The organism is Bacteroides sp. DH3716P (genome assembly GCF_025914115.1).
Lineage (GTDB): Bacteria > Bacteroidota > Bacteroidia > Bacteroidales > Bacteroidaceae > Bacteroides > Bacteroides ovatus.
In genome coordinates, this window is the sequence record NZ_CP083673.1 from 5,768,180 (window position 1) to 5,824,140 (window position 55,961).

The 55,961-nt window shown below is 40.6% G+C and carries 37 protein-coding genes and 1 pseudogene; 19 read left to right on the forward strand and 19 right to left on the reverse strand.

Annotated elements, in window-relative coordinates:
• Positions 1-473: 473 nt before the first annotated feature.
• The 10 genes and pseudogenes from KQP79_RS22105 (at position 474) to KQP79_RS22150 (ending at position 17,811) form a co-directional block, all read left to right on the forward strand.
• Positions 474-1,043, forward strand: coding sequence for an RNA polymerase sigma-70 factor (locus tag KQP79_RS22105; protein WP_004298021.1), 570 nt, complete (start codon positions 474-476; stop codon positions 1,041-1,043).
• A gap of 244 nt (positions 1,044-1,287) precedes the next feature.
• Positions 1,288-2,502 carry a FecR family protein gene (locus KQP79_RS22110; protein ID WP_004298022.1) on the forward strand — a complete coding sequence of 405 codons (1,215 nt, stop codon included), beginning with the start codon at positions 1,288-1,290 and terminating at the stop codon, positions 2,500-2,502.
• Positions 2,503-2,553: 51 nt separating this feature from the next.
• A pseudogene (locus KQP79_RS22115) lies at positions 2,554-5,911 on the forward strand (SusC/RagA family TonB-linked outer membrane protein).
• Positions 5,912-5,925: 14 nt separating this feature from the next.
• Positions 5,926-7,449, forward strand: a complete 1,524-nt coding sequence (locus tag KQP79_RS22120) for a RagB/SusD family nutrient uptake outer membrane protein (RefSeq protein ID WP_004302963.1) — start codon at positions 5,926-5,928, stop codon at positions 7,447-7,449.
• A 21-nt stretch (positions 7,450-7,470) separates the two neighbouring features.
• Positions 7,471-8,217, forward strand: coding sequence for a DUF4843 domain-containing protein (locus tag KQP79_RS22125; RefSeq protein ID WP_004298027.1), 747 nt, complete (start codon positions 7,471-7,473; stop codon positions 8,215-8,217).
• A gap of 18 nt (positions 8,218-8,235) precedes the next feature.
• Complete coding sequence (locus tag KQP79_RS22130; RefSeq protein WP_032847001.1) at positions 8,236-9,909, forward strand: PKD-like family lipoprotein; 1,674 nt, start codon at positions 8,236-8,238, stop codon at positions 9,907-9,909.
• A gap of 82 nt (positions 9,910-9,991) precedes the next feature.
• On the forward strand, positions 9,992-12,316 hold the full coding sequence (locus tag KQP79_RS22135) for a S9 family peptidase (RefSeq protein WP_061447499.1): 2,325 nt from the start codon (positions 9,992-9,994) through the stop codon (positions 12,314-12,316).
• Positions 12,317-12,334: 18 nt separating this feature from the next.
• A complete protein-coding gene (locus KQP79_RS22140; protein WP_061447500.1) occupies positions 12,335-14,692 on the forward strand; it encodes a S9 family peptidase in 2,358 nt (785 codons plus the stop codon).
• A complete protein-coding gene (locus tag KQP79_RS22145; RefSeq protein WP_061447501.1) occupies positions 14,676-17,393 on the forward strand; it encodes a prolyl oligopeptidase family serine peptidase in 2,718 nt (905 codons plus the stop codon). The genes KQP79_RS22140 and KQP79_RS22145 overlap by 17 nt, the downstream gene beginning before the upstream one ends.
• Positions 17,394-17,406: 13 nt before the next feature.
• Entirely contained in the window at positions 17,407-17,811 is a 405-nt protein-coding gene (locus KQP79_RS22150; protein ID WP_004298034.1) for a lipocalin family protein, read from the forward strand.
• A 157-nt stretch (positions 17,812-17,968) separates the two neighbouring features.
• Here the strand turns inward: KQP79_RS22150 and ybeY are convergent, their stop codons facing one another.
• Together ybeY and KQP79_RS22160 are read right to left on the reverse strand one after the other, a co-directional pair.
• Entirely contained in the window at positions 17,969-18,385 is a 417-nt protein-coding gene (gene ybeY / locus KQP79_RS22155; RefSeq protein ID WP_004298035.1) for an rRNA maturation RNase YbeY, read from the reverse strand.
• 16 nt (positions 18,386-18,401) lie between these two features.
• Complete coding sequence (locus tag KQP79_RS22160; protein ID WP_004298038.1) at positions 18,402-19,634, reverse strand: nucleoside recognition domain-containing protein; 1,233 nt, start codon at positions 19,632-19,634, stop codon at positions 18,402-18,404.
• 126 nt (positions 19,635-19,760) lie between these two features.
• On the opposite strand from KQP79_RS22160, the gene ruvB reads away from it, so the two are divergent.
• From ruvB to KQP79_RS22185, 5 genes are all read left to right on the forward strand, one after another.
• A complete protein-coding gene (gene ruvB / locus KQP79_RS22165; RefSeq protein ID WP_004298040.1) occupies positions 19,761-20,792 on the forward strand; it encodes a Holliday junction branch migration DNA helicase RuvB in 1,032 nt (343 codons plus the stop codon).
• A gap of 62 nt (positions 20,793-20,854) precedes the next feature.
• Positions 20,855-21,631 carry a dienelactone hydrolase family protein gene (locus tag KQP79_RS22170; RefSeq protein ID WP_004298042.1) on the forward strand — a complete coding sequence of 259 codons (777 nt, stop codon included), beginning with the start codon at positions 20,855-20,857 and terminating at the stop codon, positions 21,629-21,631.
• 30 nt (positions 21,632-21,661) lie between these two features.
• Positions 21,662-23,158 (forward strand): polysaccharide biosynthesis C-terminal domain-containing protein, encoded by a 1,497-nt coding sequence (locus tag KQP79_RS22175; protein WP_004324223.1) that lies wholly within the window; start codon positions 21,662-21,664, stop codon positions 23,156-23,158.
• A 2-nt stretch (positions 23,159-23,160) separates the two neighbouring features.
• A complete protein-coding gene (locus KQP79_RS22180; protein ID WP_061447502.1) occupies positions 23,161-24,516 on the forward strand; it encodes a TIGR00341 family protein in 1,356 nt (451 codons plus the stop codon).
• 19 nt (positions 24,517-24,535) lie between these two features.
• Positions 24,536-26,677: a S46 family peptidase gene (locus KQP79_RS22185; RefSeq protein ID WP_004311915.1), complete on the forward strand. Its 2,142-nt coding sequence runs from the start codon at positions 24,536-24,538 to the stop codon at positions 26,675-26,677.
• Positions 26,678-26,705: 28 nt separating this feature from the next.
• On the opposite strand, the gene KQP79_RS22190 is transcribed toward KQP79_RS22185, so the two are convergent.
• Positions 26,706-27,572, reverse strand: a complete 867-nt coding sequence (locus KQP79_RS22190) for a DMT family transporter (RefSeq protein WP_004311914.1) — start codon at positions 27,570-27,572, stop codon at positions 26,706-26,708.
• Positions 27,573-27,715: 143 nt separating this feature from the next.
• Here KQP79_RS22190 and KQP79_RS22195 point away from each other — a divergent pair, with 143 nt between their 5' ends.
• Positions 27,716-30,373 carry a glycoside hydrolase family 78 protein gene (locus KQP79_RS22195; RefSeq protein WP_032856234.1) on the forward strand — a complete coding sequence of 886 codons (2,658 nt, stop codon included), beginning with the start codon at positions 27,716-27,718 and terminating at the stop codon, positions 30,371-30,373.
• Here the strand turns inward: KQP79_RS22195 and KQP79_RS22200 are convergent.
• The 9 genes from KQP79_RS22200 to KQP79_RS22240 all read right to left on the reverse strand — a co-directional run bounded on the left by KQP79_RS22200 (position 30,367) and on the right by KQP79_RS22240 (position 41,118).
• On the reverse strand, positions 30,367-30,606 hold the full coding sequence (locus tag KQP79_RS22200) for a sugar-binding domain-containing protein (protein ID WP_004311912.1): 240 nt from the start codon (positions 30,604-30,606) through the stop codon (positions 30,367-30,369). The genes KQP79_RS22195 and KQP79_RS22200 overlap by 7 nt on opposite strands.
• Before the next feature lie 525 nt (positions 30,607-31,131).
• Entirely contained in the window at positions 31,132-33,066 is a 1,935-nt protein-coding gene (locus KQP79_RS22205) for a DEAD/DEAH box helicase (protein ID WP_004311911.1), read from the reverse strand.
• Between the two features lie 115 nt (positions 33,067-33,181).
• Positions 33,182-34,249 carry a tyrosine-protein phosphatase gene (locus tag KQP79_RS22210; protein WP_004311910.1) on the reverse strand — a complete coding sequence of 356 codons (1,068 nt, stop codon included), beginning with the start codon at positions 34,247-34,249 and terminating at the stop codon, positions 33,182-33,184.
• Positions 34,250-34,412: 163 nt separating this feature from the next.
• A complete protein-coding gene (locus tag KQP79_RS22215) occupies positions 34,413-35,882 on the reverse strand; it encodes a glycoside hydrolase family 125 protein (RefSeq protein ID WP_008776138.1) in 1,470 nt (489 codons plus the stop codon).
• Positions 35,883-35,917: 35 nt separating this feature from the next.
• Positions 35,918-37,081 carry a glycoside hydrolase family 76 protein gene (locus KQP79_RS22220; RefSeq protein WP_008776137.1) on the reverse strand — a complete coding sequence of 388 codons (1,164 nt, stop codon included), beginning with the start codon at positions 37,079-37,081 and terminating at the stop codon, positions 35,918-35,920.
• Between the two features lie 214 nt (positions 37,082-37,295).
• Positions 37,296-38,912, reverse strand: a complete 1,617-nt coding sequence (locus tag KQP79_RS22225) for a DUF6377 domain-containing protein (RefSeq protein ID WP_061447504.1) — start codon at positions 38,910-38,912, stop codon at positions 37,296-37,298.
• A 152-nt stretch (positions 38,913-39,064) separates the two neighbouring features.
• Entirely contained in the window at positions 39,065-39,985 is a 921-nt protein-coding gene (locus tag KQP79_RS22230) for a carbohydrate kinase family protein (RefSeq protein ID WP_004302990.1), read from the reverse strand.
• Positions 39,973-40,578, reverse strand: coding sequence for an SIS domain-containing protein (locus KQP79_RS22235; protein WP_004298060.1), 606 nt, complete (start codon positions 40,576-40,578; stop codon positions 39,973-39,975). Before KQP79_RS22235 ends, KQP79_RS22230 begins: the two co-directional genes overlap by 13 nt.
• A 6-nt stretch (positions 40,579-40,584) precedes the next feature.
• The gene (locus tag KQP79_RS22240; RefSeq protein WP_061447505.1) at positions 40,585-41,118 is read right to left on the reverse strand and encodes a TIGR00730 family Rossman fold protein; all 534 of its coding nucleotides are present in this window, start codon (positions 41,116-41,118) and stop codon (positions 40,585-40,587) included.
• Between the two features lie 105 nt (positions 41,119-41,223).
• On the opposite strand from KQP79_RS22240, the gene KQP79_RS22245 reads away from it, so the two are divergent.
• From KQP79_RS22245 to KQP79_RS22255, 3 genes are all read left to right on the forward strand, one after another.
• Positions 41,224-42,444 carry a M16 family metallopeptidase gene (locus KQP79_RS22245; protein WP_004298062.1) on the forward strand — a complete coding sequence of 407 codons (1,221 nt, stop codon included), beginning with the start codon at positions 41,224-41,226 and terminating at the stop codon, positions 42,442-42,444.
• An 85-nt stretch (positions 42,445-42,529) separates the two neighbouring features.
• Positions 42,530-44,098, forward strand: a complete 1,569-nt coding sequence (locus KQP79_RS22250) for an ATP-binding protein (protein WP_061447506.1) — start codon at positions 42,530-42,532, stop codon at positions 44,096-44,098.
• Positions 44,099-44,111: 13 nt separating this feature from the next.
• A complete protein-coding gene (locus tag KQP79_RS22255; protein ID WP_061447507.1) occupies positions 44,112-45,209 on the forward strand; it encodes an SGNH/GDSL hydrolase family protein in 1,098 nt (365 codons plus the stop codon).
• A 107-nt stretch (positions 45,210-45,316) separates the two neighbouring features.
• Here the strand turns inward: KQP79_RS22255 and KQP79_RS22260 are convergent, their stop codons facing one another.
• From KQP79_RS22260 to KQP79_RS22290, 7 genes are all read right to left on the reverse strand, one after another.
• Positions 45,317-46,216, reverse strand: a complete 900-nt coding sequence (locus tag KQP79_RS22260; protein WP_004298066.1) for a glycerophosphodiester phosphodiesterase family protein — start codon at positions 46,214-46,216, stop codon at positions 45,317-45,319.
• A 66-nt stretch (positions 46,217-46,282) separates the two neighbouring features.
• Positions 46,283-47,248: a glycerophosphodiester phosphodiesterase family protein gene (locus tag KQP79_RS22265; RefSeq protein ID WP_004311901.1), complete on the reverse strand. Its 966-nt coding sequence runs from the start codon at positions 47,246-47,248 to the stop codon at positions 46,283-46,285.
• Between the two features lie 70 nt (positions 47,249-47,318).
• The gene (locus tag KQP79_RS22270) at positions 47,319-48,989 is read right to left on the reverse strand and encodes a PQQ-binding-like beta-propeller repeat protein (protein WP_225483850.1); all 1,671 of its coding nucleotides are present in this window, start codon (positions 48,987-48,989) and stop codon (positions 47,319-47,321) included.
• Between the two features lie 29 nt (positions 48,990-49,018).
• Positions 49,019-50,413 (reverse strand): RagB/SusD family nutrient uptake outer membrane protein, encoded by a 1,395-nt coding sequence (locus KQP79_RS22275; protein WP_004311899.1) that lies wholly within the window; start codon positions 50,411-50,413, stop codon positions 49,019-49,021.
• Positions 50,414-50,423: 10 nt separating this feature from the next.
• Positions 50,424-53,669 (reverse strand): TonB-dependent receptor, encoded by a 3,246-nt coding sequence (locus KQP79_RS22280; RefSeq protein WP_394812337.1) that lies wholly within the window; start codon positions 53,667-53,669, stop codon positions 50,424-50,426.
• 294 nt (positions 53,670-53,963) lie between these two features.
• Positions 53,964-54,905, reverse strand: a complete 942-nt coding sequence (locus KQP79_RS22285; protein WP_004311897.1) for a FecR family protein — start codon at positions 54,903-54,905, stop codon at positions 53,964-53,966.
• Between the two features lie 149 nt (positions 54,906-55,054).
• Positions 55,055-55,621, reverse strand: a complete 567-nt coding sequence (locus KQP79_RS22290) for an RNA polymerase sigma factor (RefSeq protein ID WP_004298079.1) — start codon at positions 55,619-55,621, stop codon at positions 55,055-55,057.
• Positions 55,622-55,961 lie beyond the last annotated feature (340 nt).

The window sequence follows — 55,961 nt, forward strand, 5'->3', positions numbered from 1 at the left end:
CTGCTAAATCCATAATGCTTCATTTTTATACATCGCAAAAATATAAGAATGAAAAAAGGGCGACAAGATAGAATCGCGGAGACGCTTACGGGCTGTGAAGAGTGAGAATGATACTACCTGTTCACATAAGATATCTGTGAATAAGATGGTTACGCCTCTGTGACGACTGTGAATGACAGCATATATCATAGCAATCAGAAAGTAGTAAACAATCAAGTCCCGAACATATTTTGATTGGTAATGATTTTATTGCAAATAATGTTATTACTAATCGAAGTATTTCTTATTTTTATATTCCTCTTTAAAGCTTGCGCCTTTTGTGCCCTGTTGCATTTTATTTTTTATTTTGTAAGTCGGCAAGGTCTGCGTTTCTGAAAAAAACAATATATTTGCATTCATAAATATCGCAAAAGTAAGTAGTTACGGTGATTTTTATAAATTTTGTTCTCTTTTTTCGCAGGAAAAGTGACAGTATGAACGATAAAATTGACATCATAGTAGCGGGAGTAAACCGGAAGGATAAAAAGATGTGGGGCGATTTCTACGATCGTTTTTATACTGCTTTATGTGTTTATGTTTCCAAGATATTGCCAGTCCCCGATGCGGTGGAAGATTTGGTACAGGAAGTTTTTATTTCTGTATGGGAGGGGAAGCGTACCTTTTCTGATATTAAAGAACTTACCAATTATCTTTATCGTGCCTGCTATAATAATGCCTTATTATATATACGTAATAATCAAATTCATGATACTATTTTAAGTTCTTTGGCGGAAGAAGAAAGTATGGTGGACGAAGATACGATTTATGCACTGACAGTAAAAGAAGAAATTATCCGGCAACTCTATTGCTATATCGAAGAACTTCCTGCCGAACAACGTCGGATTATTTTAATGAGAATTGAGGGACATACATGGGAAGAGATAGCGGAACGTCTGGAGATAAGTATCAATACTGTCAAAACCCAAAAGACTCGCAGCTATAAATTCCTCCGTGAAAGGTTGGGGGATTCCATTCATTCCATAATTCTTTTTTTATTTTTCTAAAAATAAAAAAACATTCTGATACTTCTTTGTCTTTTTATTGATTGATTAAAATTTATTCTATTTGTTAAAATCAAATCTTTTTCTTCTATATAATGACATTATGATATATTTCTACCTCTAAATTCTGATTCATTATTCTTTTATCTCAAAAAGATGTCATCTTTTTGTCACCCGTTTTTATGAGTTGTGTATATCTATAATAAAGATGAATTAAACAATTGTTTAATTAAAAAAACGCAATAAGATGAAGAAGTTCGAAAATGTATATCAAGACGCTGCTTTAATGAGAAAGGTTCTTTTGGGGGAGGCTGATGAAGTGGAACAAAAAGATCTTGAGAAACGGTTGGCAGAATGTCCGGACTTACGAAATGTATACGAGCAGTTACAGAGCGGGGAGACTTTGAAAGTCGCCTTTGGAGAATATCAAAAATATTCGTCAAAGAAAGCTTATCAGTCTTTTCTTCAGAGTATCGGGCAGATGGAATCGAAAGGCCGGAAGAGTCGTTCTCGTCGGGTGGGGTGGTACGCTGCTGCGGCTGTCGTTACTTTAGCCGTTGCTCTTTCTTTCTATATGTCGAATTATATCTCATCGGAAAAAGAAGGGAAAACTTTGATTCAGCCGGGAACGCAGCAGGCACAATTGACTTTGTCCGATGGCAGCGTGATTGATGTGCATAGAAAAGAAGTAAGCGTAGTAGTAGATGGCGTTCAAGTAAAATATAAGAAAGGAGTGCTGTCTTATCAGCCTACCGTCACGACACAACATGAGGAGAAAAACATTGAAGAACAATCTGGCAAATCAAATGAACTGGTAATACCGCGTGGAGGTGAAAATACTGTAATCCTTGCAGATGGAACGACAGTACATTTGAATGCCGGTTCTAAATTGACCTATCCGGTACGTTTTGCCGGTAAACGTCGAATTGTGCGTTTGGAGGGTGAAGCTTATTTTGATGTAGCAGGAGATGAGAATCATCCATTTGTGGTACAAACTCATCTCGGGGAAATAACTGTACTTGGTACTGAATTCAACGTGAATGCTTATGCCGATACCCCTGTTTGTTATACAACCCTAGTACATGGAAAAGTGAAATTCTCTACATTAAATGCGGAAACGGTTACTCTCTCACCGGGTGAACAAGCTGTTGTATTTGCCAATAGTTCAACGAAACGCAAGGTGGATTTGGAAGAATATGTTGGTTGGGTAGATGGTATGTACATCTTTAATGACCGTCCCTTGGGCGATATAATGAAGACATTCGAACGCTGGTACGACATACAGGTTTATTACGAAACCCCTAACCTGCGCGACATTACCTATAGTGGTAACTTGAAACGCTACGGAACAATAAATTCATTCCTGGATGCACTGGAACTGACAGGAGACCTTACTTATAAAATCAGTGGCAGGAATATATTGATATATGACAAAGTGGAAGAACAGGAATGGAAAAGATAGAATATTAGAATAGTTAGAATATTAGGTACACAAAAGTTTAATTATTAATTTATGAGAGAAAAACGATGGCTGCTATGTTTTCTAGTGGCAATGTGCTGTACGTTTAGTGCATGGGCATTACCGTCACAAGACAAGACGGTGACTTTGAAACTGCACAATGTCTCTATAGAGACTGTCCTGGATGCAGTGAAAAAACAGACAGGTGTGAATATGTTATATAATTCACAAATGTTCAAGGGTGTTCCTTCGGTATCACTTGATGTGAAGAACGAGAGATGGGATACAACTCTTAAATTAGTGTTGAATCCTCAAGGGTTTGACTATGTGATGAAAGACGGTATTGTTGTCATTCGAAAACAAAAGCGTGAAAACCGTGTCCGTGGTATGGTGACAGACTCACATGGAGAGCCGATTCCCGGAGCTAGTATTATTGTTAAAGGTACTCGTACAGGTACTTCTACCAATATTGAAGGTGAATTTACTTTGGACGTAAAAAGTGATAAGGTGGTGTTGGAAGTTTCTTTTATAGGTATGAAGAAGCAAACTGTCCAAGTGGATGCTACTCGTCGGAAAACGGTTGAAATTACATTGGTGGATGATGTCAAAACATTGGAAGATGTGGTTGTGACCGGATATAGCAATGTACGTAAATCCAGTTTTACGGGTAGTTCGACTCAGATTTCGGGTGATGACTTGCGTAAGGTGTCACAGACAAATATAATTGGGGCGATCCAGTCATTCGATCCCTCTTTCCGTTTGGTAGATAACGTACAATTTGGTTCTGACCCGAATGCTTTACCAGAAATGTATATTCGTGGACGTTCCGGTTTTGGCGTTAAAGAACTGGATAAAGATCAGCTTTCAAAATCAAATTTGGAGAATAATCCTAATTTACCAACTTTTATCATGGACGGTTTTGAAGTAAGCATTGAGAAGGTATATGACTTGGATCCTACCCGTATTGAGAGTTTGACGGTTTTGAAAGATGCTGCTGCTACTGCTATGTATGGTTCACGTGCTGCTAATGGAGTGGTGGTAATTACTACTGTTGCTCCGAAAGCAGGAGAGGTTCGTGTCTCTTATAACTTTACAGGAACGTTGGAAATGCCCGATTTACGGGATTATAATTTGGCAAATGCATCGGAGAAGCTGGAAATAGAGCGTCTCGCAGGATTATTTGATAAAGGACAAGCTAACATTCCATCGACTGCGGTAGGGATGAACAACTATTATAAGAAATACGCTTTAATTCAAAAAGGAGTAGATACGGATTGGATGTCTATTCCACTTCAAAATTCTTTCAATCATAAGCACAGTATTTACTTAGAGGGAGGAACACCTAATTTGCGTTATGGTGTGGACGGTTCATTTAATATAGCAGATGGTGTGATGAAGGGTACAGAACGTAATCGCTATAGTGCAGGCTTCTCTTTGGATTATCGCATCAAGAATTTGCAAGTAAGAAACTATGTATCTTTCGGGCATACGAAATCGAAAGAATCTCCGTATGGTTCGTTTAGTGATTTTAGCGGACTACAGCCTTATGACTCTCCTTATAAAGATGATGGAACACTCCGGGAGAAACTCACATATTCGAAAATTAGCGGACGTGACAATAATAATCCGCTATATGAAGCAACTTTGGGTAATTATAATTGGAACTCTTATGATGAGGTTATTGATAATTTGAGCTTTAACTGGTACCTGAATGATTACTGGACGGTTAAAGGGCAGTTCAGTGTAACGAAGAAATATTCCAAATCAGAGAAGTTTATTGATCCGCTTTCAAGTAAGACTAGTGTTACAGGTTCAAAAGATAATAATCTTGCCGGTGATTTGTATACGACGAATGGAGAAAGTTTGGATTGGAATTCCAATGCTTTTTTATACTATACACGTAGCTTTAACAAGCAGCACAATTTGAATGTTTCAGCAGGTTGGGAAGCAGCTTCAGGTACCACTGAGAGTACCAAATGCTCATTATCGTGGATTTCCGTCGGGTGAGTTTCACTCTCTGAATTATGCGGCGGAAGTATATAAGAAACCTACTCGTACTGAGAATACCACACGAAGGGTTAGCGTATTAGCTTCTGCCAATTATACGTGGAATGATATTTATTTGGTAGACGCTTCTGTACGTTTCGACGGTTCGTCAGAGTTTGGGGCGAATCAGAAGTGGGCTCCTTTCTTCTCTGGAGGTTTAGGTGTTAATATTCATAACTATGATTTCTTCAAAAGTAACGGATATATCAATAAGTTAAAATTACGTGCTTCTTATGGGCGTACCGGTAAAGTTAATTTCCCGGCTTATGCTGCAACGACGATGTATGAAACTTTATTTGATGAATGGTATATAACAGGTTATGGGGCTGTATTGAAAGCTTTAGGTAATAAAGATTTGACTTGGGAAAAGACGGATAAGCTGAGTGTTGGTATCGAAACAAAAACGTTCCATGATCGCCTGACTGTTGATTTCGAGTATTACTATAATAAGACAATTGACTTGGTGAATGATGTCACTCTTTCCCAAACTTCCGGTTTCTCTACTTACAAAGATAATATGGGACAAGTTGCCAACAAAGGCGTAGAATTAAAACTTCGTGCGGATATTTATCGTGACAGAAACTGGAATGTGGCGTTATGGGGAAATATGGCGCACAATAAGAATGAGATTCTGAAGATTTCCGACTCTCAGAAAGCATATAATGAGAGAGTGGCCGCTTATTATAAAAATGAAGCACTTTATCAAGAAACATTAGGGCTGTCTCATGGTGCGGAATATTCGGTACCACTGCCACAGTATGAGGAAGGAGCTTCTCTGACTTCAATTTGGGCTGTACGTTCATTGGGCATTGATCCTACTACGGGTAAAGAGATCTTTTTGAACCGTGATGGCTCTATAGCTGATAAGTGGAATGCTGCGCAGGAGGTTGTAGTTGGAAATACAGAACCTAAATGTAGTGGTGCTTTCGGGTTGAACCTGTCGTATAAGAATTGGACTCTGTTTGCTTCATTTCTTTATGAGTGGGGTGGACAGGAATACAATCAAACATTGGTCAACAATGTGGAAAATGCGGACTTAGTGAACAAGAATGTCGATTTACGCGTATTGACGGACAGATGGAAAAAACCGGGTGACATAGCTCAGTTTAAAGATATTAAAGACCGGGGGATGACTACTTTGCCAACATCACGTTTCGTGCAGGATAAAGCATTGGTTCGATTGAATTCATTGAATGTCAGCTATGATTTTAACCGTGACTGGATAAAAAAACATCTCCGCATGAATCTGCTTCGTCTGGAAGCTTCTACGAGCGACTTGATAAACTGGTCCTCTATTAAACAGGAACGCGGATTGAGCTATCCGAGATCTTGGAAAGTGGAATTCTCATTAAAAGCACAGTTCTAAAAAAAGAAGAAAAAATGAAAAAGATATATACAATAATATTTGTGTCATGTCTAGCAGCTATCTCGTTCAGTTCTTGTAGTGACTGGCTGGACGTGAGACCTGCGGATGAGATAAAGGAAGAATATTTGTTTGAGACAGGAAATGGTTATCGTACAGCTCTGAACGGTATATACCGGAAGTTGGCGACTTTCGATTTGTACGGTAGCAATCTGAGCTGGGGGTTGATAGATGGCTGGGGACAGGTATATGACTTGGACAAAGCCCCCGACAGCGGTGGTGGTAAAGCTATGAAGAAATTATCGAAGTTTTTGTATAAGAACTCTGAACTTACTCCTACAACAGATGCTATGTGGAGCGCAGCGTGGAATATCATAGCCAATTGTAATAACCTTGCACAGCAGGTGGCAGAGGAAGATACAATGCTGTTCTACAAACGTACGCAGGAGAAAAATATGATTTTAGGAGAAGCTATTGCCTTACGGGCGTATATGCATTTTGATTTGTTACGTATATATGCGCCGTCTTTGGCTATGAATCCGGGAGATAGGCTTTTTATTCCTTATGTGGACAAATATCCATCTTATTTATCCGATCGACAAACAGTCGGTTACTGTTTGGAACGCATCATCGCTGATTTAGTAGAAGCGCAAAAGATTTTGAAGGATGTGGATAAGTCATCAGAGTTTACTTCGGGTAATCGTTTTACTAAGTCTCCTTCCGGAGAAGAACGTTTTGTGTGGTACAGAGGATTCCATCTTAATTATCATGCCGTAACTGCGGAGTTGGCTCGTGTTTACTTATATGCAGGACAATCGGAAAAGGCCTATGAAACAGCGAAGTTACTAATAGATATTAATGCTGATAAAGGTTATTATAAGGCAGTAACAAGTAGTTATAGTGGACCTATGAATATAGAGAATGGGAATATAAAGATGTATGAAGACATTATATTTGCATTATATTCTACAGATCAGACTGATTGGGATTTGGAGATTAATCATGCAAGTGATAATGCTACCAAACCGGATGATGAAAAGTATCTGGCTTTGAGTGATGCTGTGATAACGAAATTCTTCGGTACCGAAAGCGATAAAGACTGGCGTCTTAAGTATCAGTTAGGACCGAATACTTCTTCTTTTTATCGTTCATTGAAGTATAAAAAACAAGATGAAGGTTCTGGTTTTGGTAAAGTGAATAGTACAATGGTGCCTATGATTCGTATGTCTGAAGTATATTATATAGCTGCAGAGGCTATTTATGATACAGATAAGGAATTGGCCAAGACATATCTTAAAACTGTGAAACAAGGGAGAGGTATTAGTTCTCCTGACCTTAGCAAATCGGGTACGAAGCAAGACTTTATTAATCTGATTGTTGATGACGCCCGTCGCGAGTTTATTGGCGAAGGACAGACTTTCTTTTTATACAAGCGTTTGAAACGGAACTTGGAAGGGTCGGATGAAAAGCAGTCCGTAGAATATCCGGCGATTGAAGATAATTTGGTGATGCCATTGCCTGATTCGGAAAGCAATATTTAAATTTTGAAAGATTGAAGATATATGAAAAGAATAAGTTTTTATATAGTCATTGTATTGTTGGGAGTCTCCTTCTTTACTTCTTGTGAGGAGCAAGGATTACTGACCCATACAAATGATGTGTCATATATTGCATTTGAGAAAAATATGACAACAGATACAACAGGTGTATCTTTTAAGTTTTACAATGAAGGTGAAAATGCTAAGATATTATTAGGAGTTACCATTTCTGGAAAAGTACAGGATAAGGATTTGGAGTTTACGGTCAGTGTAGATCCGGAACGAACGACTTTGCCTGCTACCCAATATGAATTGCCAGAGAAGTGCGTAATTAAAGCAGGAGAACTAACCGGAGAAATATTGGTGGTTCTGAAGTATTACGAAAAATTGGATACGAAAGCTGAACTGCTGACGTTGCAAGTGAATGACGGTGGTGAGGTTCGTCAAGGTCCGAGTGTCTATTCACGTGCTATTATTTCCGTATCTAATTTGTTGTTTGCACCTGAGTGGTGGACTAGAAACGACGGTGATGTGAATAATCCCTACAACATTGTTGAAGAATGGTATTTGGGGAGGTATTCGGAAAAGAAATATTTAATGTTTTTGGAAGAATTGAAAAAAGACGGGGTGGTATTTGACGGAAAAGATATGTTTATATTGCGTAAATATGCACTGCGTCTGAAAAATAGAATTAAAGATTATAATACTCAACATCCGGATGAACCCATGAGTGATGAGTATGGTAAAATGGAAATTCCTGTTGCCGGATAATTAAAAAACGGAAGAAGTATGAAAAAGATAACAGTTTATATTTTATTACTACTTTTATTGAGTAGCATTTGCAGTTGCCTGGATGATAAAAACAATTATGATTATACACCGATTAATGAACTGAAAGGCACTATTAGTAATATTGAAAAAAACTATAGTGTTGGGATAGATGAAGACTTAGTTATAACACCTACGTTTGAGTTTACAATTGATAAAACAGATCCGGATGTGAGTTACGAATGGAGACTAGACGGAGAATTGTTGAATGTAAAAGCACCTTCGTATACTTTCAATTCTCATAAGATCGGATTGTTTGAACTCACATTTTCCGTCATCGACAATAAAACAGGGGTTAAGTACTCTGCGTCAACAGACATTTTGGTTCGTTCTCCTTATCAGAGAGGATGGGTGGTTTTGTCTGACGTAGATGGAAAGTCAACACTTTCATTTATCAAGATTAAGACCTTGTATGGTGTGTCAGAAACTGTGAATATCTGGGGTGAGAAAGTGGTACGTGATTCTATCGCATATCATTCTGTCGAAAAGTATTTAGTCAAAGATTTAGGAACCAACCCCAAAGGTGTTTTTGAGCATTTGGGTTATCCTAGTACTTTCGGACAGGTAGAGACTGTATATGATGAACTGGTAGTGATGCAAGATCGTTGGGTGGAGCTGAACGGTAATACTTTGGAGCGTGAAGTATATACAGAGGATGAGTTCTATGGGGATTTGCCGGTGGGAGGCTTCAAACCTGTAGAAGCTGCCATGTCTTACTCTGCAAAATTTATTCGTGATGAAAATGGATATATTTATATGCACACGAAGCCGGTTGCAAATGATTTTCATGCTGGAGCCTATATGTCTATTCCACTGTGGAATTATACTAAATTCAGTGCTTTATATCCTGTACAGAAGTTTAAGGACAGAAATATGGATGCGGTTCTGGCTCTCCGTGAAGAGGATAACTCATTGGTAATTATTCGAAATGGAGGTGGGGTGAAGAATAGTTCCAATGATCCGACATTTTATGATAATACGGTGAAGGATACCGGAGAAATAGTTGAATTTGAAGGAGAGGATGCTAAGAACTTTCAGAATATGCGTGATGAAAGTATTGTAACAATGAAAACTGCGTCAGTTAATGTGAATGGCGACATGATGCAAGCATGGGTTGCCTTGATGAAGGGTAACGATATGTCTTATCAATTGCGCTATTTCAGAATGAAGAATAAAAAATGGGATATATATGATTATTATGAAAATGACTTGACGTCATTGAAAAATAAAGAGTATACAGATATGGCTGTATTTGAACAAAAGCAGTATGTTGTTATTGCAATGGGGAATGAATTGTGGTATTGCCAATATGTGAAAGGTATGGCATCTGCTCCAAAATTGATTCATACATTTGACAAGAAGGTGATTGCTCTTTCATCTAATGATATATATTTGTATCCAAAATATGGAGTTTACAACGGTCAGTTAGGGGTTGCCTTGGAAGACGGAAGTTTCTTTATATATGGGGTGGAAGAGAAGGACAAGCAAGAATCAGGATTGGTTAATGATGTAAAAATAAAACAATTATACCCGAATGAGGAAAGTGAGAAGGAGGGAGATAATAATTTTGGAAAAATAGTGGATGTACTATATAAAATAGGAAATGCTAACCAGATTGTTCAGTATGACCTTTAAAATAACTTGATCTATATAGATTATGCGGGGAATCGCATTGAGTCTTGAATACTTTATGTGATTCTCCTTTGTTTATTTGAATATGAGAAAAAGAATATTATTTATAGTTTTATTTGCTTGGTCAGGCATTCTGCATGCTTTTTCCCAACAGCAGGCCAACTATGAATTGGCAAATGAATTTCAGGCTTTCGGTTTAGGGGGTAATTTTACTGCTAATAGTCTAAATCTCTGGCCGAATGAAATTAATGGAACAGATAAGTTTTGGTTTGAATTTCATACGACTGTCGGGAAGGATTACTATTTTGTAGATCCTGAACGTCGGTTAAAAGAACCATTGTTTGATAAAGGGAAACTGGCATCGGGAATTGCACAGATTACTAGGGGTGTAGTGGACAGGAATAAACTGGAGTTGAGTGATATCAAATTTTCTGAAAACCTGGCTTCTTTTTCTTTTTCTTATAAAGGTAGGAACTATGAATATAATCGCCTGACACACCAGATTGTAGAGAAAAAGAAAGAAAAGAGTCGGTCATTATTTGATCGTTACTCATGGATGAAATATTCGCCAGACAGAAAATATCTTGTGTATGTGAAGAAACACAATCTGTATGTGAAAGGTAATGGGGAGATGGGAATGGATACGACGGAAGTGCAGTTGACCACTGATGGAGTTCGGTATTATTCTTATGTGCATGATGGAGGAACGGACGAAGAAGGAGAAGTCATGTCTGATATCTGTTGGTGCCCCGATTCAAGGCATCTTTATTTAGTACGCGAAGATGAACGTCTGCTTAGAGATTTTTGGGTGATAAATTCGTTGGATGACAGGCCTTCCCTGACTACTTATCGTTATGAATTCCCTGGTGATAAGAATGTAACCCAAAATGAACTGGTTATAGTTGACGTGATTGGGCGTACCGTAAAAAAAACAGACATAAGTAAGTGGCCGGATCAATACATAAATCCTTTGTGTGTGACAAAGGATAGTAAATACCTCTTTTTTGAACGTACGAAACGTACATGGGACGAAGTGGATTTGTGTTCTGTCAACCTCTCTACAATGGAGGTGAAAGAAATAATTCATGAAGTTGACAAACCGTATCGTGATCCGCATGCTCGTAGTGTCGCTATTTTGAATGATGGTAAAGATATTCTTTTTCGTTCGGAGCGTACGGGATGGGGGCATTACTATCATTATGATGGTAATGGAAAGTTGAAGAATGTGATGACTTCCGGTGAGTGGGTGGCAGGTCAGATAGCTTCTATTGATACTTTGGGGCGAACAGTATATCTATATGGATATGGCAGGGAAAAAGATATTGACCCATCTTATTACATGCTCTATAAAGTGCATATTGATAGGGAAGGAGTAACTCCATTAAGTACGGAAGACGGTCAGCATCAGGTTAAATTCCTGAAGTCTAATAGATACTATATTGACACTTATTCAAGAGTGGATATGGAACCTAAAATCATGTTGAAAGATAACAAGGGACAAGGGATTCTTGAATTGGCAAAGCCGGATATTGAATTAGCCTACAAAGCCGGATGGAAAAAACCGGAACGTTTTGTTGTGAAGGCTGCTGATAATATAACCGATTTACATGGAGTAATGTGGAAACCGGCAGACTTTGATTCTACTAAGGTATATCCGATTATTTCTGTGGTATATCCGGGGCCTTACTTTGGTCAAGTTCCTACTTCATTTACCTTAGAAGACAGATGTTGTACCCGTTTGGCGCAGTTAGGTTTTATCGTAATTGCTGTGTCTCACAGAGGAGATACTCCTATGCGTGGAAAGGCATACCATCGGTTTGGTTATGGTAATATGCGTGATTATCCATTAGCTGATGACAAATATGCTATTGAGCAGTTAGCTCGGAGGTATTCATTTATTAATGGTAAAAAAGTCGGTATCTACGGTCATTCCGGTGGAGGATTTATGGCTGCTGCAGCCATCTGTACTTATCCGGACTTTTATAAAGCTGCTGTCTCCTGTTCCGGAAATCATGATAACAATATCTATAATCGTGGGTGGGGAGAATGCTATAACGGTGTGAAGGAAGTGGAAAAAGTAGTAAAAGATAGTTTGGGTAATGAGACAAAAGAGTATGGATACAAGTTCAATGTGAAGCCGAATACGGAGATTGCCAAGAATTTGAAAGGACATTTAATGCTCGTCACCGGTGATATGGACAAGAACGTGAACCCTGCTCATACTTATCGCATGGCGCAGGCATTGATTGAAGCCGGCAAGGATTTTGATATGCTGGTGATTCCGGGTGCCGGCCATGGATATGGTTCTGCTGATAAGTATTTTGAGAAGAAGATGTACCGTTTCTTTGCCAAGCATTTGCTGGGTGATACTCGTGCAGACTATTGGGGAGATATTAACCGTAACAAATAAGACAATAGATAAGATTTTATGAAAAACTCTCTCTTTAGATATGTGTGCCTGGTGGTTGCATTGTTGATATGTAGCTTTGCCGATGCACAGCAGAAAGCGAATTATAAGTTAGCGGAAAAGTTCCGTCTGTTAGAACAGAATCCTATAATAAAGTATTCAACAGAAGTCAAGCCAACGTTTATTAATGGTACGGACTGTTTTTATTATTCGTTTACTACACGTGAAGGAAAGAAGTATTATTATGTAAATCCGAAGAAAAAGGAAAAACGTCTTCTGTTTGATACGGCTGAATTATTGAGTAAAATTGCAGTATATACCAAGAAAGCCTATTCTTCGGCAGATCCATATTTGTCTTTCACTTTCATGAAGGATAACGAAACGATTCGTATTGATTTTGACCGTGGACTTTATACGTACAATATTCATACGAAAGCACTGAAGCAGCTTAATGAGAAACCATCTTATGGAAATAGTGATCCGTATTGGATGAAGTATTCTCCAGATAGTCTTTATTTTCTTTATGCCAGCAAGGATAATTTGTATTTTGTTGGGAATCAAAAGAAAGGGCAAGATACCATTCCTGTACAACTGACAACGGACGGTGAGCCGAATTATACATTTAACCGTGAAGATGAGGGTAAGCTGGAAGGACGCTTCGGAGCCGAATCTACTCATTGGATTCCAGGTAGCCATCGTTTTTATGCTGTTCGTGAGGATAACAGGAAAGTGCGTGATTTATGGTTAATCAATTCGTTGTCTACTCCATATCCGACACTGAAAACTTATAAAGCCGAACTGGCAGGCGATAAACATGTCACCCAATATGAATTGTTGATTGGAGATGTCGATACCCGTGAAGTGAAGAAAATCGATATTAATCGCTGGCCTGATCAGTATATTGACATATTGTATATTTCAAAGGACGGGAAGCGTTTGTATTTCCAACGTTATAACCGTCCATGGAACCAGTCGGATATTTGCGAGGTAGACGTAGAAACCGGAAAAGTGCGCGTAGTGATTCATGAAGAAAACAAACCATATCTCGATTATCAGATGCGTAATGTTTCTTTCCTGAATGACGGGAAAGAAATCCTTTTCCGTTCCGAACGTAATGGTTGGGGACACTATTACCTGTATGACACAGCAACGGGAAACTTAAAGAACCAACTGACCGATGGAATATGGGTAGCTGGTCCGGTTACCAAGATTGATACTATCGGGCGTAAGATGTATTTCTATGGTTATGGTCGTGAGAAAGGCATTGACCCTTATTATTACATTCTTTATGAAGCTCAACTGGATCGTCCGAATGCTGTTCGTCTGTTAACTCCGGAGAATGCGTCACATGATGTCAGTATCTCTCCGTCTTACCGATATATGGTAGATTCTTATTCTACTGTTTCGCAGGAACCGGTGAATGTGGTTCGTAACCGGAATGGAAAGGTGATTATGACGTTGGAAAAGCCCGATTTGCAGCCTGTCTATGAGATGGGATGGAAAGCACCGGAACGCTTTAAGATAAAAGCTGCCGATGGAGTGACCGATTTGTATGGCGTGATGTGGAAACCTGCCGACTTTGACTCGACAAAGGTTTATCCTATCATTTCGAATGTTTATCCGGGACCGTTCTTCGAATATGTGCCGACACGTTTCACGATTAATGATGTTTATAATACCCGTTTGGCTCAACTGGGGTTCATTGTAATCACTGTGGGGCACAGAGGTGGCACTCCGATGCGCGGAAAGGCTTATCATACCTATGGATACAACAATATGCGTGATTATCCGTTGGCGGATGATAAATATGCTATTGAGCAACTGGCTGCCCGTTATCCGTTTATTGATGCTACCAAAGTCGGTATTTACGGCCATTCCGGTGGAGGGTTTATGTCGGCGGCTGCCATTTGTACTTATCCTGATTTCTATTCGGCTGCTGTTTCATCGGCAGGTAATCATGACAATCGTATTTATAATAAAGGCTTTGTTGAGATTCATTTCGGTGTAGATGAGAAGGTGAAAACGACTAAAGATAGTTTGGGAGTAGAAAGTACGATGTATGATTATAGTGTCCGTGTACGTCCGAATCAACAGTTGGTAAAGAATTACAAGCACGGCTTGTTGCTGTTTACCGGTGCGATGGATAAAACTGTGAATCCTGCTAACACATTGCGTCTGGTGGATGCATTGATTAAGGCTGATAAGGATCTCGAAATGTTTGTATTGCCGAAATGTACACATGGATTCTTCGGTGAGTCTGAGGATTTCTTCGAGCATAAGATGTGGCGTCACTTTGCCCGCTTGTTATTGCATGACAACTCGGCTGATTCTGATGTCGATTTGAATAAGGATATGATTAAAGATGACAGGAGAAGATAAGATGAACCGGATATTTGTATATATAGGGATTATAGCAGGATTGTTGCTGGGGGGAAGCTTGTCTGTTGAGGCTCAAAAGAAACCGTTGGATATAGAAGCATGTACATCTTGGAAACGTATTGATGCACCGGATATTTCACCGACAGGCAGATGGGTGACTTACCGTATATCGTTGATGGAATATAATCCGGCTAGCAAGGAAGAAAAAAAACTGCATTTATTCGATTCCCGTACGCGGAAGGAAATATTGCTGAATGGCGATATAGAGCGTCTGGAGTTTTATAATAACGACCAGGGAGCTTTTTATCGGTTGGCAGACTCGGCAGGAGTAATGAAAACATTTTTGTTGTCATTGCCTTCGGGAGTAAAGACCGAATGGAAACATAAAGAGGCTTTTCGTCCTGTGGAAGGGACCCCTTACTCAATCTCTGTAACTAATGTGTCGAAAGATACGGTAAATCATGTTCCGGCTTTTAACAGGCTGGTGGTACGTCATCTGAAGACAGAAGTTGCTTTTCATATTGACAGTATCGGCTATCATACATTATATGACGGAGGACGTTCTATTCTTTTCATTCGTAAAAAGTCAGACAGGAACGAGCTATGCTATGGCCCTTTAGCTGGTCCATATAAGACTCTTTATCAGAGTTCTGTAAAGAGTGAACCCTCTTCTTATAGTTTTAATGAAAAAGAGATGATCGGGGAGTTTAGCGTAAATGATTCTTTGTGGTATGCTTTTTCATTAAAGAAGCCGGGTTGTAACTTGCTTTTTGACCGGAAAGAAATTGTTTTGCCTGATGGTATGTCTGTCGGACGTATTGACTTGTCTAAAAGCCATAATTTTTTGATACTTGAACTTCGGGACTCACAGCAGATTTCCCGTAGGAGGGAAGAATCGGAGAAGAAACCGGACAAGAGTTTTGAATTAGAGTTGTGGACGTGGAACGAAATGGAAGTTCCGACTTTACAAAGGGGCGGACGTTATAGGCAGGATAAGTCGGTGACGTATATTTATGATATTTTTTCTAAGAAGCTCACAGAAGTTGCTCCATTTACCGTAGATTTACTCTTACCATCGGGAGCAGAGAATTTGAACTATGTGCTTTACACAGATGAATCTCCTTATAAGATGCAGCGTGAGTGGTTGGATCGGTTGCCGTTCGATATATATTCAGTGAATGTGCATACAGGTGCAAAACGGTTGATCGGACGTAGTTATCGTACAGCTCCCAAATGGTCGGTAAATGGCAAGTGGGCAGTAATGTATGATCCGATTGCTCAAGTCTGGAATAAGTTTGATGGTGCTACCGGTAAGGTTGTTAATATATCTGATGCTATCGGTTATCCAATGTTCATGGAAAGTTATGATAAACCGGCTCCTGCTCCCGCTTATGGAATAGCAGGGTGGACGGCTGACGGGAATAATGTGTTTCTGTACGATGCATATGACTGGTGGAAGACTGATTTGACAGGAGAACGTCAGCCGGAGTGCCTGACTAAAGGATATGGTCGCAAGCATGGCAAATCTATTCGTAAAATGACGAGTAATATAGATAAGGATGTTTTTCAGAAAGACGAAAAAGTCATAGTTAGCCTTTGGGATAAAGACACGATGGATGAGGGTGTCTATCAGCTTGATATGAAAGGCCGTCTGAGAAAATTGATGGAGGGGAATTATGTATATACTATACATCGTTTTTCTGACAATCATGAGTATTGCGTTTGGAATCGTCAGAATGTATCGGAATTTAGGGATTTGTGGTGGAGTAAGTCCGATTTCTCCAATCCCGTTAAAGTGACGAATGCGAATCCTCAACAAGCAGATTATAAATGGGGTACAGTTAAACTGATAAAGTGGACTAATTATGAGAATAAGGAAAATAAGGGGTTGCTTTATCTTCCGGAAGATTATGATCCTCAAAAAGAATATCCGGCGTTGGTGCAGTTTTATGAAACTCATTCCGGTGAGTTGAATATTTATCATGCACCTTTGTTGAGTAGTGCGTTAGGGGATCCTATGTATTTTGCCAGCAATGGTTATATTGTGTTTATGCCGGATGTGCATTTCACGGTTGGGACTCCCGGTCAGAGTTGTTATGATGCTGTTGTGAGTGGAACGAAGTATCTGATAGAGCAGGGGATAGCACATCCCGGGAAAATAGGCTTACAGGGACATAGCTGGTCTGGCTATCAAACATCATATTTGGTGACAAAGACAGATCTTTTCACTTGTGCCAATATAGCGGCTCCAATTACGGATATGGTGACCGGATATTTGGGAATTCGTAATGGAAGCGGTCTGCCACGATATTTTATGTACGAGGAAACACAAAGTCGTATGGGAAAGACTTTATGGGAGGCAAAAGATAAGTATCTGGCAAGTTCAGTAATTTTGGAGGCTGATAAGATACATACACCTTTGTTGATATTACATAATGATGAGGATGAGGCTGTTGCATATGAACAAGGACGTGCTCTTTATTTGGCTATGCGTCGCTTACAACGTCCTGCATGGTTGTTGAATTACAAAGGTGAAGGACATTTCGTACTGGGAAGAGGTGCACAGAAAGACTGGACAATCCGGATGATGCAGTTCTTTGACTATTACCTGAAAGGAACAAAAGAACCACGTTGGATGAAGGAAGGTATTCATCTGCGAGAGCGTGGAATTGATCAGAAATACGATTTACTAAAAAAATAAATATTGATTTAAGATGAAAAAATTATTGATTACGGCTATGGCTCTGTCTTGTTTCGCTTTAAGCTACGGACAGAAGAAAGTAGAAAAACAGATTATCGGAAAATGGTGCAATCCTTATACATACAAGTCTACGGGTGAGTTGAAAGGATTTGAGTTCAAGAAAGGTGGTAAGTGTTCTGCTATCAATATTCCGTCTTTAGATTTGAAAACGTGGAAAGTGGATAATGGTTATCTGATTGTGGAAGGATTCAGCAAGGAAGATGATGGAAAGGTTGAGGTGTACAAAACTCGTGAGCGTATCGGCTACCTGACATCGGATTCATTGCAGTTGATAGTGAACGAAGGAACTCCTCGTTTGGCTTTCCTGTACCTAAATACAAAATCAATTAAGGAACTGGTTACTCCTGAAGTGAAGTAACTCCAAACTATTAATAAATTGACTAAATCTCTCTCTTAATAATTTAGTGTTAATTAGCATAAGCTAATGGAGTGCCTCGGCGTAGTGATTACGCCGGGGTTTCTTTTTTATGAAAGGCGAATTGAAAAGCAGTGTACGAATTGAAAGCAATGAGCGCTTATCGCAACATCCCCAATGCCTTATTCTCAGCTGCTTCCATAACTTCCCGTTCTCCGGGACCTTTATCATTAATGCCGCACAAATGAAGAATTCCGTGGATAATCACACGATGTAGTTCGTCTTCGTATGAAGCACCAAACTGTTCCGCATTGGTGCGTATCGTATCCAGGCTGATGAATAAGTCACCTGATAGACGATCGCCTTCACAATAATCGAAAGTAATAATGTCCGTGTAGTAGTCATGTTGCAGATACTGACGGTTTACCTCCAGAATTTTTTCGTCCGAGCAGAAGATATAAGCGATTTCACCGAGTCTTTTTCCGTAAGAAGCAGCTACGGTCTTTATCCATTCCGTAGTCTCACGTTTCTTGATATCAGGCATTTTTACGCCTTCTGTTTGATAAGTTACAGCCATAGTTGAATGTTATGATTTAAAAGAAAAATAAATAACTGATTAAGATAGCGGCTATGATACCCGAAAAGTCAGCTATCAGACCGCAAGTCACTGCATTACGAGTTTTGGTAATTCCTACACTGCCGAAATAAACGGCCAGAATGTAGAATGTGGTATCTGAAGCTCCGCGTACTACGCAACTCATACGCCCTACAAACGAATCCGGTCCCAGTTCTTTCATCGTATCAATCATCAATCCGTTGGCACCGCTACCGCTAAGCGATTTCATCAATGCAGTAGGCAGTGCCCCTACAAAGCTTGTATCAACTCCGCATGAGCCTACTATGTAGCCAATGCCTCCCACTAGAAAATCCATAGCTCCCGAAGTGCGGAACACGGCGATTCCTACAAGGAAAGCAACCAGATAGGGTATGATACGTACAGCTGTCGTAAATCCTTCTTTAGCTCCCTCTACAAACGAATCGTATACATTGATTTTTTTCCTGACTCCCGTCAGAATAAACAGGATAATGACACTGAACAGCAGAATATTCGCTATCAATGTAGAATAAGTACCCATATCCTCTCGTGAAACGCTTAGAAACAGATAAATCAATCCCGAAAAGAAAAGACAGATAACACCCATTAAAATGAGAATAGGCTTATTGATTAAGTTTATCTTTTGAGCGATACTGACTGCTATGACTCCTACTAAAGTTGAAATGAAAGTACTTAGCAGGATAGGGATAAATACATCCGTAGGCTGTGCAGCCCCCATTTGTGCACGATACACCATGATACTGATTGGAATGATGATAAGGCCGGATGTATTAATCACCAAAAACATAATCATCGGATTGGAAGCCGTATCCTTATTCGGATTCAGTTCTTGCAGTTCTTTCATCGCTTTCAGTCCCAGCGGGGTGGCGGCATTGTCCAAACCGAGCATGTTGGCAGACATATTCATAAAGATGGAGCCTAACACCGGATGCCCTTTAGGAATGTCCGGAAACAGGCGGCAAAGCACCGGACTAAGAAAGTGGGCCAGCGCATTAATCAATCCGCTGTTCTCGCCGATTTTCATGATGCCCAACCAAAGGGCCAGTACACCCGTAAGTCCTAGCGATATCTCGAATGCCGTTTTGGAGGAGTCGAATGTAGAGTTCATGATAGCCGTAAATATCCCCGTATCTCCCAAAACAATCACTTTTATAAGAGCGATGATAAAGGCTATGACGAAAAATCCTATCCAAATGTAATTTAGAACCATAGTTGATAACGTGTATATAGATAGTGCAAAAGTAGTTATTACGTTTCAAATAAACTAAATCTTCGTCTTTCTTATACTGAAAATGAATGTAAATCTCTATCTTTGTCTCCTACTTTCAAGAAATAAATGGAACAGGAAGATTTTAACATACGCGAACATCAGCTTACTTCAAAAGAACGGGATTTCGAGAATGCACTCCGTCCGTTAAGCTTTGAAGACTTTAGCGGGCAGGACAAGGTGGTGGAAAACCTTCGCATTTTTGTGAAGGCGGCACGTCTGCGTGGCGAAGCACTCGACCATGTGCTGTTGCACGGCCCTCCCGGATTAGGAAAAACAACTCTTTCGAATATTATTGCTAACGAATTAGGAGTTGGCTTTAAAGTCACTTCCGGTCCGGTACTCGATAAACCGGGTGATCTGGCAGGAGTGTTAACCAGTCTCGAACCGAACGATGTACTTTTTATCGATGAAATTCATCGGTTGTCGCCTGTGGTGGAGGAATATCTTTATTCGGCCATGGAAGATTACCGCATCGATATTATGATCGATAAGGGACCTTCGGCACGCAGCATCCAGATAGATTTGAATCCTTTCACGCTGGTTGGTGCAACCACACGTAGCGGTCTGCTGACGGCTCCGCTTCGTGCACGTTTCGGTATTAATCTTCATTTGGAGTACTATGATGATGATATTTTGAGCAATATCATTCGTCGTTCTGCGTCCATACTGGATGTGCCTTGTTCGGTACGTGCAGCATCGGAGATCGCTTCCCGTAGCCGCGGAACGCCCCGTATTGCCAATGCCTTGCTCCGTCGGGTACGTGATTTTGCGCAAGTGAAAGGCTCCGGTTCTATCGATACGGAGATCGCCCAGTTTGCATTGGAAGCACTGAATATTGATAAGTACGGCCTGGATGAGATAGACAACAAGATACTTTGCACCATTATAGACAAATTTAAAGGTGGTCCGGTAGGTATCACTACCATTGCCACGGCTTTGGGAGAAGATGCGGGAACCATTGAGGAAGTTTACGAACCTTTCCTGATAAAAGAAGGATTTATGAAGCGTACTCCCCGTGGACGTGAGGTGACCGAACTTGCCTATAAACATTTGGGAAGAAGTCTTTATAACAGTCAAAAAACGCTGTTTAATGACTAACATAAAGCGTCATGTGACAAGTGGTATTAACGGTATAAAAGAACTTTATAAAGCATAGTTGGATGATGAAGCAATGGACTACTTTACTTGTTTTTCTCTTTTTGAGCTTGTCTTTATCGGCTCAACAGGAATATGGGAGGGATATTTTTGTCTCTTCTAAAGGAGACTCTTTACCTTATCGGATGATTCATCCCGAATCGGTGAAGCCAGGTGAAAAGTATCCGCTCGTACTGTTTCTGCATGGAGCCGGCGAACGGGGAAATGATAATGAGAAACAGTTGACTCATGGTGGACAGATGTTTCTTAATCCGGTCAATCAAGAGAAGTATCCCGCTTTCGTTCTAATTCCACAGTGTCCGACAGACGGTTACTGGGCTTATACAGGACGTCCGAAGTCGCTTATCCCTACAGAAATGCCAGTGGGACAAGAGATCAGTCCTATATTGCAAACGCTTAAACAGTTGCTCGACTCTTATCTGGTAATGCCCGAAGTGGACACACAACGGGTTTATATTATCGGTCTTTCAATGGGAGCGATGGGAACGTATGATTTAGTCGTGCGTTATCCGGAGATTTTTGCAGCTGCAGTTCCTATTTGCGGTACAGTCAATCCAAGTCGGCTATCGGTTGCCAAGGATGTGAAATTTCGTATCTTTCACGGAGATGCGGACGATGTAGTTCCGGTGAAAGGTTCTCGCGAAGCGTATAAAGCACTGAAAGCTGCCGGTGCAGATGTGGAATATATTGAATTCCCCGGTTGCAATCATGGGAGCTGGAATCCGGCTTTCAATTATCCCGGATTTATGGATTGGTTGTTCAAACAAAAGAAGAAACGTTGAACCAATCTAAATGATAATTACTAATAAAACATGGCTGGACTAAAATCATTAGCTAAAGATACGGCAATTTATGGGTTGAGTAGTATTGTCGGACGGTTCCTTAACTACATGCTGGTGCCTTTGTACACAGCGGTATTGCCAGCTTCCACCGGAGGTTATGGAGTTGTTTCAAACGTATATGCGTTTACAGCCCTGATGCTTGTACTGCTTACGTTCGGTATGGAAACGGGATTCTTCCGTTTTGCCAACAAATCGGGAGAAGACCCGATGAAAGTATATGCCAACTCCTTGTTATCGGTAGGAGGGGTATCTTTGATTTTTGTTTTCCTTTGCTTGTTATTCCTGCAACCTATTTCCAATTTACTGGATTATGGCGATTATCCGGAGTTTATAGCGATGATGGCTGTTGTGGTAGCTTTAGACTCTTTCCAATGCATTCCTTTTGCCTATTTACGGTATAAAAAGCGGCCTATTAAGTTTGCTGCTATTAAACTGCTCTCTATCGTTGGTGGCATCGGTTTGAATTTATTTTTCCTATTGGTGTGCCCGTGGCTGAATGTACATTGTCCGTCAACGATCTCCTGGTTTTATGATCCGGATTATTTAGTGGGATATATCTTTATTAGCAACCTGATTATTTCGGTTGTCCAGATGTTCTTCTTTATTCCGGAACTGACAGGTTTTGCTTATAAGTTGGACAAGGTATTGCTGAAACGAATGGTCGTATATTCTTTCCCGGTATTAATCTTAGGTTTGGTAGGTATTCTAAATCAGACTGTGGATAAGATGATCTATCCGTTTCTTTTTGAAGACCGGCAGGAAGGGTTGGTGCAATTGGGTATCTATGCAGCAACCAGTAAGATTGCGATGGTGATGGCAATGTTTACGCAAGCTTTCCGTTATGCTTACGAACCGTTTGTCTTTGGCAAAGACCGAGAAGGAGACAACCGGAAGATGTATGCCGCTGCGATGAAGTATTTTCTTATATTTTCCTTGCTGGCTTTCCTTGCTGTCATGTTCTACCTCGACTTGCTGCGTTATCTGGTGGCAAGGGGTTACTGGGAAGGCCTGGGGGTAGTAGCTATTGTAATGCTTGCAGAGATCTGTAAAGGGATCTATTTCAACCTTTCCTTTTGGTATAAACTGACGGATAAGACCTATTGGGGAGCCTACTTCTCGGTGATTGGTTGTGTTATTATTGTCGTATTGAACATCCTGTTTGTGCCGGTTTACGGTTATCTTGCTTCGGCATGGGCTTCTGTTGCAGGCTATGCAGTCATCTTGCTGCTATCCTACTGGATAGGACAGAAAGAATACCCGATTCATTATGACTTGAAGAGCCTGGGACTTTATGTTCTGCTGGCAGCGGTACTTTACATTATTGGAGAGCAGGTTCCTATCCCTAATATAGTGCTCCGTCTCGCTTTCCGTACCGTACTCTTATTGCTATTTATAGCTTATATTATCAAGAAGGATTTACCATTGAGTCAGATTCCTGTTATTAATCGATTTATAAAGAAGAAATAACTATGAAGACAGATGAACGTAATAAGTTTGCTATCAAGTCCTTTCTGGGAGAATATCTGGACTTGAGGAAAGATAAGGATAACGAACTGGCCACAGTGGATTCTATCCGTAAGGGGGTAGAGTTCAAAGGTGCCAATTTATGGATTCTGATCTTTGCCATATTCATGGCATCACTCGGATTGAATGTGAACTCCACTGCCGTTATTATCGGTGCCATGTTGATTTCTCCATTGATGGGACCTATTATGGGAGTAGGACTGTCTGTCGGACTGAATGACTTTGAATTAATGAAACGCTCTTTGAAGAGCTTTCTCATAACGACTGCTTTCAGTGTGACTACGGCAACAATCTTTTTCCTTCTTGCCCCTATTGCCGGTTCACAGTCAGAGTTGCTGGCACGTACATCGCCCACTATTTATGATGTATTCATCGCGCTTTTTGGTGGTTTGGCAGGTGTCGTGGCTCTCTCTACCAAGGAAAAAGGAAATGTGATTCCAGGTGTTGCCATTGCTACTGCATTGATGCCGCCGCTTTGTACGGCAGGTTACGGACTGGCTTCCGGTAATCTCATTTATTTCCTGGGTGCTTTTTATCTTTACTTTATCAACTCTGTTTTTATCAGCCTGGCTACTTTCCTCGGTGTTCGTGTGATGCATTTCCAACGGAAAGAGTTTGTGGATAAAACCCGTGAGAAGACCGTACGTAAATACATTGTTCTGATTGTAGTGCTTACCATGTGCCCTGCAGTTTATCTGACATTTGGAATTATAAAGAGCACTTTCTATGAAGCAGCAGCCAATCGTTTTATAAACGATCAGTTGAGCTTTGAGAATACGCAGGTACTTGATAAGAAAATTAGCTATGACCATAAAGAAGTACGGGTTGTTTTGATTGGTCCTGAAGTGCCTGACGCTTCGATATCTATTGCTCGTAGCAAGTTGAAAGAGTATAAGCTGGAAGATACGAAACTGGTTGTATTACAGGGGATGAACAATGAGGCGGTAGATGTATCTTCTATCCGTGCCATGGTCATGGAAGACTTCTATAAAAACAGTGAGCAACGGCTTCAACAACAGGCGGTGAAAATTTCCCAACTGGAGACAACACTGGAGCAATACAGAACGTACGATGCTATGAGTCGTACATTAGTACCCGAATTGAAGGTACTTTATCCTTCCATCACAACTCTTTCCATCGCTCACTCGCTCGAAGTGCGGGTCGATTCGATGAAGACGGATACGGTAACATTGGCTGTCCTTAAATTCGCCAGACATCCGTCTGTTGCTGAAAAAGAGAAAATCAGCGAATGGCTGAAAGCCCGCGTAGGAACGAAGAAGTTGAGGCTGATTACAGAATAATGAATCTAAAAATAATAATATGAAGTTCAGACTAACCGTCTTGATAGTCTTTTCTCTCTGTCTGTCGAATGTATTTGCCGATGAGGGAATGTGGTTGTTGGGAAATCTCCGAAAGAATAAACAGACTGACCGGGTAATGAAAGAACTTGGTTTGCAGATGCCTGTGAATAAAATATATGATCCGAAGAAACCATGTCTGGCAGATGCTGTTGTCAGTTTTGGAGGCTTCTGTTCAGGAGTGGTGGTTTCCGAAGACGGTCTGGTGTTTACCAATCATCATTGTGGCTTTAGCAGTATTCAGCAACATTCTTCAGTGGAGCATGATTACCTGAAAGATGGCTTCTTTGCACGTAGTCTTGAGGAAGAACTGCCGAATCCGGAGTTGTATGTTCGTTTCCTGCTTCGTACGGAAGATGTTACTAAACGCGTATTGTCTGCCGCCCGGCATGCTAAAACGGAAACAGAACGCCGTGTAGCTGTTGATTCGATTATGAATGTAATCAGTATGGAAGTCTCCGAAAAGGATTCTACATTGACTGGTATTGTAGATGCTTATTATGCAGGGAATGAATTCTGGCTATCTGTTTATCGTGATTATAATGATGTCCGCCTGGTTTTTGCACCTCCTTCTTCTGTCGGGAAGTTCGGATGGGATACGGATAATTGGATGTGGCCGCGTCATACGGGCGATTTCAGCGTATTTCGTATCTATGCTAATGCCAAGAATGGTCCGGCGGATTATTCTCCTGAAAACGTCCCTTATCATCCCGAATATGTAGCACCCATTTCTTTGGATGGATACAAAGAAGGTTCTTTCTGCATGACGCTTGGCTATCCGGGCAGTACGGAACGTTACCTTTCCTCGTATGGTATCGAAGAGATGATGAATGGAATCAATCAGGCAATGATTGATGTACGGGGAGTGAAACAAACCATCTGGAAACGGGAGATGGACCGTCGTCCGGATATTCGCATTAAGTATGCTTCAAAATACGATGAAAGCTCCAATTATTGGAAGAATAGCATCGGAACGAATAAAGCCATCAAGCATTTGAAAGTGTTGGAAAAGAAGCGGGTGGCTGAAGCAGAGCTTCGTAACTGGATTCAGTCTCATCCGGAAGAGAGAGAGAAACTGATTCGTTTATTTTCTTCTTTAGAGTTGAGTTATAGTAATCGCCGTGAAACCAATCGTGCGTTGGCTTATTTCGGTGAATCGTTTATAAATGGTCCCGAGTTAGTGCAGCTCGCTCTTGAAATTCTCAATTTCGACTTTGAGGCGGAAGAGAAGTTGGTGATAACCCGCATGAAAAAGTTACTGGAGAAGTATGATAATCTCGATCTTTCCATTGATAAGGAGGTTTTTGCTGCCATGCTCAAAGAGTATCAGTCGAAAGTGGATAAAAAGTTTCTGCCTGCTATGTATGAGAAGATAGATACGCTCTACAACGGGAATATTCAGACCTATGTAGACTCTTTGTATGCAACTTCCAATATAACGTCTCCTAAGGGCTTAAAACGTTTTCTGGAGCGAGATACTACATATAATCTCATAGAGGATCCGGCTGTTTCCTTGAGTCTGGATTTGATTGTGAAGTATTATGAGATGAATCAAAGCATTTCCGAGGCTTCCGAGCAGATAGAGGAGGGGGAGCGTTTATTCAATGCAGCCATGCGCCGTATGTATGCTGATCGTAATTTTTATCCGGATGCCAACTCTACCATGCGGCTTAGTTTCGGAACGGTTGGAGGATATACTCCTTTTGATGGGGCCACTTATGATTATTACACAACCGTGAAAGGCATTTTTGAGAAAGTGAAGGAACATGCGGGTGATATTGACTTTGCCGTTCAGCCGGAGTTGTTGAGTTTGCTTTCTTCCGGTGATTTTGGAAGATATGCCAATGCGCAGGGAGATATGAATGTTTGTTTTATCTCCAACAATGACATTACAGGCGGTAATTCCGGCAGTGCCATGTTTAATGCCAAAGGAGAATTACTAGGCTTGGCTTTTGATGGCAACTGGGAAGCAATGAGCAGTGATATCGTATTCGAACCAGATTTGCAGCGTTGCATCGGGGTAGATGTGCGGTATATGCTCTTTATCATAGAGAAATACGGTAAGGCAGCCCATCTTATTCAGGAATTAAAAATGGGTCGATGAAGTAAATATTCCGATGAAACCGCATTTTTTATCGTTTTAATATAATAACGATTACGGCAGCGATAATCAGTGCAATGCCTATACCAATGCTTGTGGTGAAGGCTTCCCCGAAAAGAAAGATACCTACACATACAGCAGTTACCGGCTCCATAGCTCCCAACACAGAGGTGAGTGTGGAGCCGATGCTTTTTACGGCTCTTACTAGAGCAAGATTAGAAACTACGGTAGGGATTAAAGCTAATAGAATCAAGTTGCCGGCAGTATGCCATTCGCTGATGGGTTGAAGCTGGCTGATGGTTTCCGTTCCGATAAAAAGGAGAATACCTCCGAATAGGAATACATAGAAAGTAAGCAGTAGCCCTTTCATCTGTCCAATCTTTAATTGGCTCATTGTGACGAGATAAAGCGCATATCCGAGTGCCGACAGAAGAACAATGAAAAGTCCCAGGAAAGAAAAGCTCCCCGTTTTTGTATCTCCGCCGGATAAGAAATAAACTCCTGCCACTGCGGATGCAATGGCAGCGATCCGCCAGCCGGACTTCTTTTCTTTAAAAAAGAGCATCATGATTAACGTGGTAAGCACCGGATACATGAAATGAATAGTGGTGGCAACTCCGCTAGCCATAAACTTATATCCCCAGAACAGGAATACGGCAGACATTAAATAAAGAAGCGCAAGAAGAAACAGGGAAGGAATGTCCTGCCTCTTGATGCGAAATGATTGACCATTCACCAATAAGATTCCGCCTAACGCCAGACAGGCAAACAGGAAACGATAGAAAAGTATCGATTCAAATTGCATCCCTGCTTGCATGGCAGGAATGGTAAATAGAGGGATAAGTCCAAAAGAAGCCGATGAAAGCAGCCCATATAGTAAACCATTAACTTTATTCATAGTCAAGTATATATTCGGGCCGCAAAGATATAGCTTTTTTGAGGCAAGTAGATAAAGCGTCCATACAATATTTTTCGTAAATTAGCACGCGATGTAAATATGGCATCCGATTGAAAGAAAATACAAACTAATTTTTGGATAAAATGAAACGATTGACACTATTACCGGGATTACTATTTTTAATGCTGCAAGCAGCATTTTCACAAGAGTCAGGCAGCTGTAAACCAGTGAACCTGGTTTGTGATTATTTGGTGAATCCCTTGGGAATAGATAATCCTGCTCCCCGGTTATCATGGATGCTGAATGATGCTCGAAAAGGAGCACGGCAAACAGCCTGTCAAGTCATCGTAGACAAAGACTCTCTTGAATTGATTGCAGGGAAGGGAACTATCTGGGATTCGGGCAAAAAGGACTCCGAACAGATTCTGATTACCTATTCCGGACAGGAACTTCGTCCTTTTACCAAGTATTATTGGAGAGTGAATGTATGGGATAAGGATGGAGTGAAATCTTCTTCGGATATTAATAGTTTCGAAACGGGCATGATGGGGATGGAATACTGGCAAGGGGCTTGGATTAGCGATAACAAAGATATTAATTACCGTCCTGCTCCCTATTTCCGGAAAGTGTTTGATGCACGAAAGAAGATATGGTCGGCAAGGGCATATATTGCCGTAGCAGGTTTGTATGAACTGTATATCAATGGTGAGAAGATTGGAAACCACCGGCTGGACCCGTTATATACCCGGTTTGACAGGCGTAATTTCTACGTTACTTATGATATTACTTCCCAAATACAGAAAGGGAAAAATGCGATTGGTGTGTTGCTGGGCAATGGATGGTATAATCATCAGTCAATGGCCGTGTGGGACTTTCATCGTGCACCTTGGCGTAACCGTCCTGCTTTCTGTATGGATGTGCGGATTACTTATGAGGATGGTTCTGTTGAAGTCGTTTCTACGGAGCGGGACTGGAAAACTTCATCCGGCGCATTGATCTTTAATAGCATTTATACAGCCGAGCATTACGACGCCCGTTTGGAACAGAAAGGCTGGAATACCGTGAACTTTGACGATTCTAAATGGAATGGAGTAGGATATAGGGCTGTTCCTTCACAGAATGTGGTGTCACAACAAGTGCAGCCGATTCGTGCAGTAGAAACGATCCCCGTAAAAACCTGGAAGAAACTTAATGACACAACGTATGTATTCGATTTTGCCCGCAATATGGCAGGAGTCACCCGCATTAAAGTGTCCGGGGAAGAGGGAACTGTAGTGAGACTGAAACATGGTGAGCGGTTGTATGACAACGGACGAGTGAATACGTCAAATATTGATGTGTATCACCGCCCGGTAGACAACTCCGATCCTTTTCAAACGGACATCCTCGTTTTGAGTGGAAAGGGAGAGGATGAATTTATGGCACGATTCAATTATAAAGGTTTCAGATACGTGGAAGTAACAAGCACTAACCCCCTTGTATTGAATGAGAATAGTCTGACTGCCTACTTTGTGCATAGTGATGTTCCGCAGAAAGGGACGATTCATACTTCGAACGCACTTATCAACCGTCTTTGGTGGGCAACAAATAATGCCTATTTGTCCAACTTGATGGGGTATCCTACCGACTGCCCCCAGCGTGAAAAGAACGGATGGACAGGCGACGGTCATTTTGCTATTGAAACGGCATTATACAATTATGACGGTATCACTGTTTATGAGAAATGGCTTGCCGACCATAGAGACGAGCAACAGCCCAATGGTGTACTTCCCGATATAATTCCTACAGGAGGCTGGGGATATGGCACGGATAATGGACTGGATTGGACAAGCACTATCGCTATTATTCCATGGAACATTTATATGTTTTATGGCGATCATAAACTGTTGGCAGACTGTTATGAAAATATAAGGCGGTATGTAGACTATGTGGATCGCACCAGTCCGACCGGATTGACCTCATGGGGAAGAGGAGACTGGGTGCCTGTTAAATCACATTCTTCCAAGGAACTGACCTCTTCTGTCTATTTCTATGTGGACACCAAAATACTTGCCAATGCCGCAAAGATGTTTAATAAAACGGAAGACTATAAATATTATTCTGCTCTTGCCAATAAGATAAAGAACGCGATTAATGACAAGTTTCTGAATAGAGAAACGGGCATTTATGGTAGCGGCGTTCAGACGGAACAAAGCGTTCCTTTGCAATGGGGCATTGTTCCCGAAGAGTTGAAGAGAAAAGTAGCCCGGAATCTGGCAAAACAGGTGGAAGCAGCCGGCTTTCATTTGGATGTAGGTGTGTTGGGGGCAAAAGCTATATTGAATGCGTTAAGTGAGAACGGTGAAGCTGAAACGGCTTATAAATTAGCTGCACAAGACACTTATCCATCATGGGGCTGCTGGATTGCCAATGGTGCTACCACATTACTGGAGAACTGGGATTTGAATGCCACACGTGACATATCGGACAATCACATGATGTTCGGTGAAATTGGCGGATGGTTCTATAAAGGATTAGGTGGGATCTTCCCTGACCCCGAAAATCCCGGATTCAAACATATTCTTCTTCGGCCTAATTTCCCCAGTGGATTAAATGAGTTCGAAGCCAGATATCAATCACCTTATGGGGAAATCTGCTCTAAATGGGAACGTAAAAAGAACCGTATTGTCTATCATGTAACTGTTCCGGCAAATAGCACTGCTACCTTTTATGCACCCGACAATGTGAAAGGAGAGCGTGCAGTAAATTTGGAAGCAGGAAAACATATCTTGGAATTACCTATAAAGAGAGCTGTTTATTGAATGTCTTTCGATTGGTAATCCTGGTTGCTGTTTACCCAGATGTAAAAAACTGCTTCTACACCATTGAAACGGATGAATATATCTCTCCCCTTCCATGAATCGGGCAGAGTGAAATCCTTCCGATAGCTACCTACCGGATTGGGCATGGAAGCGAAAGTATAATCTGCCGGACGAGGCTGGATGACATTGGGCCACTGCACTCCTTTGCTATAATCGCAGAATGGATAGATCACGTTACAATAGAGAGGTTTGTCCCAATTTCGTGCTTTTGTATAGCTGCTTTATAACTAATAGATGGAGTGTTTTGAAATAAGAACTTGACAAACGACTTTTTATTTTGTATCTTTGTGATCAGAAAAGAAACTTATTGATTGGAAATTATGTGTATGAATAGTATAATATTAGAACAGAGTTGCCGACGATTTACCTCTCTTTAGAAGAAGAGGAAATTTATTATATACTAAAGGTTGCAGACTTTTGATGAGTTTGCAACCTTTTTTGTTGTATAAAATTGAATTGTTTGCAGTAGATATACTTCTTATCGTTTTTAATAAATAGGAATACCGTTTATTAAAAACGATAAGAAAGTTTATTAGAAACACAAAAGTAGATTCTGTATGAACAGTTGTCTTTTTTCAATAAGATAGAATAGGGATAATGTTGTTCCTTCTCATTAGAATGTCAAGATGGTAATTAGTTGTAACATAAAGACCTCTGACTAATAATGTACAAATCTACGGATTATGCTTGCTTCATATTTATTTCTTCTTAGGTTTTCTACGTGCCCATCCTTCTTCGCTGAAGTCAGGTTCTTTATCTTTAAAAAACTCTTGCCAGTCATCTTTCTTTTTCGGACCGCGAGCATCAGAGTATCCTCGCTCAGCACGACTAGGCTTATCTTTTTTTGTTGACTTTGAGTCTTTTGCAGAAGCATCTTTCGGTTTTCTATCCTTATTTTCATAGCGCGGTGCACGTTCGTCGCTTTTGCCGCCGAATCGTTTACCTCCCTTGCGCTCATTTGAACCGTTTTCACGTCCTTTTCCGTTTTCTTCACCGGCACCGGCAATCTCAACAACTACCTTGCGTCCGTTCCATTTAGCCCTATTCAGCGCCTTGATTACATTTGTCGCTTCCTTTTCCGGCACTTCAAAGAAAGAATAGTTCTGCATTAGGTCAATACGTCCCAACTCGATACGTCCTCTTGTGTTACTATTTAGTAGTCCGATAAGATCGCTAGGGAAGAAACTGTCTGTTTTACCCAAATTGATAAACAGGCGGTTAAAGCCCGGTGCAGCTTGGCGGCTTCTTTTTTCGAAACCACCTTCTTTGCGGTCACCCCGTCCGGTACGTTCTCCTCTGATGTCAGTCGGTACTTCTATTTCTGCACGGTTGCGATAATACTCGGCGAAACGGTTGAATTCGTGAGAAACCATTCGTTTAATCAGGTCCTCTTTGCTCAACCATTCCAGTTTACGATAGATTTCCGGCATAAAGTCAGCAATCTCTTCCTCGTTTACTTTTACTTTTTCGAGATCATCAATAACCTTAATCAGCTGCTTCTGACAGATTCCTGCTGCTGTTGGCATTTTTCCGACAATGAATTTTTTGCTGATAATCCGTTCAATTTCTCTCATCTTTCCTTTTTCACGGAGGTTGATGATGGCAATGGAAGTTCCTGTTTTTCCGGCACGTCCTGTACGTCCGCTGCGATGTGTATAACTCTCTGTATCGTCTGGTAATCCGTAATTGATAACATGCGTCAGATCGTCTACATCAAGTCCGCGGGCAGCCACGTCAGTTGCCACGAGCAGTTGCAAGTTGCGGATGCGGAATTTCTGCATAACAGCATCCCGTTGTGCTTGAGAAAGCTCACCATGCAAAGAATCGGCATTGTAGCCTTCTTGCATTAATTTGTCTGCAATTTCCTGAGTCTCTTTACGGGTACGGCAGAAAATGATACCGTATATTTGTGGGTAGTAATCGACGATACGCTTTAAAGCTTCGTATTTGTCTTTAGCCTGTACGGTATAAACAACGTGTTTAACGTTGTTGGTACTTTCATTCTTACGGCCAATAGTGATTTCTTTCGCATTGCGCAGGTAATTTTTGGAAATGCGTGCGATTTCCGGACTCATTGTTGCGGAAAACAATAGAGTGTTGCGTTCCTGCGGTACATCAGCCAGAATGGCGTTGATGCTTTCTGTGAACCCCATATTAAGCATTTCGTCCGCTTCATCCATTACTACATTGTGGATGGTAGACAAGGAAACGGTTTTGCGTTCCATCAGGTCCAACAGGCGTCCGGGTGTAGCTACAATGATGTGTACTCCTCGTTTGAGGCTGCGTATCTGGCTGTCAATAGAAGAACCACCATATACAGGTAATACTTTTAGTCCATCAATGTATTTGGAATAGTCGTTCAAATCTCCTGCTATCTGGAGACAGAGCTCGCGGGTAGGGCAGAGGATAAGCGATTGTGGAATTCTGTTTTTTACGTCAACTTGTTGGAGCAAGGGCAAACCGAATGCGGCTGTTTTACCTGTTCCTGTCTGTGCAAGAGCTACTACATCATTATTTTCTCCTAAAAGGTACGGAATCACTTCTTCTTGTACCGGCATGGGATTCTCGTATCCCATTTCTTCAATTGCTCTACGTATCTCCGGAGAAACGCCAAGCTCTTCAAATGTCTTCATTAAATCTCTGTATATCTTTTATTTCGGCTGCAAAGATAGTTAATTTAGTTGATAATGAATGATTGATAGTAGATAATTATTATAGACGCCACCCTATTTTATCACTTATCAACTATTAATTATCAGTTAGTAAGATGCTGCGTAACTGTTCAATTTCTTCTGCAGAAAGTCCGATTCCCTTTTTCAGATAGGTCTGTACGCTCCCGTATTCAGCCTCAATCTGTTCTTTGGCAGCGTTCAGGAAATCTTCTTTTGCAGAGTAGATGGTTGTAATGGCTTCTTGCGAATTGACCGATAACTTATATGCATATTGAGAAGCTTTGGGAATATTAAAATAGTCATTACTCAAACGATAGTCTTCCATAATGACGTCTTCGTTGACTCCAAGAGCGGCAAGCAATAAGGCGGAAACGACCCCTGTACGCCCTTTCCCGGATGTACAATGAATCACAACCGGATAATGAGTACGGTCGAGAAGGACGGTGAACAGCTTTTTGAATTCCTTTTGGTAGTTTATAACTAATTCCCGATTCATTTGTTCTACCAAACGATAAATAGTGTCACTTTTTATCTTCTCTTCCTGAATTCCTTGCAGAATTTCTTCCATGTTCCCTGTGAGAATAGGGATATGTATGATATTAAATTCATCATCATGCAATTGCGGGTAGTTGTGGCGTTCATTTTCAGAACGTAAGTCTATAATCGTCCGTACGCCCATATTCTTGAGTTCCCGGCGTGAGCAGGGAGGAATACTGTCTATTTGTGCGGAACGGTATATCATTCCCCAGCGAAGAGATTTTCCGGTACCAGCAGATTCGTATCCTCCTAAATCGCGGAAATTCTGTATGCCGGGGATGTTAATGTTGCGGGTGGCCACTTTAACCCGGTATTTGTTATTAAATACCATCAAGTAGTAATAACGTTGAGACGGATCGTTGGTTACGATTGTCATTTTACCACTGGAAATGTTTGCCATTGCAATGGGAGAATCTTCCGGAATAGCTTCAGGAGAAGTAGAGGTGTATACTTTTACCTGTCCTTTTAATACCGGTGCTGTTTCCCATTTGATAATACAGTTTCCTACGTTATTTTCTTCACATACCACAGATATAGCAGGTGATGTGCCAGAACATGATGGGAGCACTAATAAAACAGTAAGCCAGCTTAACAGGTTTCTATACATAGTTTCTTTGTCTTGAATCGTATACTGCAAAGATAAGAATTACCCGAAGATGTGGTAATTCCTTTGCTATAATTAGCCAAAGTTAATAGTAATTTACGTGTTAAAAAAGGGCGCTTCTTCGTTATAGAAGAGCGCCCTGAATGAGAAGTAACCTAAGTTTGCTTTATTGAATATTGTTCAATAGATCTATTTTTCCTTCGTTGACCAACTTTAAAATGAGCTCACCAAATAAGGTGTTTTGCCATGCAAACCAGGCGCGTGTGAAGTTTTTAGGGTCATCCTTATGGAAAGATTCGTGCATGAATCCTGTTCCTGCATCTGTATCCATCAGCATTTTTATGCAAGACTTAATTTCCTGGTCGTCCTGACTGGTGAATGCCTTCATCATGATACTCATAGGCCATATCATATCATAACCGATGTGAGGTCCTCCAATACCTTCTCCTGCCTTTCCTTTGAAGAAGTAGGGGTTGTCTTTGCTCCATACAAAACGACGTGTGTTTTGATAAATAGGATCGTTGATGTCTACATCTCCCAGATAAGGCATTGCCAGCAGGCTTGGTACGTTGGCGTCGTCCATTAAGAGATGATTTCCGAATCCGTCTACTTCAAAAGCATAGATTGTACCATATTTAGGATGATTGTAAGTTGCATATTCTTTTAATGCGGTTTCTACTTCTTGTGCCAAATCTGTGCATTGTTTCGCCAGACTGGTGTTTTTGTTTACAACATTCAGAATTTCCGCAGCTTTCTTTAGAGAAGAAACAGCGAAGAAATTAGACGGTACGAGGAACTGTAAAGTGGTTGCATCGTCAGACGGACGGAAAGCTGAAACAATGAGTCCGACAGGATTTACAGGAGCACCTAGACCGTTATTGTTTAATGTGTCGAGTGCGCGTTCTGTCTTACGCTGGAATTTATAGGGACCCACTCCCTCTTTGCGCTGTTGTTCCTTGAAAGTTGTCAGTATGTTGGCGATAGCCTGTATCCATTCATTATCAAAGATGCTTGCATCACCGGTTTCTTTCCAATATTGATAGGCCAGACGTAATGGATAACATAAAGAATCTATTTCCCATTTACGTTCGTGCAGTTCCGGTTTCATATCGGTCAGGTCGGACATCCAATCTCCTCCCACAGCCCCATCATTGAAAGCATTGGCGTATGGATCGATATTTATACATTTAAATTGTCTGCGTATCACTCCTTCGAGCATTTTCTTCAATTCCGGGTCTTTATTCGCTAATTGTATATAAGGCCAAACCTGTGCTCCTGAGTCACGTAACCACATGGCATGGATATCTCCTGTGTAGACGAAAGTATCAGGCTTACCGTCTGTTGTACGGTAATGAACTGTTGTCTCAAGGGTATTTGGAAAACAATTCTCGAACATCCATGCCAATTTTTGATTAGTAAGTAGCTTTTTCACCCTGATGATTTCTGCTTCCACGGCTTTTGATTTAAAAAGCCGCTTGTTTACGGGTGGACGATTACTTTTATAAGCGGCAATTTCAGCTGCTTGATTGACCACATTGGTATGATCCTTAGCCAGGATAAGTTCTGTAGCTTTGGCAGGACCTCCCATTAATAGGGTGGTCGTGATGATACATATTCCGATATTTCTTTTCTTCATATCTCTATTGTTTTTAAGAGGGTTATTAAAAGTGATTATTGCAAATCGATTCCGCCTAGTCTTCCATACATTTCTATGAAAGCAGCTTGTGTCAAGAGCCATTTTTTCTCGTTTTTATCTGTGCCGCTCCAATCTGTCTGGAACAAGCCCCGTTCATCTCTGGCATGATGCCATGCGTAATCAAGACTTTTCTGGAAATCGGTTAGATAAGTCTTGTTATGGTCTATCTGATAAAGTTCAATAAAGCCTCTAAGCATAACGGCTGTGAACCAAATATTTCCTTTTTTCAGTAATTGGAATGTTTGTCCGTCTGGAGAGGTGAACTGAGTGAAGAAGTGCTTGTGACACGCTTCTGCTATATTTTGTGCATCTTCCAGATAACTTTTCTGTTTGGTAATTTGATAGAGTAGGGCAGCTGCCTGCATCATTTGTCCACTGTTATAGGCAAATTTGGCACGACCGATTTTCTTGTTGAGTGAGATGTTGTCAAAGTATAGATGATCTTTTGAGTCTTCCAGGTTCTTTTTAGTCCATTCGTATAACTCTTTTCCTTCTTTTAAATAGGCATCATCTTGAGTAGCTTGAAATAGTTTGAGAGCGAATACGGCTCCCGGTGCATTAGAACAAGTATTTTTAGATTCCTTCTTTTGTTCGCACCAGTAGATTCCTCCGCCGAGTACGTCATCTTTACCACTAAGGATAAACTTCCATATTAGTTTAGCTTTCTCCAGATAAGCTTGTTTTCCTGTCATACGATAAGAATCGGTAAAATCGATACCTAACCAGACGTTGTCATCATAAAAACGATCGGAGAGAGGTTGACTGCTGATATAAGATGAGTAAGCGAATGGTTTCCTTCGTGTGTCGAAATACTCTTCTAATCCGGGTAGTACTTTATTTTCCAAAAGTTTTTTATACTTTTTATTTTCAGTGCTCTCCAGTAGTGCATTTACTGCAGAGAATGTACCCGAATACGGCCAAAGGTAGGAATATTCATTGCGTCTTTTTGCTTGTTCTTCTGATGCCAGATAAGTTGCCTTATTGTCCTGGTCAAAAGGATAATTCTCACGTAACAGACAAGTGTTGGTTGCTGCATAGTTTTGGTAAAGAGCATCCAAAGTTTGCTGTGCTTTTTCTATGTTAGGATTTGCGTTTGCAATGGTGAAAGCACAAATAACATTAAGTAATAGGCCGTTCATAATTTTTTATTTAAGTGGTGTTTATATAAATAGTAATTTGAATGAGTTCGCAGGTTTTATTGTGACTCTACAAAAATACCTTATTTCGGTTACTTTTTAAATGGGGAGTGAGCAGATTGTAAATGATTGTTTGGGGTATGTTGTTGATAATCAGAGAGTCTTTGATCGGAGAGTCTCTGATAAATGTAAATGATGCTGTATGATTAATACACTGTTATTCCCGGATTTGTTGTCCGATTCGAGCTACTTTTTCTTCAAATTCATTCCGGTCTCCATTTGCTTTGATCCGCATTTTTGAGCGGTAATTATAGATGGTCGATAATGAATACTGTAAGAAATGAGCTATTTTCACACTGTCTGTAATTCCAAGTCGGATAAGTGCGAAGATCCGTAACTCGGGTGTTAAGAGTTTGCCGGGTCCTGGAATGATTGCATTTTCCGGTAAAAGCAATGCGTTAAAATCTTCGACGAAATTCGGAAAGAGATTCAGGATTGCTTTGTCGAAGTTATTATAAAATTCAGCCAGATCTTCTTCTGTATTGAGAGAGGAGTGGAGGAAAGAGGTTACTTTCTTTATATCTTCACTTTTGGCTATTTTGAGTGCTCTTTTCTTAAAATTGGCAATTTTACTGATATAACTGGTATATTGTTCCATATACAGCCCTACATATTCTTCTTTGATTTTATTGTTATCTGCCAATATTGAGTTCATTTGTTGTATTTCGTAAAGATGATAAGACAAACTCTCATTAGCTTGTTCCACTTTACCTTTTTGTTTTTTCAGTTGTACGGACAGGATGAATAGCAGAATGCAGACAATGCATAATGCAATGAGCAATGCCGTTATGATGATAAATTTATGTTTCTCCTTTTCTTGAAATGCCTTATCTATGAAAAGATACATATCTGAGGCTTCGATGGTGTTAATTCTCGCATTGCATAGGATAGCGTCCTCCATTGCATTTTTCATATATTTAGATGCCCGGTCTATATCCCCACTCTCAAAGATCAGCTTGGCTAATATTTTTAAAGAGAGATTTTCTCTAGCTCCATTTAATACATCAGAAATGGCGGATATTGCGAAATATTTAATCGTATTTTCACGGTCATTTTTACCTTGATAGGCAGATGCCAGAGAATATGCTATGATTCCGGCATTTCTTGAATAGGGTGTATAACTTTGATAAGTGCTGTCCAGTATATGAATAGCATCATCATACTTTTTATGGAAAAGAAGAGTCGGTGCAGTTATAAAAGCTCGTACGTTTGATGGGACTTCTTTGCATTGGAGCAGCGAATCGCGATATATTTGTGCTATCAGATCATTTTCTTGTGAATCGTCCTCGTTGGAAGCAAAAGCTTTCTGGTGATTATAGATCGTGACTTGTCCGAGAAAATATTCAGCTTTGAGTTTAGGAGATAGTTGCTTTTGTTGCATCGAATTGGTAATTGCCAAAGCTTCTTTGAAAAAGCCCATCGAAGATAATATTCTTGAATAATCCAGTTTAGCTTCAATTAAAAGTTCTTTGTCATTACTTTCTTGAGCGAACCTGTTCATGTGGATGGCATAGGCTAAAGCGGAATCTTTTTGGAAAGATGAATACTCAAAACAAAGAGACTGTGCTGTCCCAACTTTCTTTCGAATATCCCTGGATTGTCTTAATATTATTTTCAGGCTGTCTATCTGTCTTTGCTTTTGTTGGGTATAACTAGCTTTGTTTTGTAGAGATTTATCTAATACTTTTAACAATGTTTTTACTTCATCGTTTGCTTTTGCTGGTAAACTGATGAAGATAAAGATTATCAATAGAGGTAAAATAAATCTTTTCATATATTAAGTAAGATTGCTTATTGAATATGGTTGTTTGCAAAGATAAGGAAATCCATATTAAGTTAAGGTTGACAGATTAACTTAATATGGATTTTATGAAAATAGGGATTTCGCTGGATGAATTACTTATATCCAAATCCTTATTTGTAATATCACTTGTATTTTTGTGCAAACTCCACCGAAACCGAATTGCTGAAACTTCGGCAAACTTCAGCTGCGAAGTCTTTCCCGCATTGGATTATTTTATCCCAGATCTCTTCATTCAAGTTATTTAGATCGCGGTATCGGACATCGTATTTGAGTAATCCGTAGATCAGCCCTGCATTGAAGTTATCACCAGCTCCAATAGTACTGACTGCTTGTAATGGTTCTATCGGATAATCTTTATTGACCAGATTAGTGCGTAACGCTACCTTTTCCGCACCTGCAGTACAGATGAACCGGGGACAGTAGAATTTGATTTTATCCTTGTAAATCTTGTCTATATCCTGCATGTTATACATATATAGAAAATCCTCTAAAGAACCGCGTACAATATCCGCATATTCCAGATTTTCAATAATGGTCGGAGCCAGTTTCATGGCTTCATTCTTGTGTGAAGAACGGAAATTCGGGTCATAATAGATGATGGCTTTCTTTTCACGTGCCTGATCTAGTAATTCGAGAATCTTCTCCCTCAGAACCGGATTCAGTGCGTAATAAGAACCCACCATGACAATGTCGTCTTCCTCTAGTTTCGGAAACAGAACATCCAGACGTTGCTTCGGGTAGTCTTTGTAGAAGATATATTCAGCATCACTCTGCTCGTTCAGGAAAGCTAAGGATACGGGCGATTTTCCATCCGGGAATACATTTACATGATCGGTTGGGATATGATTCTCACGCATAAACTGCAGGATAATATTGCCTACACGGTCATTCCCGGTTTCACTGATGAAGCCGACGTTTATTCCCATTCGTCCCAATGAGACAATACCGTTGAATACAGAACCTCCCGGTACGGCGGCAGAAGGCTGGTCACCTCGAAAGATGATATCGAGGATGGTCTCTCCGATACCGATTACTTTTCGCATAGTGATCTTGATTTTTCTCCCAGATAACCGCCGTGGTGACGTTTTGAATATTCAGCGATAGTAAATCCTGTTTCCTTCATGGTTTGTACTACCAATATATCTCCGATCACTGTCATGGCAGTAGTGGATGTAGTAGGAGTCATCCCTAACACACAGACTTCTGCAGGCTTGCCGGTACTTAGACAGACATCCGATTCTTTTGCCAGCGGACTATCCGGATTTCCGGTGATAACGATAAACTTCAGATCCGGGTCCAGATTATGGGCCAGGCGGGTTAATTCCACAATCTCACGTGTCTTGCCAGAGTTAGAGATCAGCAGGAGTAGATCGTTTTTTTGTAAGATACCCAAATCCCCGTGTTGCGCCTCGCTAGGATGCAGAAAGACGGATGGAATACCGGTGGAACAGAAAGTCGTAGCAATGTTCATAGCAATCTGCCCGGCTTTTCCCATACCGGAAGTTACCAGTTTTCCCTTTTTCTGGTGTATTTGTTCTACAATCAGTTTCACCGCTTTTTCATAAGCGTCTGTTACGGGGATGTTGAGCACAGCTTGTGCTTCCTGTTGCAAAAGTTGTTTGATGGAGTCTATCATATAGGATTAGTTTATTTTTTCTTTTAATTCATTTAATGTGTTTGCTACTTCGTAATAGGTTGAGAAAGGCTGTCGTTCAAAACCTTTGTCCTCCAGGGTGTGGAGTGCTTTTAATAGCTCATCGTAAAAACCATATTCATTGTAGAAAATGACCTTCTTCCGATGATATCCGATAGAGGCAGCGGCTATTACGTGGAAAATCTCATCAAGAGTACCGACGCCTCCGGGGAGTGCAACCAATACCTCCGACTTCTCCGTTATGATATCTTTGCGGTCACTCAAGTTACGGGTATGAATTTCTTCATCTAACAGAGTGCTTACCTTGCCATTCTCTTCCAGTTTGGCAGGAACTACTCCAATAACCTTACCACCATTTTCTTTCACGGCACGAGCTATGCATTCCATTAATCCGAGGCTGGCTCCTCCATATATCAAGGTTTTGCCTGTCTGCCCCATCCATTTGCCTATTTGGCTGGCGCTTTCGAAGTACATTTTGTCAATGTTATCGGAGGCGGAACAGAATATTCCTATCTTTTCCATATACGTTGTTGCTGTTATAGTCCACAAATATCTGCAATTTTCTATAAACAGCAATAAGTTTTATTGTATTTTTGTGGCATTAATTCAATAAGGAAGTATAAAACGATGCAAGGTAACGAATATACATTGCCAAATGGCCTGCGTATTATCCATGAACCAACCCTCTCAAAAGTAGCTTATTGTGGTTTTGCGATTGATGCCGGAACTCGTGATGAAGCGGAGAATGAGCAGGGAATGGCCCATTTTGTAGAACATCTGATTTTTAAGGGAACGGAGAAGCGGAAAGCCTGGCATATCCTCAACCGGATGGAGAATGTAGGTGGTGACCTGAATGCCTACACAAATAAGGAAGAAACTGTCGTCTATGCCGCTTTCCTGAAAGAACATCTGGAACGTGCGCTTGAGTTGTTGGGGGATATTGTATTTCATTCAACCTTTCCGCAGCATGAGATAGAAAAAGAAACAGAGGTCATTATCGATGAAATCCAGTCGTATGAAGATACTCCGTCGGAACTGATATTTGACGATTTTGAAGACATGATCTTCCGCAATCATCCATTGGGAAGAAACATTCTTGGTAAGCCGGAACTTCTGCGAAGTTTTCGCACGGAAGATGTTCTATCGTTTACCCGCCGTTTTTACCAACCGGGAAATATGGTGTTTTTTGTTCAGGGGCAGTACGAGTTCAAGAGAATCATCCGCCTGGTAGAAAAATACCTGTTGGATATTCCTGATGTGAAGGTAGAGAATCGGCGTACACCTCCGCCTCTGTATGTGCCGGAACATTTGACGGTGGCTAGAGATACGCACCAGGCACATGTTATGATCGGTAGCCGTGGCTATAATGCGTATGATGACAAGCGTACTGCACTCTATCTGCTGAATAATGTCCTTGGAGGTCCCGGAATGAATAGTAAACTGAATGTGTCTCTTCGCGAACGCAGAGGACTGGTCTATAATGTCGAATCCAATCTGACTTCCTATACGGATACGGGAGCTTTCTGTATTTATTTCGGGACGGATGTGGATGACATGGATACTTGCCTGAAATTGACCTATAAGGAATTGAAGCGGATGCGCGATACAAAGATGACTTCTTCCCAGTTGGCGGCAGCGAAAAAGCAGTTGATCGGGCAAATCGGAGTAGCGTCCGATAACTTTGAGAATAATGCGTTAGGGATGGCGAAAACATTCCTTCATTATCATAAGTATGAATCATCCGAGCTTGTTTTTAAGCGTATAGAAGAGCTAACAGCAGAGATGTTGTTGGAAGTTGCCAATGAGATGTTTGCAGAGGAATACTTATCTACGTTGATTTACAAATAATTGATTGACAGATTTGCTTTCATTGCCAGAATTCGTATTTTTGTAGCAGATACGTATGTGATAACAATCTAATAGTAGAAATTGTATGTTGGTGACGGGCAGAAAACTCCCTATCGGGATTCAGACTTTCGAAGATATCCGCAATGACGGATACTTGTATGTAGATAAGACCGCATTGATGTGGACTATGGCAAACATCGGTAAACCTTTTTTTTTAAGCCGTCCGCGCCGATTCGGAAAGAGTTTGTTAATTTCTACGTTTGAAGCCTATTTCAAGGGACGGCGTGACCTTTTCACGGGACTTGCCGTGGAACAATTAGAAAAGAAGTGGGAAGAATATCCCGTACTGCATCTGGATTTGAATGCCGAGAAATATGATTCACCGGACAGATTGGATGCTATTTTAAGTAACCAGTTAACTCAATGGGAAGCTATATATGGCAGGGGAGAAGATGAAACCACTTTGTCTTCCCGCTTCTTGGGTGTCATTCGTCGTGCCTCCGAACAAGCAGGCAGGGGTGTTGTAGTCCTGGTGGATGAGTATGATAAGCCCTTACTACAGGCTATTCAGAATGAACCGCTTCTCAATTCTTACCGTTCTACTTTGAAAGCTTTCTACGGTGTGTTGAAGAGTGCAGACCGCTATCTTCGTTTTGCTTTTCTGACAGGTGTCACCAAATTCTCGCAAGTAAGTGTGTTTAGTGATCTGAACCAATTGAATGACATCAGTCTGAATTATGACTTCTCTACTCTTTGTGGAATCACCCGCGAAGAACTTCTTGCTAATTTTGAACCGGAGATTGCAGCTTTATCGCAAGCAAATGACATCAATACGAAAGAAGTTGTGGAAACAATGACCCGGCAGTATGACGGTTATCATTTTCATCCTAATGGAGAAGGAGTGTTCAATCCATTCAGTGTTCTGAATGCATTTTTCAGTAAAGAGTTCGGTAATTACTGGTTTCAGACCGGAACTCCTACTTTCCTTGTGGAGTTATTGAAAGAGAGCGATTATGATCTTCGCTTGCTGATGGATGGTATAGAGACAGCTGCTTCCGCTTTCACTGAATATCGTGCTGATAGGAAAAATCCTATTCCATTGATTTATCAGAGTGGTTATCTGACTATTAAAGATTATGACAGAGAGTTTAGACTTTATCGTTTAGGCTTTCCTAACGACGAAGTACGTTATGGCTTTCTTAACTTTTTACTCCCATTTTATACGGCAGTCACGGATGAAGAACGAAGCTTTTATATAGGTAAGTTTGTTCAAGAACTACGTACAGGCAATGTTGACGCTTTCATGCACCGCTTTGAAGCTTTCTTTGCAGATTTTCCTTACGAGTTGAATGACCAGACTGAACGTCATTATCAAGTCATCATATATTTAATATTCAAACTGATGGGACAATTCACGCAGGCAGAAGTATATAGCTCACGGGGACGTGCAGATGCGGTTGTACGAACCCCGAAGTTCATCTATATTTTCGAATTCAAGCTGAATGGGACTGTTGAGCAGGCCATGGAGCAGATTGAAGAAAAAGGTTATGCTTTTCCTTATACGGCAGAGGATCAACAAGTGATAAAAGTTGGTGTAGAGTTTAGCGCAGAGAAACGAAATGTAGAGCGCTGGATGGTAGCGAAAGAAATTTAATATAAAATTGATTATGAAAAACTTAATACGAAATGTCTGGGTTTGCTTGGGGCTGATGGTGCTTCCCTTCACAGCCTCCGGACAACAAAAGGATAACATTACCTATGTACCGGCTCAAGAGCTTTTACTGGTAGGCAAAGCAACTACCGAAGGCGAATACTTCCATCGGGTAGATACAGCCAAGTATTGTACAATGCCTCCCACAGTGAAGAAACTATTCACAAACTCTGCCGGTCTGGCTATCTCTTTTACAACGAATAGCCCCGTCATAAAAGCCAAATGGATGGTTCCTGATAATTACCAGTTACCCAATCTGACCAGAGTTGCTCAGAAAGGTCTGGATTTATATATCAAACGGGATGGAAAATGGCAATTTGCCGGAGTAGGGATACCGGGTGGTGTGACTACGGAAAAAGTGCTTGTTGATAATATGGGTACGGAAGAGAAAGAATGTTTGTTATATCTGCCTTTATATGATGAACTGAAAAGTCTGGAAATAGGTGTTTCTTCTGATGCACACATACGTAAAGGAGAAAATCCGTTCAAAGAAAAGATAGTGGTATACGGGTCCAGTATTTTGCAGGGAGCATCTGCCAGTCGTCCCGGGATGGCTTATCCGGCTCGTTTGTCCCGTAGCAGCGGATATAATTTTATCAATTTAGGATTGAGCGGAAACGGCAAGATGGAGAAAGAAGTTGCCGAGATGTTGGCGGATATTGATGCGGATGCTTTCATTCTCGATTGTATTCCTAATCCTTCTCCCAAAGAGATAACCGACCGGACTGTTGATTTTGTAATGACGTTGCGCCAGAAGCATCCGGATACGCCTATTATTGTGATACAGACATTGATACGTGAAACAGGTAATTTCAACCAGAAAGCTCGTGAGAATGTAAAACGGCAGAACGAGGTCATCGCTGAACAGGTAGAAGTATTGCGAAAGAAAAATGTCAAAAACCTGTATTTCATAAAAGAAGATCAATTCTTGGGAACAGACCATGAGGGGACTGTAGATGGGACCCATCCGAATGACTTGGGATTCGACCGAATGTTGAAGAAATATAAACTGGCTATCAGTAAGATTCTGAAGATCAAATTCAAGGCTGAATAACAGGAATGAAAGATTATAACAGAGACAGATAGAAAAAAATAAAGGTCAATTCATGGGGGTGAATTGGCCTTTTTCTTTTGCAAATGTGTTAAGTTGCTGTTGGTATTTTATAGTTTCCTTAAACCTTTATCTTCTAAGTATTTGATTAATTCTTGGGGACGATCAGTTTGTATCATAGTTGCCTTATGTTCCAGTATCCATCCCCAATGCTTATCTTTACCTTCTAATAGGGCGTTTTCGTCATCATGTCCACCGCATAGACTATCCCATAGAGTATTCATCCATACCCGACTACCAGATTGTACAATTTTATCAATAACCTTTAAATTTGAAGTCTGTTCGTCTTTGAAGCAGAGTTCATAGGCTATTGGCGTAAAGTCTTTAATAAAACTTTCGGTCGCTTTTATATCTTCTTCTTTCCATAAATGAATGATAGGCATATAGAGCATACTGGTATTGGTTCCATATTCCTCTTGAACTTTCTCGACAGGATACCTTCCTTTTATAATCACTTGTTTTTCCATTCCACATTTTCGAATGATGGGAAGAATCTCCTTTATATATGTTCCGCCTTTATCTATATTGACCAGAATACGGTCTTTACATGTCATTAACGCTTCTTCTAAAGTGGGTATGGATCGGCGGGTCTTTATACCGTTTCCACTTTTCAGCACAAATTGTTTTAGTTCTGTTGTCGTATAGTTTTTAATGGCGCCTTTTCCTGTTGAAGTGCGGTCTAGCGTTGCGTCATGCATACAAATAAAGTTGTTGTCTTTGGTTTGCTGAATGTCAAGTTCAACCATGTCTGCTCCCATAGCGATGGCATTCTCTATACATTGTATGGAGTTCTCCGGAGCATTCCTCCAGTCGCCACGGTGAGCTATAACAAATACATATTGAGAATTCTTGTCGTGAAGATTCCTCAATAGTTTATCAATTCTGGATTCTGCTTCAGCAGATAATGAAACCAGAAGAACTGATAATAGAAATATAATTTTCCTTGTCATACGTGCTTTTCTTAAATAAAATGTTTTGATCTATATTGGGTACCTATGAAAAACTATCCTATAAAGTTATCTTAATCCTTTTTCTTTTAAATAAGAGTTGACAAGATCAGAGTAATCAGTTTGCACAACTTCTATTTTGTTATCTATAAAAGTTTGAAGGTGCGAATATTTACTATTCAGTAGATCGCTATCCCAATCTAAATGATTGGCATAACCTACTAACTTGGCATCTTTAATAGCTCCCATTAGTTCAGTGAGAGATGCATTGTCTATTCCGAATTGTACCATTTGTACTTTACTGTAATATTTGGCGAGGACTTTTACTTCTGCCGCAGTGGATACCCATGGAAAAGGAATGGCTCCAGGGTTAATAGTATTCATTTCTTCAATATATGATGTACTGGAACCAGTATAATAGCAAACCTGGTCGATCATCCCTTTTTCTGCAACCGTTTTAATGATTTTACCTAAAAGCCCCTTCTCTTTTACATCGACACAAACATAGATTTTGCCTTTCGCAGCATCCAATACTTCCTCAAGTGTAGGCACTTTGTATTCAGTGATACCTTTAGAACCTTTTAAAAAATATTGATAAAGAGTTTGATAAGTCATATTGGCTACAGCACCAGTTCCGTTTGTTGTAGCATTAATGGTTGTATTGTGCATATTTACGATTACTCCGTCAGAAGTAGCTCTAGGGTCTATTTCAATCATATCGGCACCGACTTCTATTGCATATTGGATAGCGGGAATAGAATTTTCAGGAATTCCGTCACGTATTCCCTTATAGGTGTTGCTACGATGAGCGCAAGTCCACATTTTCAGACTTGTGTTGCCGGAAAGATTCTTTAAGTCGGTTGTTAAACTTTTAGTGTCAGGTTCTTCACCTGGGTCCTCCGGGTCTTCATTATCATCCGGAGGAGTCGGCTGATTTTTGTTTTCATATTCATCATTGGAAGAGCCGCAACTGGTACACATCACTTGCCCGGATACAAGTAAGATGATTGCCAAAAGAAAAAATACTTTCTTCATAGTCTTTTTATTTTATTTATTAGATAATGTAGGATAGGTTATCGAAATAACCTATCCTGTTTGATTTGAATTATTTTACTGTAGCAGTGTGTTGAGCGTCTTTTGCACGCATCGGCCAGCCTGTTGTTGGTAATCCTTTCACATATTTGGATGACAGGGCCACTAATAAACTTTTCGATTCATCTTGAGTGTTAGTAATGGCCACATAGATAGTCCCGTCTGCATCCACTACCGGTGAACTCCAGAATTTGCCTTGTGTTGCAGCCCATTCGGATGCATAAGCACTTTCGCTGTTAGCAATTGCTCCGGCCACATCAAGTACGGCAATAGCGTCAGTACCATTTGCGTCAAGGATATAGAAATTACCACGTTCCGTACCGAACAAGATATGTCCATCCTTATCAATAACAGGAGTACTGCTGACACTTTCTGATATCTCATATTGCCATTTGATAGTTCCACCTGCTGACAATGCAACAATTCCGCCAGGCATATCTCCCTGACTTTTCAATGAGGTATATACAGTGCCATCTGTGCCGATAACGACTCCTCCCTGATCTTGTTTGCCGGTATTCTCAATAGGGGTAGTCCAACGTACACTACCGTCACTGGCAACGGAATAGATGGTAGTAGTCAGATCAGATGTATAAATCATGCCATATACATTTCCTTCATTGTCTATGGCCATTGATGCATGACAGCCGCTGTTCAAACCACTGTCAAATGCTCTCCATGCCCATGGGCTGAAAGTATTGTCATCTTTAGCCATAGTAGCTTTTGCTACACCAAACATTCCGTAGTTGGTACACATGATATACATCATTCCTTGTTTGGAGATAACAGGACCTGCATAAACACCTCCGGCAGGACCGCTGGTACCATCTGCGTTAGTTAAATAGCTAACACGGTTTCCTGTTGTTTTGTCTACCGCAATCATTGAACCGGTGCTTCCCCCATTACCACAGTATACATATTTATCATCAAATGCTGGTGACACACTACGCATTTTGGCATTGGCGGCGTTACCTTTATTCCAGAAACCGGTAGTCGGATCATTGAAAGTAATCCATTTCTTATTTCCATCAGGATTGATAGCAAATAGTTTACCATTGCTTCCGTCACCTGTGCCAATGTAGATTGTACCATCCGTATCTACAGACGGTGTCATGTTTGAGCCTCCTGTTGCCTGCGCTCCCCAAGATGGATCAGTCATGTCGAATGACCATTTTTCAATACCTGAAGTTACATCATAACTATGTAATATGTGGTCATTACTATTGATGTAAACCGTTTTTTCATCAGGAGAAAGAGCGGCGGAATTGGAAACTAACTTGGCTAAATGAGTGGAGGAGGTCCATAGTAATGTAAGGTCTCCTTTTTCTACTACTTTATCGGTAATTTCAATTGTTTTCCGGTAGAGGTTCGATCTTCCACTGCTGTCGGTTATGGTCAAACTAACAACAAATATACCTTTCTCATTGTACACGTGCTTCGGGTTTTCTTCGGTAGAAGTCGTTCCATCCCCGAAATCCCATACATAAGTAAAGTTGCCACTACCTCCATAAGATGCGTTAGTGAATTGTATTTCACCTTCTATTTGCCCTCTTTCGGGAGCGATTGAGAAAGTTGCGGAAGGAATGTCTTTCCCGGCATTGTCTTCGTTGCTGCATGCGGCAAATAATAAAAGACAAACAATATATATGAACGGACATATCCGTACTTTATTTTTAATAGTTGTCATACACATAATAATCATTTAAGGTTTTGTTATTAATTTCCTGTATATCCCGCATATCCGGGATTTTGTGGGTAGGCTACCGTACCGGCCATGTCAATCTCATCTTGAGGAATCGGATAATACATCAGATAAGTACGACCATCAAGTGTTTCTAGCAATTCTAAGCGATTTGTACGTTTGATGTCCTGCCAGCGCATGCCTTCAGCATAAAATTCACGACGGCGTTCGTCCAAGATCAATGTCTGATATTCTTTGTCCGATAGAGCTTTGATTGCTGCTTCACTTGGAGCGGTAGTATATCTTTTTTTCATATATTCCACTAATGCGGCGGCTCCGTTCGTTTTTCCGAGAGCTTCGGCTTTTATCAGATACATTTCTGAAATACGGGAGATTACTACCGGTGTGCAGGTATAATCTGACGTTTCCGCCAATTGATAAGTTCCATTCGGATATTTGATTACGCGGTTGGCATCTTGGCTGGTGAATGTGGCTTTTAACCGTACGTCTCCTTTGCGTGAAAGAGTATTATCATCAGCAAAAAGACTATTATAACACCAATCAGATGGAGCATAATTCCATGAACCGTCCGTGTCATTAACGTATAATGTGAAGTTTAGAGGACTGGATGCTCTTGAATTATTAACATAGGCAAATATAATTTCCGGACTTGAACTTCCTGCAACCCAATTTTTAGAGAAATCCATAGCGGTGGATGCGAGTGAGAAACTGGAATTAGCTAATACTGCTTCTGCATAGTTTGCAGCATCCGTCATCTTGTTCTGGAAAAGAGCTACACGTGCAGCAAGTGCATTTGCTGCGTCAGAAGATACGTACCATTTGGAATCTGCTTTTGACAGTAAGCGGATAGCTTTACCCAAATCCTCTTCGATGAATGTCCATACTTCAGCTTCCGGAGAGATAGGAACCACCTCTTTTGAACGTTTACGCAGGATGGGGACATTTCCATAATGAGAGGCCAGACGATAATAAATAAATGCACGGAAATAGTAAGAGACACCACCTACTTTTTTCATGAGAGCACTTTCTTTATTTTCGGAAGCTTCATAAGTTTCTACGAGAAAATTGACCTGATGCAATGTTGTAAATGAGTTTCTCCAAAAGGAGAGAATGTTAATTGCCTGATTGGTATACGAGGGAGACATTTCACATGGGTCTGTAATTTGACCTCCTCCAGGACCTGCTTTGAAATTTTCCCCTTGTATATCATCCAACCACCAGAAAGTGAATGTATAATTTTCCATAGTGGCGTATACTCCATTTAATAGCTTTTCGAGATCATCATCCGTCAAGGCTGATTGAGGAATTGCATGTCGGGGGCTGATGTCGTCCAGCCAGTCAGAACAGCTCGTGGCGAGTACAGTTATGGTCATTAAAACCAGAGTGAATAATAGTTTTATATTTTTCATATCGTTAGTTTTAGAAGTTAATGCTTGCACCTATGATAAAACTCTTTAATGTGGCTTGTTCTCCGAAATCTGCTCCGTAGCTGTTGCCTGTCGGATTACTTTCGTATGAGAATTCCGGATCATATCCGGAATATTTGGTCAGTGTAAAAAAGTTGTCGAGAGAAACAAAGATGCGAGCTCCCGTTACGTGTATTTTTGACAACAGAGAATGAGGAAGGCTATATCCCAATGTGATGGTTTTGAATTTGAAATAAGAAGCATCTTCCAGATAGCGGGTAGAAACAAGATTGTTTCCGAAACCGCCGGTGAACGTGCCTGCCAAAGTAGGGCGTGGAACAGTGTTGCTAGTTCCTTCTCCCCTCCAGTAATGGTTGGCGGCATATTTTGATATGTTATAGAATTGTTCCGAATTGACCAGTGTGCCATTTTTGTAACCTTTGATACTGCTGGACGCCAAGCCGAGATGTTCCGTACCTTCTGTTCCCCCGCAGCCTTTCCATGCTGACAGGATTTTACCTCCGGCTGCAAATTGGCAGAAAATGGATAAGTCGAAGTTTTTCCAGTTCATAGTCGAAGTGATACCACCATAAATGTCAGGTGTAACCTTTCCTACATACATGCGGTCATCGTCTGTGATGTCTCCGTCATTGTTGTAGTCAAAGTACTTACAATCACCGGCACGTACTCCTTTTGCGTAGAGTTTGCTTGGTACTTCCTGGTCGGTTTGATAAATACCATCCTGACGCAACATATAGAAAGCACTAACCGGTTTACCTACCATTAAAGCATGCATTACTTTACCGGTATTGGCACCACCACCGTTGATTTTCATATCAAGTACTCCATCCAATGACAATAGTTTGTTTTTTGTATAGGAGAGGTTAGTAGCAAGCTCCCATTTAAAAGGACCATCGAATATTTTACCGCTTACCATCACTTCCAATCCTTTGTTCTCCAGCGAGCCGATATTGGCTGTCCGGGTAGTATATCCTGTTGTAGCAAGTGTACTGATATTATAAAGTAATCCGCTTGTCTTTTGATAGTATCCGTCTACAGATAGCGCCAGTCGTCCGTTGAATAGCTCTGCGTTGATTCCGACATTCACCTGATTAGCTTTCTCCCAGATAAGATCCGCAGCATCTGCTCCGATTTTAAAACCGGATGAACCATTATAGGAATTTCCTCCCGAAGTTACTAATGACATAGCTGCCCAGTTACTGATACCATCCATACTGCCAGTCTTACCCCAACTGGCTCGTAGCTTTAAGTCATTCAGTGGCGTGCCTTTAGGGAAAAAAGGTTCGTTGATAATCCGCCACGCGAAAGAAGCAGAAGGAAATGTTCCATAACGTTTATCTTTTGAGAAACGTGAAGAACCGTCACGACGCATCGTTACATTTAAGATATAGCGATTATCCCAATTCAGGGCGGCACGTCCGAAATAAGATTCGAGTGCATATGCATTATATCCGATACTACCTGCGTAGATGTTAGAACCGGAATTTATCAGACCGAAGCTGGAAGAAGGATAAGCACCGTTTGCGTAATTATCACTGTAAGCTCCAAAAGTTTCATAGTTATACTCTTCGTATGAGTGACCAAGCATTGCTGAATAAGTCAGTTTATCCCAACTATTTTCATACGAAATTACGTTGTCTATAACATATCGGTAACTTACATTTTTCTGTTCGCTAAGTGCACCCCATCCTGCATTTTTGGAACGTGCGTCATGTTTCTCTGAAATTGTTTTCTTTTCTTCATCAAGAATACCGTATATGCTGAATGAGGGGGTGTATTTGAGTCCTTTGATAGGAGTAATATCAAAACTAAGGGCAGCTACTCCTTGTTTCTTATGTACAGTCCAGTCTTCTTCATTAATCAGCATAACGGGATTATGACGACATAATTCTGTTGACATCACTGTATAGCCTCCATCTTCCCGATAAGCTCCAATCCATGGTTGTTCTTCACGGGCAGTACGAATCACTTTCAAACTGGTAGATGACTCTTCCACTTTATCGAAACGGCTGTAAGATCCTGTGAGATTCAGATTCAGTTTAAACCATTTGTTCAGCTGATGAGTAAATTTTGCCCTTAGGTTGGTTTGCTGGAATCCGCTGGTACGGATGATACCTTGTTGGTCGTTAAATCCCACAGAGGTGAAAAAGGTAGTTTTCTCATTACCTCCCGAGAGATTGATAGATGCCGTAGTAGAGTGTGCTATATCACGTTGAATGAGTCCGAGCCAGTCTGTTTCGGTAATCCGGTCGGGGATAAAGAATGATTTTGTGTCCTTCTTCTGCACATTCCAATTATCTACGGCTGCTTGCATAGTACGAGTATATTCTGCTACATTTGCCATTGGTATATCGTTGGCAATCCATCCAAGGCTGTGGCGTACACTGGCATTTACGCGTGTTTTACTGTTGGTGTTCCCCGATTTTGTGGTGATGATGACAACACCGTTGTTAGCTCGCGAACCATAGATGGCAGCAGCTGAAGCATCTTTCAATACGTCCATGCGTTCGATGTCGTTGGGGTTTAGCATAGGCATTGATTCACTGGGAACTCCATCGACCACATACAGTGGGGTGCTGTTACCTGTGATGGATGCAATACCGCGTACCCGTACACTCGGTTGTTCACCGGGGGTGCCGCTGGCAGAGGCTACATTTACACCAGGAGTACGACCTTGCAGCATCTTGGCTACATTGTAGTCACTGCCTTGATCCAGATCATCCACTTTCAGGCTACTGATAGAAGTGGTTACTAGTTTTTCGGACTGGGAGCCATAGCCGACTACAACTATCTCATTTAATGCAATGCTGCTTTCTTTCAAATATATTTTCAGATTGTTTTTATTGCCGGCTTTCACTTGTTGTGAGTCAAATCCAATATAAGATACTGTTAGTGGTTGGTTAGGATCTGCTACAATGGTAAAGTTTCCGTTAATATCTGTAATGACTCCGGTTCCTTTTCCTTGCATGACATTGGCGCCAATAATAGGAATTCCACTTTCATCTAGTACGGTTCCTTTAATCGCTCTCTTTTCATTACTTCTTTGTTCTGTCTCCTGCTTTACCAATACGATGGTGTTGTTGGTAAATGAATAAGATATATTCAAAGGAGTAAATACCTGTGAGAGCGCTTCGCTGATAGGTTTCTTTGTGCAGCTAATTGTCACTTTAGTCTGATCGTTAAGAACATGATTCCGGTATACAAAAGTATATCTCGTTTGCTGTTCTACTTGTTTCATGAAAGTTTTTACCGTGCCATTTTTGATATGAATGGACACATTTTCTTCTTGGGCAAACACTCCCGAAGGGAATAAAATTATAGCAGCGGATAAAATGGTAAAGTTTCTAAAAATAAGGCTGTTCCGCAGTTTCCTTCTCAATAAAAATGTTAACTTTGTGATATTCATAGTTGATAATGTTTTGATGTATAAAATTTTATCGACTTCCATACAACCAAAGGATTGGGCGATTCTTTGGTTGTTCTTTTTTGATTTTAACTACTATGTGTTTTCCATAAGCTCCTTTCTTTTAAATTAGTAAATAGTTATTATATCTTTATGTATCTCGTACTTAAATCCGTATTGTATGCTTAAGGATCTTATGACATTCTGTATACTTTCGTTTCGGAAAGATCCCGATAGTAAATCTTGTGCGATTTGCTTATGATGCAATCTGATTTCCACCCCATACCATCGTTCTATCTGGGCTATTACATCAATTAATGGTGTGGATTCAAAGATGAGGTAATTATCTCTCCATCCGGCTTCAACATGGGCATCCGCTTTGCTTATTCGTAGTGTTCTGTCCATAGCGGAATAGGTTGCCTTTTGTCCAGGTGAAAGCGTATATTCATGGGGAAGTGAACCACCTGATATTCTGATTCGTCCGCTAAGTAAAGACGTTTCTACAATGTCTTTTTTATAGGTCTTTACATTGAATGAAGTTCCTACTACTTCAATTTGCAGATCGTTGATTATTACCTTGAATGGGCAATCGGGATTCTTGGCAACATCGAAAAAGGCTTCTCCTGATAGTTTGACGAGGCGTTGCTTGGAGTTGTTTACATCATATTCCAGGTTTGTAGCCGCATTTAGATGTACAAATGTACCATCAGGGAGAGCCATTTCTGCTTTACTGCCAGCTCTAACTGTTACAGCAACCATTTGACTTTCCGGGTTATTCATCCATGTATAAAGTCCAAAAGAGGATGATAGGATGATAGCGATAATGGCAGCATATTTCATATATTGCAGCCAACGGCGTCTCCAAATGATTTGTTGTAGTTCCTTTCGAATTTGCTTTTTCATCATAGGAGGCATCTTTATCTCTACTGTGTCGTTTTCCATATCTATCATGGTATTCCATAACTCTTCGTCAGGTATGTTGTTGAGTTCATTTCTGAACTTTCCAATATCGGAAGAGGTGATTCCTTTTTCGATGTACTGGCAATATAACTTTTTAAATTGTGGACTCATATTATTGGTGTTTCTATAGGTTATACGTAAATACATAAAGGGAGTACTAGACTTTTTTTATGTTGTAGAGCATAGAAAAAGTTAGGAATAGTAGGTGTTTGTAGAGTTTTGTGGAGTTTTAATTATTCCTACTGAAAGTGTTATTCTTGTTACAGGAAGAAAATAAAGAGAATATTATATTTCATCATTTCGCTGCGAAGAATCTTCAGGGCGGAAGTCAGATAGTTTTTCACCGTTTGTTCGGAGAGATCCAGTTGTTCGGCTATTTGCTTGATGGGGATATGTTTCTCCCTGCTTAATTCATAAATCTCGTGTTCCCGTTGTGACAGAACTTTCTTCGATTGTTGAAGTTGTTGCAGGAATTCGTCGTACAATAAGATATCTTCCGGCGATACGTCAGTTGCCTGGTTCTCGCAATACTCCATGAAGTCTTCGAATTGCAGTTCGTTGACTTGTTTGCGGAAATAATCGATTACCTGATGTTTGGCAATAGTGAAAATAAAGGCTTGCAGATTGCCGAAGCTATTCAACTGGTTACGGTTGTCCCATAGGCGTAAAAAGGTATCCTGAACAATATCCTGTGTCAGGGAACGATTTTTTAGTTGTTTAAGAACAAAGCTGTAAAGTCGGTCGGCATAGGCTTCATAAATCTGTGTAAAAGCCTGGTAGGAGCCGTTGCGTAGTTCTTTTATGCACTGTATTTCGTCTATTTTCATCCTTTCTGCAATAGAAGTAGGTCGGGCAAATGTACTGAAATAATTTAGAAATCAACAAATCTATGTGAATAAATAAAGAGAAACCGATGTCCGGTAGTTGGCAGATGAATTTTATTTTGCAATCATATTACAATCATATATTGAGCTTTATTGTGCCGTCTCTTGCTTTCCGCTAATTAATTTTGTATCTTTACTGTTTTTTACCCTTGTAAAGACAGGTGGTCACCTTATGCAGTGATAAATATCACCTTATACAGGGCAGACGCATTAAAAATTATTTTCCTGTAAAAGTTGTGACAAATATTTTTCATCCCATCCGGCTTTTAGTCTTTTCAGATTC

Coding starts and splice junctions, on each gene's coding strand:
- KQP79_RS22235 (WP_004298060.1), bottom strand. CDS start 40,578: ATGATAGACTCCATCAAACAACTTTTGCAACAGGAAGCACAAGCTGTG.
- KQP79_RS22110 (WP_004298022.1), top strand. CDS start 1,288: ATGAAGAAGTTCGAAAATGTATATCAAGACGCTGCTTTAATGAGAAAG.
- KQP79_RS22290 (WP_004298079.1), bottom strand. CDS start 55,621: ATGAAAATAGACGAAATACAGTGCATAAAAGAACTACGCAACGGCTCC.
- KQP79_RS22190 (WP_004311914.1), bottom strand. CDS start 27,572: ATGAATAAAGTTAATGGTTTACTATATGGGCTGCTTTCATCGGCTTCT.
- KQP79_RS22160 (WP_004298038.1), bottom strand. CDS start 19,634: ATGGTTCTAAATTACATTTGGATAGGATTTTTCGTCATAGCCTTTATC.
- KQP79_RS22130 (WP_032847001.1), top strand. CDS start 8,236: ATGAAAAAGATAACAGTTTATATTTTATTACTACTTTTATTGAGTAGC.
- KQP79_RS22275 (WP_004311899.1), bottom strand. CDS start 50,413: ATGAAAAATATAAAACTATTATTCACTCTGGTTTTAATGACCATAACT.
- KQP79_RS22265 (WP_004311901.1), bottom strand. CDS start 47,248: ATGAAGAAAGTATTTTTTCTTTTGGCAATCATCTTACTTGTATCCGGG.
- KQP79_RS22185 (WP_004311915.1), top strand. CDS start 24,536: ATGAAGTTCAGACTAACCGTCTTGATAGTCTTTTCTCTCTGTCTGTCG.
- KQP79_RS22195 (WP_032856234.1), top strand. CDS start 27,716: ATGAAACGATTGACACTATTACCGGGATTACTATTTTTAATGCTGCAA.
- KQP79_RS22280 (WP_394812337.1), bottom strand. CDS start 53,669: ATGAAACAAGTAGAACAGCAAACGAGATATACTTTTGTATACCGGAAT.
- KQP79_RS22120 (WP_004302963.1), top strand. CDS start 5,926: ATGAAAAAGATATATACAATAATATTTGTGTCATGTCTAGCAGCTATC.
- KQP79_RS22240 (WP_061447505.1), bottom strand. CDS start 41,118: ATGGAAAAGATAGGAATATTCTGTTCCGCCTCCGATAACATTGACAAA.
- KQP79_RS22205 (WP_004311911.1), bottom strand. CDS start 33,066: ATGAAGACATTTGAAGAGCTTGGCGTTTCTCCGGAGATACGTAGAGCA.
- KQP79_RS22175 (WP_004324223.1), top strand. CDS start 21,662: ATGGCTGGACTAAAATCATTAGCTAAAGATACGGCAATTTATGGGTTG.
- KQP79_RS22105 (WP_004298021.1), top strand. CDS start 474: ATGAACGATAAAATTGACATCATAGTAGCGGGAGTAAACCGGAAGGAT.
- KQP79_RS22145 (WP_061447501.1), top strand. CDS start 14,676: ATGACAGGAGAAGATAAGATGAACCGGATATTTGTATATATAGGGATT.
- KQP79_RS22250 (WP_061447506.1), top strand. CDS start 42,530: ATGTTGGTGACGGGCAGAAAACTCCCTATCGGGATTCAGACTTTCGAA.
- ruvB (WP_004298040.1), top strand. CDS start 19,761: ATGGAACAGGAAGATTTTAACATACGCGAACATCAGCTTACTTCAAAA.
- KQP79_RS22140 (WP_061447500.1), top strand. CDS start 12,335: ATGAAAAACTCTCTCTTTAGATATGTGTGCCTGGTGGTTGCATTGTTG.
- KQP79_RS22245 (WP_004298062.1), top strand. CDS start 41,224: ATGCAAGGTAACGAATATACATTGCCAAATGGCCTGCGTATTATCCAT.
- ybeY (WP_004298035.1), bottom strand. CDS start 18,385: ATGGCTGTAACTTATCAAACAGAAGGCGTAAAAATGCCTGATATCAAG.
- KQP79_RS22260 (WP_004298066.1), bottom strand. CDS start 46,216: ATGACAAGGAAAATTATATTTCTATTATCAGTTCTTCTGGTTTCATTA.
- KQP79_RS22220 (WP_008776137.1), bottom strand. CDS start 37,081: ATGAACGGCCTATTACTTAATGTTATTTGTGCTTTCACCATTGCAAAC.
- KQP79_RS22180 (WP_061447502.1), top strand. CDS start 23,161: ATGAAGACAGATGAACGTAATAAGTTTGCTATCAAGTCCTTTCTGGGA.
- KQP79_RS22270 (WP_225483850.1), bottom strand. CDS start 48,989: ATGACAACTATTAAAAATAAAGTACGGATATGTCCGTTCATATATATT.
- KQP79_RS22285 (WP_004311897.1), bottom strand. CDS start 54,905: ATGAGTCCACAATTTAAAAAGTTATATTGCCAGTACATCGAAAAAGGA.
- KQP79_RS22230 (WP_004302990.1), bottom strand. CDS start 39,985: ATGCGAAAAGTAATCGGTATCGGAGAGACCATCCTCGATATCATCTTT.
- KQP79_RS22150 (WP_004298034.1), top strand. CDS start 17,407: ATGAAAAAATTATTGATTACGGCTATGGCTCTGTCTTGTTTCGCTTTA.
- KQP79_RS22215 (WP_008776138.1), bottom strand. CDS start 35,882: ATGAAGAAAAGAAATATCGGAATATGTATCATCACGACCACCCTATTA.
- KQP79_RS22125 (WP_004298027.1), top strand. CDS start 7,471: ATGAAAAGAATAAGTTTTTATATAGTCATTGTATTGTTGGGAGTCTCC.
- KQP79_RS22170 (WP_004298042.1), top strand. CDS start 20,855: ATGATGAAGCAATGGACTACTTTACTTGTTTTTCTCTTTTTGAGCTTG.
- KQP79_RS22255 (WP_061447507.1), top strand. CDS start 44,112: ATGAAAAACTTAATACGAAATGTCTGGGTTTGCTTGGGGCTGATGGTG.
- KQP79_RS22225 (WP_061447504.1), bottom strand. CDS start 38,912: ATGAAAAGATTTATTTTACCTCTATTGATAATCTTTATCTTCATCAGT.
- KQP79_RS22135 (WP_061447499.1), top strand. CDS start 9,992: ATGAGAAAAAGAATATTATTTATAGTTTTATTTGCTTGGTCAGGCATT.
- KQP79_RS22210 (WP_004311910.1), bottom strand. CDS start 34,249: ATGTATAGAAACCTGTTAAGCTGGCTTACTGTTTTATTAGTGCTCCCA.